Annotated in this window: 55 protein-coding genes, 1 pseudogene and 1 riboswitch (1 of these 57 only partly in view); of the genes and pseudogenes, 37 read left to right on the plus strand and 19 right to left on the minus strand. The window is 38.6% G+C overall.

Annotated elements, in window-relative coordinates; genetic code table 11:
- Nucleotides 1–708, plus strand: partial view of a DUF1835 domain-containing protein gene (locus MKY46_RS08210; RefSeq protein ID WP_340835646.1) — the 3' portion only. It extends 108 nt beyond the left edge of the window; 708 of the gene's 816 nt are visible here — the last part of the coding sequence; its start codon lies beyond the left edge, outside the window; it ends in the stop codon at nucleotides 706–708.
- A gap of 28 nt (nucleotides 709–736) precedes the next feature.
- Here MKY46_RS08210 and MKY46_RS08215 read toward each other — a convergent pair whose 3' ends face one another.
- On the minus strand, nucleotides 737–1234 hold the full coding sequence (locus MKY46_RS08215; RefSeq protein ID WP_230593752.1) for a hypothetical protein: 498 nt from the start codon (nucleotides 1232–1234) through the stop codon (nucleotides 737–739).
- Between the two features lie 342 nt (nucleotides 1235–1576).
- Entirely contained in the window at nucleotides 1577–2203 is a 627-nt protein-coding gene (locus MKY46_RS08220; protein WP_036118238.1) for a nitroreductase family protein, read from the minus strand.
- Nucleotides 2204–2419: 216 nt separating this feature from the next.
- Here MKY46_RS08220 and MKY46_RS08225 point away from each other — a divergent pair, with 216 nt between their 5' ends.
- On the plus strand, nucleotides 2420–4450 hold the full coding sequence (locus MKY46_RS08225; RefSeq protein ID WP_340833934.1) for a methyl-accepting chemotaxis protein: 2031 nt from the start codon (nucleotides 2420–2422) through the stop codon (nucleotides 4448–4450).
- Between the two features lie 37 nt (nucleotides 4451–4487).
- On the opposite strand, the gene MKY46_RS08230 is transcribed toward MKY46_RS08225, so the two are convergent.
- Entirely contained in the window at nucleotides 4488–5588 is a 1101-nt protein-coding gene (locus MKY46_RS08230) for a ferredoxin reductase family protein (RefSeq protein ID WP_230593751.1), read from the minus strand.
- A gap of 294 nt (nucleotides 5589–5882) precedes the next feature.
- On the opposite strand from MKY46_RS08230, the gene MKY46_RS08235 reads away from it, so the two are divergent.
- Nucleotides 5883–6371, plus strand: a complete 489-nt coding sequence (locus MKY46_RS08235) for a metal-dependent hydrolase (protein WP_036118229.1) — start codon at nucleotides 5883–5885, stop codon at nucleotides 6369–6371.
- A 42-nt stretch (nucleotides 6372–6413) separates the two neighbouring features.
- Here the strand turns inward: MKY46_RS08235 and MKY46_RS08240 are convergent, their stop codons facing one another.
- Entirely contained in the window at nucleotides 6414–7235 is an 822-nt protein-coding gene (locus tag MKY46_RS08240; protein WP_080717026.1) for a squalene/phytoene synthase family protein, read from the minus strand.
- A 229-nt stretch (nucleotides 7236–7464) separates the two neighbouring features.
- Here MKY46_RS08240 and MKY46_RS08245 point away from each other — a divergent pair, with 229 nt between their 5' ends.
- Together MKY46_RS08245 and coaW are read left to right on the plus strand one after the other, a co-directional pair.
- Complete coding sequence (locus tag MKY46_RS08245) at nucleotides 7465–8199, plus strand: SDR family NAD(P)-dependent oxidoreductase (RefSeq protein ID WP_036118224.1); 735 nt, start codon at nucleotides 7465–7467, stop codon at nucleotides 8197–8199.
- 415 nt (nucleotides 8200–8614) lie between these two features.
- Nucleotides 8615–9451, plus strand: a complete 837-nt coding sequence (gene coaW / locus MKY46_RS08250) for a type II pantothenate kinase (RefSeq protein ID WP_036118221.1) — start codon at nucleotides 8615–8617, stop codon at nucleotides 9449–9451.
- Between the two features lie 68 nt (nucleotides 9452–9519).
- On the opposite strand, the gene MKY46_RS08255 is transcribed toward coaW, so the two are convergent.
- Both MKY46_RS08255 and MKY46_RS08260 read right to left on the minus strand, forming a co-directional pair.
- Entirely contained in the window at nucleotides 9520–10161 is a 642-nt protein-coding gene (locus tag MKY46_RS08255) for a DUF3885 domain-containing protein (RefSeq protein WP_036118218.1), read from the minus strand.
- A gap of 95 nt (nucleotides 10162–10256) precedes the next feature.
- On the minus strand, nucleotides 10257–10466 hold the full coding sequence (locus tag MKY46_RS08260; RefSeq protein ID WP_036118215.1) for a hypothetical protein: 210 nt from the start codon (nucleotides 10464–10466) through the stop codon (nucleotides 10257–10259).
- 315 nt (nucleotides 10467–10781) lie between these two features.
- Between MKY46_RS08260 and MKY46_RS08265 the strand changes: the two genes are divergently transcribed.
- The 3 genes from MKY46_RS08265 to MKY46_RS08275 all read left to right on the plus strand — a co-directional run bounded on the left by MKY46_RS08265 (nucleotide 10782) and on the right by MKY46_RS08275 (nucleotide 11562).
- Nucleotides 10782–11006 carry a hypothetical protein gene (locus tag MKY46_RS08265; protein WP_004269369.1) on the plus strand — a complete coding sequence of 75 codons (225 nt, stop codon included), beginning with the start codon at nucleotides 10782–10784 and terminating at the stop codon, nucleotides 11004–11006.
- Nucleotides 11007–11020: 14 nt separating this feature from the next.
- Nucleotides 11021–11152 carry a hypothetical protein gene (locus tag MKY46_RS08270; protein ID WP_255358822.1) on the plus strand — a complete coding sequence of 44 codons (132 nt, stop codon included), beginning with the start codon at nucleotides 11021–11023 and terminating at the stop codon, nucleotides 11150–11152.
- 83 nt (nucleotides 11153–11235) lie between these two features.
- Complete coding sequence (locus tag MKY46_RS08275) at nucleotides 11236–11562, plus strand: DUF3889 domain-containing protein (RefSeq protein ID WP_036118210.1); 327 nt, start codon at nucleotides 11236–11238, stop codon at nucleotides 11560–11562.
- Nucleotides 11563–11596: 34 nt separating this feature from the next.
- Here MKY46_RS08275 and MKY46_RS08280 read toward each other — a convergent pair whose 3' ends face one another.
- Nucleotides 11597–12151, minus strand: coding sequence for a DJ-1/PfpI family protein (locus MKY46_RS08280; protein WP_036118205.1), 555 nt, complete (start codon nucleotides 12149–12151; stop codon nucleotides 11597–11599).
- 168 nt (nucleotides 12152–12319) lie between these two features.
- Here MKY46_RS08280 and MKY46_RS08285 point away from each other — a divergent pair, with 168 nt between their 5' ends.
- The 6 genes and pseudogenes from MKY46_RS08285 to MKY46_RS08310 all read left to right on the plus strand — a co-directional run bounded on the left by MKY46_RS08285 (nucleotide 12320) and on the right by MKY46_RS08310 (nucleotide 18537).
- The gene (locus tag MKY46_RS08285; protein ID WP_036118202.1) at nucleotides 12320–12718 is read left to right on the plus strand and encodes a MarR family winged helix-turn-helix transcriptional regulator; all 399 of its coding nucleotides are present in this window, start codon (nucleotides 12320–12322) and stop codon (nucleotides 12716–12718) included.
- A gap of 5 nt (nucleotides 12719–12723) precedes the next feature.
- Nucleotides 12724–13914, plus strand: coding sequence for an MFS transporter (locus tag MKY46_RS08290; protein ID WP_419185179.1), 1191 nt, complete (start codon nucleotides 12724–12726; stop codon nucleotides 13912–13914).
- A 530-nt stretch (nucleotides 13915–14444) separates the two neighbouring features.
- Nucleotides 14445–15140, plus strand: coding sequence for a response regulator transcription factor (locus MKY46_RS08295; protein ID WP_036118196.1), 696 nt, complete (start codon nucleotides 14445–14447; stop codon nucleotides 15138–15140).
- A gap of 79 nt (nucleotides 15141–15219) precedes the next feature.
- The gene (locus MKY46_RS08300; protein WP_340833937.1) at nucleotides 15220–17178 is read left to right on the plus strand and encodes a sensor histidine kinase; all 1959 of its coding nucleotides are present in this window, start codon (nucleotides 15220–15222) and stop codon (nucleotides 17176–17178) included.
- A 189-nt stretch (nucleotides 17179–17367) separates the two neighbouring features.
- Nucleotides 17368–17673: pseudogene (locus MKY46_RS08305) on the plus strand (IS5/IS1182 family transposase); the annotation flags it as partial.
- 99 nt (nucleotides 17674–17772) lie between these two features.
- Complete coding sequence (locus MKY46_RS08310) at nucleotides 17773–18537, plus strand: SDR family NAD(P)-dependent oxidoreductase (protein ID WP_058844679.1); 765 nt, start codon at nucleotides 17773–17775, stop codon at nucleotides 18535–18537.
- A 199-nt stretch (nucleotides 18538–18736) separates the two neighbouring features.
- Here MKY46_RS08310 and MKY46_RS08315 read toward each other — a convergent pair whose 3' ends face one another.
- Complete coding sequence (locus tag MKY46_RS08315) at nucleotides 18737–20197, minus strand: IS1182 family transposase (protein ID WP_340833939.1); 1461 nt, start codon at nucleotides 20195–20197, stop codon at nucleotides 18737–18739.
- A gap of 807 nt (nucleotides 20198–21004) precedes the next feature.
- Here MKY46_RS08315 and MKY46_RS08320 point away from each other — a divergent pair.
- Nucleotides 21005–22258, plus strand: coding sequence for an S-layer homology domain-containing protein (locus MKY46_RS08320; protein ID WP_340833941.1), 1254 nt, complete (start codon nucleotides 21005–21007; stop codon nucleotides 22256–22258).
- Nucleotides 22259–22442: 184 nt separating this feature from the next.
- Here the strand turns inward: MKY46_RS08320 and MKY46_RS08325 are convergent, their stop codons facing one another.
- The 4 genes from MKY46_RS08325 to MKY46_RS08340 form a co-directional block, all read right to left on the minus strand.
- Nucleotides 22443–23186, minus strand: a complete 744-nt coding sequence (locus MKY46_RS08325; protein ID WP_036127795.1) for an amino acid ABC transporter ATP-binding protein — start codon at nucleotides 23184–23186, stop codon at nucleotides 22443–22445.
- A gap of 11 nt (nucleotides 23187–23197) precedes the next feature.
- Nucleotides 23198–23854, minus strand: coding sequence for an amino acid ABC transporter permease (locus tag MKY46_RS08330; protein WP_036127793.1), 657 nt, complete (start codon nucleotides 23852–23854; stop codon nucleotides 23198–23200).
- Between the two features lie 67 nt (nucleotides 23855–23921).
- Nucleotides 23922–24719 carry an amino acid ABC transporter substrate-binding protein gene (locus tag MKY46_RS08335; protein ID WP_249646003.1) on the minus strand — a complete coding sequence of 266 codons (798 nt, stop codon included), beginning with the start codon at nucleotides 24717–24719 and terminating at the stop codon, nucleotides 23922–23924.
- A 242-nt stretch (nucleotides 24720–24961) separates the two neighbouring features.
- Nucleotides 24962–25354, minus strand: coding sequence for a ribonuclease HI family protein (locus tag MKY46_RS08340; RefSeq protein ID WP_058844683.1), 393 nt, complete (start codon nucleotides 25352–25354; stop codon nucleotides 24962–24964).
- Between the two features lie 160 nt (nucleotides 25355–25514).
- Between MKY46_RS08340 and MKY46_RS08345 the strand changes: the two genes are divergently transcribed.
- A complete protein-coding gene (locus MKY46_RS08345; protein ID WP_036127782.1) occupies nucleotides 25515–25706 on the plus strand; it encodes a zinc-finger domain-containing protein in 192 nt (63 codons plus the stop codon).
- An 80-nt stretch (nucleotides 25707–25786) separates the two neighbouring features.
- On the opposite strand, the gene MKY46_RS08350 is transcribed toward MKY46_RS08345, so the two are convergent.
- Together MKY46_RS08350 and pepF are read right to left on the minus strand one after the other, a co-directional pair.
- Complete coding sequence (locus MKY46_RS08350) at nucleotides 25787–26770, minus strand: SEC-C domain-containing protein (protein WP_058844684.1); 984 nt, start codon at nucleotides 26768–26770, stop codon at nucleotides 25787–25789.
- Between the two features lie 227 nt (nucleotides 26771–26997).
- On the minus strand, nucleotides 26998–28812 hold the full coding sequence (gene pepF / locus MKY46_RS08355) for an oligoendopeptidase F (RefSeq protein ID WP_036122986.1): 1815 nt from the start codon (nucleotides 28810–28812) through the stop codon (nucleotides 26998–27000).
- A gap of 216 nt (nucleotides 28813–29028) precedes the next feature.
- On the opposite strand from pepF, the gene MKY46_RS08360 reads away from it, so the two are divergent.
- A complete protein-coding gene (locus tag MKY46_RS08360; RefSeq protein ID WP_036122990.1) occupies nucleotides 29029–29469 on the plus strand; it encodes a Dps family protein in 441 nt (146 codons plus the stop codon).
- Nucleotides 29470–29660: 191 nt separating this feature from the next.
- Nucleotides 29661–30098, plus strand: coding sequence for a general stress protein (locus MKY46_RS08365; protein WP_101966836.1), 438 nt, complete (start codon nucleotides 29661–29663; stop codon nucleotides 30096–30098).
- A gap of 100 nt (nucleotides 30099–30198) precedes the next feature.
- Here the strand turns inward: MKY46_RS08365 and MKY46_RS08370 are convergent, their stop codons facing one another.
- Nucleotides 30199–30567, minus strand: coding sequence for a hypothetical protein (locus MKY46_RS08370; protein WP_340833942.1), 369 nt, complete (start codon nucleotides 30565–30567; stop codon nucleotides 30199–30201).
- A 162-nt stretch (nucleotides 30568–30729) separates the two neighbouring features.
- Nucleotides 30730–31629, minus strand: a complete 900-nt coding sequence (locus tag MKY46_RS08375; RefSeq protein WP_036122999.1) for a DMT family transporter — start codon at nucleotides 31627–31629, stop codon at nucleotides 30730–30732.
- A gap of 134 nt (nucleotides 31630–31763) precedes the next feature.
- Here MKY46_RS08375 and MKY46_RS08380 point away from each other — a divergent pair, with 134 nt between their 5' ends.
- The 3 genes from MKY46_RS08380 to MKY46_RS08390 all read left to right on the plus strand — a co-directional run bounded on the left by MKY46_RS08380 (nucleotide 31764) and on the right by MKY46_RS08390 (nucleotide 33923).
- Nucleotides 31764–32642, plus strand: coding sequence for a LysR family transcriptional regulator (locus tag MKY46_RS08380; RefSeq protein ID WP_036123002.1), 879 nt, complete (start codon nucleotides 31764–31766; stop codon nucleotides 32640–32642).
- A 74-nt stretch (nucleotides 32643–32716) separates the two neighbouring features.
- Entirely contained in the window at nucleotides 32717–33391 is a 675-nt protein-coding gene (locus MKY46_RS08385; protein ID WP_036123004.1) for a phosphopantothenoylcysteine decarboxylase domain-containing protein, read from the plus strand.
- 210 nt (nucleotides 33392–33601) lie between these two features.
- A riboswitch (SAM riboswitch) is annotated at nucleotides 33602–33698 on the plus strand.
- 69 nt (nucleotides 33699–33767) lie between these two features.
- Nucleotides 33768–33923, plus strand: a complete 156-nt coding sequence (locus tag MKY46_RS08390) for a YezD family protein (protein WP_080717081.1) — start codon at nucleotides 33768–33770, stop codon at nucleotides 33921–33923.
- A gap of 82 nt (nucleotides 33924–34005) precedes the next feature.
- Here the strand turns inward: MKY46_RS08390 and MKY46_RS08395 are convergent, their stop codons facing one another.
- The gene (locus MKY46_RS08395; protein ID WP_036123007.1) at nucleotides 34006–34491 is read right to left on the minus strand and encodes a flavin reductase family protein; all 486 of its coding nucleotides are present in this window, start codon (nucleotides 34489–34491) and stop codon (nucleotides 34006–34008) included.
- 158 nt (nucleotides 34492–34649) lie between these two features.
- Here MKY46_RS08395 and MKY46_RS08400 point away from each other — a divergent pair, with 158 nt between their 5' ends.
- Entirely contained in the window at nucleotides 34650–35435 is a 786-nt protein-coding gene (locus MKY46_RS08400) for a VOC family protein (RefSeq protein ID WP_101966835.1), read from the plus strand.
- 104 nt (nucleotides 35436–35539) lie between these two features.
- Here MKY46_RS08400 and MKY46_RS08405 read toward each other — a convergent pair whose 3' ends face one another.
- Entirely contained in the window at nucleotides 35540–35740 is a 201-nt protein-coding gene (locus tag MKY46_RS08405; protein ID WP_004269397.1) for a cold-shock protein, read from the minus strand.
- A 212-nt stretch (nucleotides 35741–35952) separates the two neighbouring features.
- Here MKY46_RS08405 and MKY46_RS08410 point away from each other — a divergent pair, with 212 nt between their 5' ends.
- The 7 genes from MKY46_RS08410 to MKY46_RS08440 all read left to right on the plus strand — a co-directional run bounded on the left by MKY46_RS08410 (nucleotide 35953) and on the right by MKY46_RS08440 (nucleotide 46577).
- Nucleotides 35953–37632, plus strand: coding sequence for a formate--tetrahydrofolate ligase (locus MKY46_RS08410; protein ID WP_101966834.1), 1680 nt, complete (start codon nucleotides 35953–35955; stop codon nucleotides 37630–37632).
- A gap of 489 nt (nucleotides 37633–38121) precedes the next feature.
- Nucleotides 38122–40158, plus strand: coding sequence for a hydantoinase/oxoprolinase family protein (locus MKY46_RS08415; RefSeq protein ID WP_089932528.1), 2037 nt, complete (start codon nucleotides 38122–38124; stop codon nucleotides 40156–40158).
- Nucleotides 40159–40161: 3 nt separating this feature from the next.
- Complete coding sequence (locus MKY46_RS08420) at nucleotides 40162–41838, plus strand: hydantoinase B/oxoprolinase family protein (RefSeq protein ID WP_058844691.1); 1677 nt, start codon at nucleotides 40162–40164, stop codon at nucleotides 41836–41838.
- Between the two features lie 11 nt (nucleotides 41839–41849).
- Nucleotides 41850–42602: an IclR family transcriptional regulator gene (locus tag MKY46_RS08425; protein WP_036123024.1), complete on the plus strand. Its 753-nt coding sequence runs from the start codon at nucleotides 41850–41852 to the stop codon at nucleotides 42600–42602.
- Between the two features lie 22 nt (nucleotides 42603–42624).
- Nucleotides 42625–44199, plus strand: coding sequence for an OPT/YSL family transporter (locus MKY46_RS08430; protein ID WP_036123027.1), 1575 nt, complete (start codon nucleotides 42625–42627; stop codon nucleotides 44197–44199).
- 14 nt (nucleotides 44200–44213) lie between these two features.
- Entirely contained in the window at nucleotides 44214–45257 is a 1044-nt protein-coding gene (locus MKY46_RS08435) for an S-methyl thiohydantoin desulfurase domain-containing protein (protein ID WP_340833944.1), read from the plus strand.
- Nucleotides 45258–45962: 705 nt separating this feature from the next.
- Nucleotides 45963–46577 carry an HD domain-containing protein gene (locus tag MKY46_RS08440; protein WP_058844723.1) on the plus strand — a complete coding sequence of 205 codons (615 nt, stop codon included), beginning with the start codon at nucleotides 45963–45965 and terminating at the stop codon, nucleotides 46575–46577.
- 19 nt (nucleotides 46578–46596) lie between these two features.
- On the opposite strand, the gene MKY46_RS08445 is transcribed toward MKY46_RS08440, so the two are convergent.
- Nucleotides 46597–46926, minus strand: a complete 330-nt coding sequence (locus tag MKY46_RS08445; RefSeq protein WP_058844693.1) for a hypothetical protein — start codon at nucleotides 46924–46926, stop codon at nucleotides 46597–46599.
- A 784-nt stretch (nucleotides 46927–47710) separates the two neighbouring features.
- Between MKY46_RS08445 and MKY46_RS08450 the strand changes: the two genes are divergently transcribed.
- The 8 genes from MKY46_RS08450 (at nucleotide 47711) to MKY46_RS08485 (ending at nucleotide 57650) form a co-directional block, all read left to right on the plus strand.
- Nucleotides 47711–49597 (plus strand): ABC-F family ATP-binding cassette domain-containing protein, encoded by a 1887-nt coding sequence (locus MKY46_RS08450; RefSeq protein ID WP_036121545.1) that lies wholly within the window; start codon nucleotides 47711–47713, stop codon nucleotides 49595–49597.
- 12 nt (nucleotides 49598–49609) lie between these two features.
- On the plus strand, nucleotides 49610–50737 hold the full coding sequence (locus tag MKY46_RS08455) for a conserved virulence factor C family protein (protein WP_340833945.1): 1128 nt from the start codon (nucleotides 49610–49612) through the stop codon (nucleotides 50735–50737).
- A gap of 386 nt (nucleotides 50738–51123) precedes the next feature.
- Nucleotides 51124–52356 (plus strand): M20 family metallopeptidase, encoded by a 1233-nt coding sequence (locus tag MKY46_RS08460; protein ID WP_340833947.1) that lies wholly within the window; start codon nucleotides 51124–51126, stop codon nucleotides 52354–52356.
- Nucleotides 52353–53441: a tartrate dehydrogenase gene (locus MKY46_RS08465; RefSeq protein ID WP_101966828.1), complete on the plus strand. Its 1089-nt coding sequence runs from the start codon at nucleotides 52353–52355 to the stop codon at nucleotides 53439–53441. Before MKY46_RS08460 ends, MKY46_RS08465 begins: the two co-directional genes overlap by 4 nt.
- A gap of 1 nt (nucleotide 53442) precedes the next feature.
- Nucleotides 53443–54189, plus strand: a complete 747-nt coding sequence (locus MKY46_RS08470) for an SDR family NAD(P)-dependent oxidoreductase (RefSeq protein ID WP_036127354.1) — start codon at nucleotides 53443–53445, stop codon at nucleotides 54187–54189.
- 10 nt (nucleotides 54190–54199) lie between these two features.
- Nucleotides 54200–55654: an aldehyde dehydrogenase family protein gene (locus MKY46_RS08475; RefSeq protein ID WP_340833949.1), complete on the plus strand. Its 1455-nt coding sequence runs from the start codon at nucleotides 54200–54202 to the stop codon at nucleotides 55652–55654.
- Nucleotides 55655–55669: 15 nt separating this feature from the next.
- Nucleotides 55670–56704: an ABC transporter ATP-binding protein gene (locus MKY46_RS08480; RefSeq protein ID WP_036123040.1), complete on the plus strand. Its 1035-nt coding sequence runs from the start codon at nucleotides 55670–55672 to the stop codon at nucleotides 56702–56704.
- A complete protein-coding gene (locus MKY46_RS08485) occupies nucleotides 56673–57650 on the plus strand; it encodes an ABC transporter ATP-binding protein (RefSeq protein ID WP_036123042.1) in 978 nt (325 codons plus the stop codon). The genes MKY46_RS08480 and MKY46_RS08485 overlap by 32 nt, the downstream gene beginning before the upstream one ends.
- Nucleotides 57651–57671 lie beyond the last annotated feature (21 nt).

Genomic DNA, 57671 nt, shown 5'->3' on the forward strand with positions numbered 1-57671 from the left:
CCGAAATATGTTATCGGGTTTCCAGAGGATTTGTCGATCGGCCCTCTCTGGAAACTCGATGAAGAAAGAGGACAGGCATTTCGTCATGAATGGTTAAGGGAAAATATAAATGATGGGTTGGACGATTTTGTCAATGACAATCATTTTAAGAATACGATAAGAGAAATACAGGATATTCCAAGTCATCTACCCATCTATATTTGGTATGGACATAATGCAGAAGAACAATGTGGCCTTCGTTTTTTCCTTTGTTTATTGCGCGATAAAAGCAATGACATCATGCTCATTAACACGGGTGAACAGAATGTGATTAATCGTCAATGGGACATAGCGCTATATGACAACAAGCCATTGACTACTAAAGAACACCTGATGTTTCAACAGCAATGGCAAGATTTGGCCCAAACAAAGGATGTATGCCGTTTATGGCGGCATCAGCGAATACAAGGAGTGTCAGAGAATCACTATGATTCCGTCATTATTTCGATGCTAGGACAACTTCATCATGAACAAGGAAGTATCGATTTTATACAAACAGGCGTATTCCTTTCAGAGCTACTTGTAAGAATGGAAGAACCACCAAATATCTTCTTTTTAGAGTATAGAATTCGAACTTTAGTCTATAGTGGGGAGTTTGAATTAAAGGGGATTCCTAAATCCATGCGACATTATCAGGTGAGATTACGTCAAAAAACCTCTTTAGCCTGAAGGCAATAAAGAGGTTTAACAAGTTGTATTAAGCGGCAACGAATGGTTTGTTCATACGCATTAAACCGTAAATGGCAAAGAATAATCCGCCCGTAATAACCGTTAAAATTGTGTATAGTACAGCCTTACCTGTTTCGCCACACCAGCGATAGAATAGACGATACATGAAATAAATTGAAAAGCCTACCATACCTAGAGAAGCGAGTATGCCGAGAAATGGAATAAACGAAACGATGAACATGCCCGCATAAATAAGCGTATTTTTTAACGCTGTGGCACGTACCGTTTCCCGATTATCCCCACCAGCAGTCAGTAGGAAAAGACTGTATACATTAATAATAGGAATCCAAGCGATATAGGCTACATCTCCAAAACCATTTGTTTTAGACGTCATAAAATAAATGAGTGCACTAATAATGTAGGCGATTAAACCAAGAACAAGAGCTGCTAAAATAAGTATTATAAACAGACCACCCATAGCTGCATCCCAATCATTAGAGTAATAAGAACTATCGTAATTATACATCAGTGAAACCTCCCTTCATTTGAAAATACCAACTAATCATAACAAGCCTAGCCTGTTTAAGCTACAACGAATTTAATGTAATATTTAGTAGAAATCGCACGAATGTACTAGAATATAATTTATTTTTAAGTCTTTGATGATGATTTTTTGAGTAATAAATACAAAAAAAGCAAAAAATATCCTTGTGAAAATTATTGTGCTAGTTTTGGAGAACCATTTTTAGTGTTTTTCATTTGCTTTATACAAAACATTACTATCCTATGATGATAGAAGGTCAGAACATGCCATTGAATTCTAAAAAAAGCCATCCTACTAAAATATAGGGTGGCATTTTTGCTTGGATTAAATGAATTTAGCGATATGCTCTAGCTCAATACGAGAAGAATTATATGCAGGAGCGGCTGCTTTACCAATCGCAATTAAAATGACGGGTACGATATGGTCTTCTAATGCAAAGTGTTGAGCGAAGGCTTCTTTATTAAATCCGCCCATTGGGACTGTATCATAGCCCATGTCTTTTGCTAAAAGCATAATTTGCATAGAAATTAGACCAGCATCAAATGTAACGATATTCTTTAACACTTCTTGTGGAAGCTGAGAATACAAGTTTATCGAGTTATTGATCATTAAATCTTTGGTTGCTTCATCAATATAACCAAGATCAAAGTTTTTCGTATAAACAGCCTCGGCATTTTCGTACATTTTTGTATCGCCTAAAACGGCAATAATCGCTGAGGATGTTTCGATTTGTTCTTGATTGTTTGCGATGGCACGTAATTCTTTTTTGATTGCCTCGTCTTGAATTACTAAAAAGCGCCAAGGTTGTAGGTTGCTAGATGATGGAGCAGAAGTCGCTTCTACAAGTAATTGTTCTAATTGCTCTTGTGGGATTTTATAGTTTTCGTCGTATTTACGAACAGATTTACGTTCATGCATAATTTTATTTAAAGAACTTTTTGTCACTGTCATAATTTTTTGTCTCCTTCATTATATGATGCGTTTTTTACTATACGATAAACGCATTCATTTTCCAAGTAAATTGCTCGAATTAAAGAGTCTTGAAAACAGGATTTATTATCTGCCTATCATTTAAAAAGTTACAAAAAAAATATATTTTTATAGAGGTAATCCATTTATACTAGAAGGTAAATAGAGCAAAAATAACAGGTATGGAGTGACAGACAGATGAAAAAACTATTGGGAAATTTAAAGCTTATGGCAAAAATAGGGATACTTATTCCTATTATTATTGTTTTTCTAGGTGGTATGTCCTTCCTTAATTATTTGAGTGCATCACATGAACTTGAAAGCTCTATTGAAAATGAAATGTCTTTACTGGCAGATGATGTAACGGGCTCTGTTGAGAGCAAATTACATGCGCATATTCAGTTGATTTATAGTGCAAAGACAACGATAGAATCAGCTGACAGTATGATGACGAGAGAGCAATTTATTCGCTATGTACAGCAGCTATTGCCATACAATAAGGAAACTTATGGTATGGGGTTATGGCTAGAGGAGGATGTGGCAAAGGGGGAAATTTTTGGCCCGTATGCCTATAAAGAAGGAGAAAAAATTGTCTCTACGGATACGTATGAAGATCCAGCCTATCATTTTCATGAGCAGGAATGGTACCGCAACAGCATCCACTCGAATAGCATTGTCCATACAACACCTTATTTTGATGAGGCCTTAGGAGAAATGTTTATTTCATTTGGCACACAAATTGTGAAAGATTCTAAGCCAGTGGGGGTTATTACAGGGGATTATGTGTTAGATTCTATCCAATCCATTGTCTCTGATGTGCAAATTCGACAGAGTGGCTATGCCTTTTTAATAGATGATAGTGGGAATTTTTTAACGCATCCTGATGTAGATAAAGTAAATAAAGAGACGATTCAGCAATTTTTAAATATTCCTGTTGAGCAGCTAGCTGAGCAGAAAAAGCTAATACAGACAACGATTGATGGGAATGACTTTACGCTACAATATCAGCAAATTCAGAACATGCCGTGGAAATTGGTTTTACTTGTTCCTACAGATGAGCTTTACAGTGAGGTACAGGCGATGCTTCAGCAGCAAATCGTGATTAGTGTATTGCTTATTGTCCTGATCACCATCATTATTTATTTCCTTGCTCGCTATATACGTACGGAAGTGAAAACGATGAATACATATTTAGGCTACCTTGCTACGGGTGATTTAACGAAAAAAATGGCCATTCATACAAAGGATGAATTTGGTGAAATGGCACAGTACTATAATGAGTCTGTGGAAGGGTTAGGGTCTATGATACAGCGCATTGTTGCTGAAACGGAGACAGTTGCCTCCACTGCCGAAGAATTAACAGCCAGTGTACAAGAGGTCAGTAAAACCGTCACGGAAGTAGCTGTTTCTATGCAAAATGTGGCTGAAAATACGAGTTCACAGCAGCAGGTGAGTGGTCAATTAGCAGGTGTCACAACACAATTAGGTGATGACATGAAGACTGCCATGGACGATTTACAAGAGGCAGTGCAAAAGTCGGTAACAACCTCTCATCTAGCTACAGGGGGCTCGCAAAAAATACGGGCTTTTGTGGATGACATTGTCCAGCTTCATGCACAGGTAGACAGCAGTGCTAATCTGGTGAGTAGCCTGAAAGTGCAATCCGCTCAAATTGAGCAAATGAGTCAGCTTATTTCTGCTATTACTGACCAAACCAATTTATTATCTCTCAATGCGGCTATAGAGGCGGCACGAGCAGGCGAGGCAGGAAAAGGTTTTGCCGTTGTAGCTGGTGAGGTTAAAGCACTTGCTGAACAGACAAGTAGAGCCTCTTTAGACATTGCGAAGGTCGTGCTGACGATTCAGGACCAAATGAATGAGGCGGTGGACATGATGGAGCAAAGTCGAAAAATTGCTCACCAAGGTATTGGTTCTGTCCAGCAAGCAGGTACTACCTTTGATACGATTGCTAGTGCCATTGAAGGGCTCCAGATGACGATACGAGAAACGAGTAATACAACAGTAGATGCTTTTAAAAACTTGCAGGAAGTGACAGCACAAGTGCAGATGATTAACCAACAGGCGATGGCAACAAATGATCATACATTAAATGTTTCGGCCATCACTGAGGAACAAGCCTCCACCATGAATGAAATGGCTGTAGCCTCTGAGCAGTTAGCACAGCTTGCTCAAAATTTGCAGGAAGAAACAGCTGAATTTACTGTCTAATAGTAGGGCGTACATCGATAGGAAGATGTACGCCTTTTTAGGATCTAAATGAAAAAGCTTCCCACTCCACGCTTTTTGTAGGCAGAGCCGATTTGAATTGTTTAATCATTTTTGGGGGTCCACAAATAAAAACACTTGTTTCAGCAGATAGTGACAGCTGATGGAAGGATAGCTTTTCTTCATGAGCTGTATTAATAAAGGTGACAGTGAAATGATCGTTCATTCGAGCATAGCTCTGTAGAAAATCTTTGTAGATGGCATTGTCTTGACCATGGAAGGAATAATACAAGTCAATTTTCTTATCAGGCTTTGTTTGTAAATAGGCAAGAAAAGGTGTAATGCCCATGCCACCAGCAATCCAAATTTGCTGATTGGCCACTCGATCAAAGTCAAAATGACCATATGGCCCAGCTATGGCAACTGGTGTATTGAATTGAAGATCGTTGTAGAGCTGTTTCGTATAATCTCCAATGGCTTTGATTGTTACCGTGATTTGTTCGCCATTACCACCAGTAATAGAGAAGGGGTGTGGCGCTTTTTCGATACCCTCTTGAAAAATTTTTAAAAAGAGAAATTGTCCAGGTCGATAGTCGAGTTTTTTTGTGAGTGTCAGCTCAACTTCAATCACATGGGCGTTCAGCCTTTGAATGGCTGAAACATGACCTGTATATGGAAAGAACATATCTTGATACATTGTCAACATATACAGAGCAGACATAAAACCAATCGTTGTTGTCAGTGCTGTGAAAATGCCTAAAGGAGAAGGTTGTAATAAATCATATTGGCTAGAAAAATAAGCATGATAAATACCGAAAGTATAAGGTACAAGTAGTAAACGATGTAGCCAGCGCCAATGCTCATACTTTAAAAATTTTGCAATGAACGCTAGGACAATCAGGGCAATAAAGCCATATTGGGCAAGCTCACCAAGGTTTTTAGCGAAGTCTTTTAGTGAGGTTTCTTGTATGACTGCCTCATCAGGAATCATTTTCTGCAACTGACCATGCAAGAGGATGAATCCAAGTGAAAGGATTGCGAGTAATTTATGATAAAAATAAACATGCTCAAGACTAGAAAACCAACGCTCTAACAGTTTCATTCTGGTAGCTAATAAGAACACAAGAAATAAACTAGTCATGGCTAAGCCTCCAATGAGATGGCTTAGTATGTTCAATGGATGGATGGGCTCCATAGGTGTAGCGACATACCAAAGAAAAGCACTAGTGCCCATTATGCAAAAGATAAAAAGTAGTCCTTTATAAGCTCTCATATATAACCTCCATCCCTATTTTTATCCATATTCTATATCGCTATACAAATAATGAGTTGAAAAATATTTTCGAGCGTATGTTCGGAATGTACGTTCCCTTTCGGGCGGAATTATGGTACAGTAAGAAGGAAAAAATAGAGAGAGAAGGAGTGGAAGTAATTTATGCAAGGGAACACCCATATTGTTGGGGGCATCACAGCAAGTCTCGCCTTTGCACAGTTTTCAAATGATAACCCACTTGTCTTAGTAGGGGCAGGTGTTATCGGTGCATTACTTCCAGATATATGTCATAGAGGTAGTAAAATCGGTCGAACATTTCCCATCCTAGCGAAGCTGGTTAATACAGTGTTTGGACATCGTTCCTTTACACATAGTTTGCTTTTCCTATTGTTCGTTATGGTGGCGTTACATACTTTAGTTCCTTACAAAGCAATTTCCATTGGGATTATTATAGGGATGGCTAGTCATATCCTGCTTGATATGTGTACAAAAAAGGGCGTTAAACTATTTTTCCCAGCGACTGTATCCATTCGTTTTCCACTTACAACGAAAACGGGTAGCAAGGTGGAAGGGATCGTACTTATGTTGCTTTCGATGCTGTCCATCTATTTGAGCTATGAATTGATTGTCGAATTTATAGATTCGATATAAATTAAGAAGAGCCCCAGTATTGATTTACTGGGGCTTTTGATGTTAGTCAGCTTGTACCTCTTCCACAGTTTGCTCTACTTCGGCGCGCGTCATTTTTTCTCGACCTTCTTGCATCGCCTTCAACGTTTTGTGGGCTAAGGCAAGTGGAAGGCGGCAAAACAGCAGAATGGTACGTTTATTAATATCTTTCATATAGAGGTCTGCTTTGGCTAAATTTTCTTCAGCATAGACAAACAAATCTTCGCGTGTCCATCCATCAGGCACGAAGTTGACACCACGTTCATCTAAATCCTCATGCTGATTACGTAAGATGTTGACAGCCTGGAGTCCACGACCATAGCCTATTGCTAGCTCACGATCAGTTTGAACGTTGGCACCCCACTCCCAAAGCTCAGACAGCATCGTCCCTACAAGCCCTGCCACGTAGTATGTATAATCATCTAAATCCTCGCGTGTATGCACCTGCCAATTGGCCTTTGCCCATTTGGCCATACCAAAAGCCATTTCGCTTGTGGAAGCCTGAACAATTTTTCGCGATTCCTCAGGGCAAAATGTTAGCCAATCTGCTAATCGAAGGGATACTTCTGGCAGTTGATCGGCATAAGGTGCTAATAATGCTTGATAAGCTTCTTTATTAAATGTGTCCTTTAATAATTCACTTGTTGCGGACAATAAATTAAATTTCACATCATTCGAAAGCTGTTCATGATCTTCAATTTCATCAATGGCACGCATGGCTAAATAGGCAGCAGCCACCGATATCTTTAAATCATTTTTTAAAAAAGTAATAGGTATATAAAACGTGCGGCTTGTATCTTTTAAAACCTGCATCGCTTCTTTGTAAAGTCTTTTTTGTTCGTTCACTTGTATTCCTCCGTTCAAATGGTTCCATATCTATAGTATATCGTATCGTAAAAAAAGGGAAAGATAAAACAGATTGTTCATATTTAGAGAGATATTCTTTGAAAACGATTACTACAAATGATATAGTTTAATAATAAACTATTTAAATCTATACTTTTATGGTGGTCAATAAGAGTGGATTTATACTAGTATAGCTACATCAATTTCAAATGAGAGGAAGTTTAATGAAATGGGACGTTTAAATAATAAAATTGCTATGATTACAGGCGGCGCTTCTGGTATGGGTGCAGCGATGGCTAAACTGTTTGCACAAGAAGGTGCTACAGTAATTGCAGCTGATATTAATGAAGAAAACTTAGCAAAAATTTCTGAGCTAGAAAATGTAGAGGGAATGAAATTAGATGTTTCCTCTGACGAAAACTGGGCAGATGTAACAAAAGCAATTGTTGAAAAATATGGTCGCATTGATATTTTAATTAACAATGCGGGTATTTCATCAGAAAAAGGACCCGATCAAATTACACAGGCAGACTGGTCAATTATGCATAATATCAATGCATTTGGACCATTTCTTGGCATTAAACATGCTGCGCACTATATGAAAGAAGCAGGCAAAGGCTCCATTGTTAATACATCGTCTTACACAGCGATTATTGGGGCAGGCTTTAATGCCTATACAGCCTCTAAAGGTTCTTTACGTGCGATTGCTCGTGCAGCAGCTTCAGAGCTTGGTGCTTTCAATGTCCGTGTGAACACGGTATTCCCTGGTGTCATCGAAACACCAATGACAGCCAAATTATCAGAAGCAAAAGAGGCAATGGATATGTTAGTAAGAGCTACACCAATGGGGCGTCTTGGTCAACCAGAGGAAGTAGCAAATGCTATTTTATTTTTAGCATCAGACGAGGCTTCTTACATTACGGGTGCCGAGCTTGTCATTGATGGTGGCTATTCAGCACGCTAGTTAAATATAGTAATTGAAAAGTGGAAATGCCTGTTCAAGCAGTGCATTTTCACTTTTTTTGTTTTTTTAGTAGAATGATGATAAAGCTTTAGAAATTCGTCAAAAAACAGCTATTGATTAGATAAATTTTGATATTTTTCGTGATTTTTTCAAGAAAGTGTACGAAGTTATTGCACAATCATTTCAACAGCGTTAAAGTTTAGAAAGGGCAAAATGTCATTACACGATTTGGGGGACTGTACTGAGCGTTTAGCTTTTGTACGAACAAAATCAGGAGTCAGGATTTTGGCATACATAACTCCTTGCAAAATCCTGGATACCAAAGAGGGCATGAATTTGATGAATTGCCTGAATCATAGCGTAAACCGTCATCATAGTATGAGAAAATTACGTAATAAAAACAAAGGAGAATTGTATGCCAAAGGCTATAGGTATTGATGCAGGCGGCACATTGACAAAGGTTGCTTATTTAGATCAAGACAATGAACTTGTGTTAACAACCTTTCCGTCGAATGATTTGCAATCTGTCACAAAATGGATTATTGATCATCCAGATATTGAGGATATTGGTGTTACGGGGGGACGTACAGAGCAATTACTTGATGTCATTAAAACAATGAAATCGATTCATTATATAGTGGAATTTGAAGCTACATTAAAGGGTGTCCGATTTTTGCTTAATAAAGAAGGCTACTTTTTTGAGCGCAGTATGATTACCAATATTGGGACAGGTACGTCCATTCATTATATGGAAGGTAATACACATATTCGCGTTGGTGGGACAGGCGTTGGTGGTGGGACACTAATTGGTTTGTCAGCGCTTACAACGGGCATTACAGATTACAATGAAATCCGTGAAATGGCTGCCAATGGCAATCGTGAAGGAATCGATCTATTGGTCAAGGATATTTATCAAGGTATGGATACACCGATTGACGGTCATTTAACGGCTAGTAATTTTGGGAAAGTAGGCATTACAAAGTCGATAAAGCATCCTGCTGAGGATATTATTGCGACCGTTCAAGGACTAGTAGGCGAAGTCATTACAACACTCAGCATTCAATATGCGGAGGAAAAAAATGCACAGCATATCGTTTATATTGGCTCCACATTAAGCAATAATGATCATCTTACCCGAGTGATTGCAAATTATACACGCACGAAAAAGCATACACCTGTCTTTATTAATGACCATGGCTTTTCTGGTGCTGTCGGAGCATTACTTAATATTACAGAATATACAATTGTCTAACGATTTAAGGACATAACATATTGTATGACAACTAGTTATGTCCTTTGTTATTCAACTACAATAAGAAGTTATTTAAACACTTTATCTATTTTGTCTTTATCATAATCTAATATCCAGTCATTGTATGTATAATAAATGTCTCGTATAGATTCAGGTGAGGTAGCAAGTAAATCACAGCCTCTATCATCGTAAACGTGAAAAATGGTTTTCTTTTTGATATTTAAAAAATATATCCTATGAAAAATACTTGGTTGGATTCCTAAATCTTGATTACATACTGCTTTTAACAATGGAATGTACTTCAAATCAGATGTTTTACATGCAAGTGTAAACCTATGTGTTTTATATTTTCCGTCCTCATCATCTTCGGGGAAAATAGAAGACATTTCTGTATGCTTCAATTTATATAAGACTGATTTATCATAGATATATGGAGAAAAAATTCTCGCTTTGTGCTGATAGGTTTTTCTACCTCCAAAATCATTGACATCTACTACCATAAAAATTTCCTCGTCTTGTAAATGTAGTGCTTCAAACAGCGTGACAGCCCTTTTATAAACCTCCTGTATATAAAGACGATCTTCATAATCGCAATCTCTAGCTCGCTCTACCCCTAGTTCGAACCGTATGCCAATTTCCCAGTTATAAAACAAAGGTGGTCTAAGAAGTAAGGAAGGAAAATTTTCATTCATATAGTCATTTAAAAGCATATTTGCACCTCAACTTTATTTTTAAAATTTTACCTTTAACAAACCGCCAGAATAATAGTCAAAGAAGAAAATGACTCTACCCATTAATTTAGAAATTATATTTCGCTTTCGTTACTGCATTGGGGTAGATGATCAATTTGCCAGTTAGCATCTACAAATTCAATATTACTAATATAAGCATTTATCAATTTTGTTTTACCTGAACCTATTCTACCATTTAAAAATTGAGCTAGGAAAGTATTGATAACTCCTCCGAAGCTACTATTAACAGCTTCCATGCTACTAACGATTTTTACATAATCCATTCATAACACCATCATTTAATCCCAACGCTTGTAAATACATAACCATGAGAAATCTCACCATTGGGATTTTTAAGATAATCAATTGGTGTCGAAGAATTAATTGGTATTATATACCATTCGTCATAACTCATTCCTGTTGTAGTTTTAAACCTCACTTCTCCTTTTGTTCTCCTGTATTATACATAATATTCCAATTATTCGATATATATTTAACATCAAATTGATCATGTTCATTTTTTTTACAAATAGCGAAGAAACTTACCTACATGAAAACATCTCGAACTGAACAAATTAGGTAGTAGGAGGTGAAGCTACGTGGGAAAGCGTAATAATCGAAACAACAGTAAAACCATGAATATGAGAACACATAATCCTTTTGGCACTTACAAAAGCAAAGACCTCGATCGAAGTAATAGCAATAATAACAACCCAAATGATAACTTGAATGAAGAGTTCGCGGCAGAATTTGATGCAAAGGCTAAAAATAAAAACAATAAAACGAATCATGATAAAAACCAACAGTCGAATAAAACAAAATAGTGGAGGTACAAATCATGGCAAAAAAGAATAAGACAAGCTTTAAAAAGAAAAAGAAGGAAGATACACATAAAAAGAATGATCGTGAGGAATATTCAGCAGAATTTAATCAGGTCATTCATAATAATCCCCAACAGCCAAAGCAATAAACACAAGCTGCTCCAAAGTCTTTTGGAGCTCTTATTTTTTACTGTTTGTGCTGCTTTATACAGTCAAAAAGGGAGTGATTCAAGTGAGAAAATTTTATTTACTTGGGCTTCTTTTTGTTTCTCTAGCTATGTTTATACAAATACCAGTGGTTGCCAATGCACAACAAGAAACACCAGCTTATGCAAAATGGGGACAGCTGGCCATCAAAGAGGTAAAGGCGAAATATCCTACGGCTAAAATTGTGGATTATTTGCATGAGGGCAAGGAAGTACAGGGGGCATCAACCATTGAGAAATTTAAGCTTTGGCTCAAGCAGCCTGACAAGGAATTTGGTGTTCATGTCAGAATCAGCTACCAAACGACAACGCAGGAAGTAGAAAAAATTGAATTTCAAGAAAGTACTTCATAAAATAAGGATGCCCTATTTTAGGCATCCTTGTTCTTTAACCCTCTAGCTTTTGAATAAATGCACGCATTAAGCCTGGTAAATCAGGCCATGCATGCCCACTTATTAAATTACCATCTGTGTGAAGGTTGGCATCAATGTAAGTTGCTCCTGCCACCTGCACCTCAGGCTTGCAGGCAATATAGGCTGTTAGCTCACGCCCTTTTAGCACTTCAGGAATGGTCGCGAAAATTTGCGCTGCATGACAAACGGCTGCAATTGGTTTATTCGTTTCAAAGAAGTGGCTTACTAGTGCTGGGACATGCTCATTCAAACGAATGTATTCAGGTGCACGTCCACCAGGAATAATGAGCCCATCGAATTGTGTTGGATCAATAGCAGCAAAAGCAGCGTGGGCCTCTAATCCATAAGCAGGACGCTCGATATATGTATCGACACCCTCTACAAAGTCGTGTAATACGGTTTGTAATTTCTTAGCGGATGGTGCTGCAATTGTGACATCATACCCTGCTTCAAGACAACGATAATAAGGATAAAAAATCTCTAAAGCCTCTACTGCATCTCCTGCGAGTATTAAAACCTTTTTCCCCATGCTTCCATCTCCTTTACATTGTAAATCTACTAAGTTTTATTCGACACTTGCAAAAAATTTCCTGCTTACAGTAGGGCTACCTTTCCAAATTCCTTGCTTTACAAAGGAAAAAATGAAGCGTATAGTATTTATTTAACTAGGTAAATAAATTCGCAGGAGGTAAACAATATGAATCCAATATTTCATGCTTTATTCCAAAAAAGTCGGTATTTAACGAACTGCTTAAATGAAGTATTAAAGCAACATCATTTATATAGCTCCCAATGGGCCATTTTATATTGCTTACATAAAAACGGGCCAATGACCTTAACACAAATTTGGAAATATTTAAATGTGGAAGCGCCCAGTATTACAAGAGCTATTACACGACTAGAAACATTGGGCTGGGTCCAACGATTAGATGGAGAGGATAAGCGAGAAAAAATTGTGACTCTTTCCGCTCTAGGGGAAGAGCGCTTACCAGCGATCACCGTAACCATATTAGCATTTGAGGAAGAAATGGTGGGCTCTTTAACTGTTGAGGAGCAGCAGCAATTTCTGAAGTTATTGGAAAAAATGAAAGGTTGATGGACATGCAGCAAGAAGAAAATACACAAATATGGACGAAGCGTTTCATTAGCCTCTTTTTAACGAATATCTCTGTATTTTTTGTTTTTTATGGACTTGTAACGACTTTGCCACTCTATGCGATTGGTGAACTACATCAGACAGATAAGGAAGCGGGCCTATTATTGTCAGGCTTTTTATTGTCAGCTATTATTGTACGCCCGTTTTCAGGTAAGTTATTAGATGTTTTTGGCAAGAAAAAACTGTTAGTCCTATCTATAGTGGGCTATTTTATCTGTACCGTTTTATATTTATTTATTCATCCGTTTGGACTTTTACTTGGTCTTCGCTTTATTCAAGGGATTTTCTTTAGTATTATCACAACAGCTGCAGGATCTTTAGCGGCTGATATCATTCCTGCTAAACGAAAAGGAGCAGGGCTAGGCTACTTTACGATGTCTACGAATCTAGCTGTCGTCATTGGACCATTTATCGGCTTATTATTAATTCAATATAGTACCTTTAATGTCTTATTCATAGTCATGAGTATATGTATTCTAGCAGGAGGAATTTTAGCATTAACGGTCAATACAGATGATTTACCAAAGCCAGTGCATGAAGGAAAACTAACTTTTAAATTGAATGATTTATTTGAGCGTAAGGCGCTTCCTGTTGCAGCAATTGCCAGCCTCGTCGCTTTTTCGTATGCCAGTGTGCTATCCTTTTTATCGGTCTATGCACAGCAAAAGGATTTAATGGCTGTAGCTAGTCTCTTTTATGCAGTATTTGCAGCGGCAATGCTCATTACACGTCCATATACAGGAAAACTTTACGATACGAAGGGACCGCAATTTGTCATTATTCCTGGCATTATTTCCTTTGCCATCGGTCTAGTCATGCTAGCATTTGTTGAAGGACCAATGTTATTTTTAAGTGCTGCTATTTTTATAGGCTTTGGCTATGGAGCTGTAACGACTAGCTTACAAGCATTAGCAGTTCAATCCACTGCCATTCAACGAAGCGGCTATGCAACAGCAACCTATTTTACGATGTTTGACCTGGGTATCGCACTAGGTTCGTATATTTTAGGAATGGTAGCTGTACAGGCAGGCTATGCTTCTGTCTATTTATCGGGGGCAGGCTTACTGGGGGTTGTCTTTATTATTTATCTATTACGCCTTGCAAAGATGAAACCGAAAAAAGTAGTGCATATATAGTCAAACAGTTGGGGTTGTGCCCAACTGTTTTTATAATTGTCCCAGCCTCATCAAAATAAATTTTGTTCATTTATAAGAAAGATACGATTTATAAAAAGTTTTAATGAGCTCTTTTTCAAAATGAGTATTACTTTTGTCCTTTTTAAATCTAACGAAAACTACTTTTTGTTTACTTATCTTTAATAATGTTGACAATTGTCGGAAATTCTAATCGATTTCTTAAAACGCAGTACTGGTATTGGATTCATGATAAAAATTATATAATAGACGATTAAAGGAGAGCCACCCAAGCATGCTCTCCATTTTTATATTCTTATTTCTTTATCCTAGTCCAACATTAAAGCCTGCAGCTTAACTAAATTTTTCATTTCAAGCTTTTGTATTTAGCATAAAGAATGCATAGAGAAAAGCACTAAGAAAATCTTAAGAATTGATGTCGGAGTTTGTTAAGATTTAATTAGTATTATATCCTTATACGAATCCTATAGGGGTGATGACATGAACCTAAAGTGGTGGAGGAGTGAATGTAGTTGAACATTTTGATTTGTGATGATGATAAAGAAATTGTTAGGGCGATTAGCATTTATTTAGAAAATGAGGGCTATCATGTATTCAAAGCTTACAATGGTATAGAGGCAATCGATCTTATTCGGGATCACGTTATTCATCTTATTATTATGGATATTATGATGCCAAAAATGGATGGGATTACGGCGACGATGAAGATTAGGCAAGATAATATGATTCCGTTAATAATGCTTTCTGCTAAATCGGAGGATTATGACAAAATACTCGGATTAAATATTGGAGCAGATGATTATATGGCTAAGCCGTTTAATCCATTAGAACTTGTGGCTAGAGTGAAATCACAGCTAAGAAGGTATACGACATTTGGGAGCCTCGAGATGAGCAGTTCTGTATTTCAAACGGGCGGACTTGTGATTGATGATGAACAAAAAGTCATTACTGTTGATAAACAAGAGGTTCATTTAACACCAGTGCAATATAAAATCTTAAAGCTTCTGACAGCCAATGCTGGTAGGGTGTTCACGATTGAAGAGATTTATGAAAAGGTATGGAATGTCAGGGCTATTAATCCTGAAAATACGGTTTCGGTTCATATTCGAAAGATTCGAGAAAAAATTGAAATTAATCCAAAAGAGCCAAAGTATTTAAAAGTTGTATGGGGAGTTGGGTATAAGGTTGAGAAAGTTGAGAAGTATTAGTCATGCACTTATAACGAAAATAGTTGTGTTTCTAATTGCCATCGCTTGTTTAATTGGTATAGCGAGGGTAATAATCAACATGGAATTTAATGGAATTCACCTTAGTAGTTTAAATCAAGATAATTATTTTGAAAGCCGAGCATTCGCTGATGAAAGTTACAGCATTATGGCTCCTTTAGCGCAATTAATCGGGAAATATAAAAGTGAAGAATATATTTTAAGTGGTAAAACACTAACAGAAGAGGATAATAGAAGAATCGAAGAGGAATTATATTATGATTTTCGTAATTCTTACAGATATAATTCGAATTTGAGTGAAGAGGAAAATAAGCATATCTATCAAGAAAAATATGCAAATGACATTGCTAGAACAAAAGATGAAAGCATAAATGAACAGGTAAGAAATTTTTATCAGTTACGTAGTACGTTAGAAGCTTATGAAGGAATTGTGTTTTATGCGAGTGACGGTGAACATGAATTTTCCAATAGTGATCTCAAGAAGAAAGAGCAATTTAAATCCTTTGATGCATATATGCTATTTGAGGATTACCAACAAAAGCTTTATCCAAATGAAATAAAAGAAAGTCAATACTTGGGTTACATTACACACGAAGTTGACACGTTGAACCCACAGACAGATGTTATGTATGTGGCGTTTAAAGATTCTTTCTTACAACAAAAAATGGCGGAATGGGAAAAAGATAAAGAGAATGCCCAAAGTTTTCTGAATGAATTCATGGTATTTTTAGCAGGGTTTATTTTATCTTTTGTTTATTTAATCATAGTTATTGGAAGAAGGTCATTTAAAGATAAAGAAATTCATTTCCATGTCATAGATAAACTCTATAATGATTTCAATATTGTGCTAGTTGGTTGCTTAACAGCGATGTGGATCACCATGATTGTTGAAGTGTTCCATGATATGTACATGTTCTTCACCGTGCCTATTTTTATCATTGCCTTACTATTGATTTTATCGCTCGTAAAGCATATTAAAAATAGATCGTTATTTCAGCATACACTGCTCTATCAAGTTTTCAAAAAGCTATTTATTTGGGTGAAACATGTTTTTGACAGTGGTAGTACAGGCGTGAAAATTGTGCTACTAGTCATTGGCTATCCATTAGTTGTAGCGGCAACATTTTTTATATTTCCCATTACGATAGGTGTAGCTGCCTGGTTGGCGATGCGAAAGGTGAAGTCATTTAATCGCATTAAAGAGGGCGTAGAGCAAATTAAGAATGGGGATCTTCATCATCGAATTGAAGTCGATGGAAAAGGGGAGTTTAGTCAACTTGCAGAAAATATTAATCGTATTACAGATGGGTTAAAAAAGGCAGTGGATAGTGAAATCAAGAGTGAGCGTTTAAAAACAGAGCTTATTACGAATGTTTCGCATGATATCAGAACGCCTTTAACATCAATTATTACGTATGTCGATTTATTAAAATTAGAAAACGATCCTGAAATGATTGCTGAATATGTAGACGTGTTAGATCAAAAGTCGAAAAGACTCCAGCACTTAACGGATGATTTATTTGAAGCGGCTAAAGCATCAAGTGGTAGTATACCTGTCCAGTTAGAGCGGATTGATATCGTATCATTACTAACACAAGGAATCGGAGAAATGGATGAAAAAATTGAAGCCTCGTCATTAGATTTTAAGTTAGCCCATCCAACAGAAAAGGTGTATGTGAAGGCTGATGGTAAACTTCTATGGCGTTCCATCGAAAACTTATTCTCGAATATTTTTAAATACGCACAGCCTACATCAAGGGTATATATTAGTGTTGAAGATTTAGGGAATGAAATACTTGTGACATTTAAAAATATTTCAGCATACGAATTAAATATCTCAGTCGATGAGCTAATGGAACGTTTTAAACGAGGAGATGAATCGAGATCAAGTCAAGGTAGCGGATTAGGGTTATCGATTGCTGAAAGCCTTATTCACATCCAGAACGGCAAGTTCTTAGTTCAAGTAGATGGCGATTTATTTAAGGTCATGATTTATCTACCGAAATTTCCAAATGAATAATGTCCTATTCCTTTATGACTGTAGACAAACTCAATGAATTTTGAGTTTGTCTACAGTCTTTTTTCTTTTACAATGAAATAAAGTAAAGCCGTTGATTTCCACTACGGGCGGATGCTTTCCGCGAGCGGGGTCGAGCTGCTTCCCTCGCTTCGTTACTGTCGCTTCGCTTTCGTACAGAAAACATCCGCTCAGTCCATTTTCTATCGTATATTAAAAGAGATTATGCATCAGGGACTCCTCCATGTAGACCATCTATTTATGGATTCTACGCATGTGAAAGCGAGTGCGAATAAACGGAAGTATGATAAAAAGGTCGTGCGAAAAGAAACACGTGCTTATGAAGAGAAGCTTCAATTAGAGTTAAATATGGATCGTGAAGAACACGGAAAAAAGCCCTTTCCCCCAGAGAAGTTTGAAAAGGAAGAATGGAAAGAAATAAAGGAAAGCACGACAGATCCTGAAAGTGGCTATTACGTGAAGGATGAACGAACGAAACACCTCCTTGAAACCGAATAAGAGAGCAACATTTCAAATGATGTTCCTTGATATAATTCTCTATGTAATATAACTATGTTTGAACAAGGAGATGGAAGCATGAGTAAGTTAACAGGCAAAATCGCTTTAGTTACAGGGTCAAGTCGAGGAATTGGCCGCAGTATTGCACTGCGTCTGGCACAAGAGGGAGCCTTTGTCGTCGTTCATTACGGGAAAAGACGTAGTGAGGCAGAAGCGGTTGTTCACCAGATCGAACAAAGCGGGGGAAATGCTTGCGCGATTGGTGCTGACCTTAGTACTCAAGATGGTATTCAAGATTTATTTACTACTTTGGATGATACTATTCGGGAATACATGGGCAGTTATGGATTCGATATTCTTGTCAACAATGCTGGGATTGGTCAAATTATTAGTTTAGAAGAGACGACGGAAGAATCATTTGATGAGGTAATGAAGATTAATGTTAAAGCACCACTTTTTGTTACTCAGCAAGCTTTGCCACGTTTAAAAGATGGAGGACGTATTATTAATATTTCATCTTTTGTGACACGTGTAGCCTCGCCAAGTGTCTTTACGTACAGTATATCCAAAGGTGCTATCGACACATTTACGCGACTTCTAGCCAAACAGCTAGGGAGCCGTAATATTACGGTAAACGCCATCCAGCCTGGAATTATTAATACAGAAATGAATGCTGATACTTTGGAAAACCTGGAAGGACAAAAATATGCTGCTGGTCTTTCCATTTTCAACAGATGGGGTGAACCCGAGGATGTGGCAGATATTGCCGCCTTTCTTGCTTCCTCAGACAGCCGTTGGGTAACAGGTCAGTTGCTTGATGCAAGTGGAGGATCTCATCTATAACAAATTTATAAGGAACTTCAAATGAAGTGACTCCAAAAAGTTAGACACATATTTTAAGCAGTTACTGAGGAATGAACTCTGTATTGGGCGAGGCCACTGAAAAACTTGCGTTTTTTATAAATAAATTCGTTTTAGAAAAAGATAGGGCGCTTCTTGTTCAATTTTGAACAGGAAACGCCCTATCTTTTTCACCTATTTATTACCCTTTTCCATTCAGAAGCTTTAAGATTCTTTTTAGATTGACAGCGAATATCGTCGTTGCTCCCTGAATTTGCATGCCAAATGAACCCGCAGCCGATGCTTGATCGTACCCGTGTTTATTTTTTAACTCACTATTTTTTGCTTCGATTTTATAACGTTCTCGAGCTAAGCGTTTAAATTCTTCTGTTTCTTGAAAAGCTTGTTGGTCTAAATGTTCTTCTGATTTAATGGCAACAGAATAGGTCTTAGTTTTTGCACCTTCTTTAAAACACCCTTCTCGGAGTGGACAGACCTTACATTTTTCAATGTCAAAAAAATAAACCATTCTTGCACTTGCTCCTGGGTGTGAATCTGGTTTTTTACTTTTTCTATTTGCTAAATGTCCTGCTGGACATACAAATAAACCTGCATCTTTATTAAAGTCAAATCCTTTTCCGTTTCCTCGCCCATTTTGAGTAATCATTGGATTTAACTTAGAAATCAGTTGAATGCTTTGTTCTTTTGTATAAAGTAAATTGTTTTTCCCTGAATAAGCTGTGTCAGCGATGACTGTTTCAACTTCCATTCCTGTTACTTTACTTTTTTCAATCAGTTCTTGTAGATAATGTCCATCTGATTTTTCACCTGTTGTAACGACTGCTGCTGTAATTATACGTTCATCACTAATTGCTAAATGTGTTTTATAACCAAAGAAAGAACTGTCTGCTGTTTTATGTCCTACTCGTGCATCGGTGTCTGTTGAATAATTTAGATGTTCTTGCGTATCTTCTACAGCTTCTTTTAACACGTTCAATTTTTCCTTTACAGCTGGTAGATGAGCGATTTGTGGTTTATTTTCAATAATGGCAATCAATCTTTCACAGTAAGTTAATTCATCTTTTACTTCGTTAGAAGTATTCTTCTTTGGAAATTTTTCTTTCATGGATTTATCAAATTGATACACTGCTTTGCGGGTATATTTTGATTTTTCTTGTAAAAATTCTTTCGGTGATTTTTGGTTATAACGTGCTTTGGTATGTGTTGCGTCCACAATGATTGTTTTACTTTTGATAATGTTCTTTTCGAGTGCGATTTCAACTGTTTTTCCAATGAGCATATCTAATAAACTTACATTTTGAAGACGCAGTCTTCGGAATTTTGTGAGTGAACTTGAATCAATCACGTCATCTTCTGGCGCCATACCTAAAAAATACTTGAAAGACATGTCATATTTTGAACGTTCGACAAGGTCTACATCAGATACATTAAAAATGGCTTTTAACAATAAGTACTTAAACATTCGAATCGGAGGAATCGCATTTCTTCCATTGTCTAAACAATATTTTGTTTTCAATTCTTCTAAAATGAATGAGAAATCCACTAGTTCGTTAATTTGACGAAGCATATTATCTTTTGGCACGACAATATCGTAAATGGCCATATATGGACTTAAGTTGAAAGTCTCTTGGTTTGAAATCATTGGGAACACCACCTGCATTTAGTCACTCAATTATAAATTAAAAAGGCGAGGTATTCGACGATTCAATCGTCGAATACCTCGCTAAGTGGAACCAGATGAAGTTTTTCAGTGGCCTCGTATTGGGCAGGTCTCATTCCTTTTTGCGATAAATTTCTCAACACGTATTGTTTCTGTGCTTGCATTGTTATTTACTTTTGCACAAGAAAGTAAATAACAATGCCTCGCCAGCATGTAAGATGGTTTACTTTCATCACTTGGCAAATCGCCTTTGAAGCAATTCGTATTTACTTATATACATGGATAAACGTTTTTTTAAATATTGTAAATTTAATAACTCTGGATAGAAACAACGAGTAAAAGAGTTCAGCTATTGAAGAAGTATATTCAAAAATGCTTATTAGTTAAATGAAAGAGGAGCCCTCATTGAAATCTAAGAACATTGTCAATATAACAATTCTTTTTCAATAGCTTAATTTCAAAGCTTTCAATATCCTCTCTGATTACGTTACTTATCTTTAATACCACCGAACTTATTATATTTTTTCTAATCAAGATTGTTTAATTTTAAAAATTATGAAAGCATAGTAGTAATTTAAATAATGGGAAGAACCCACTTCAAAAATCACTATTTGTCGTAACTATTTTGTTATGGCTACTTGATGGTGTTTTGAAGCGGGTTCTTTCATTTTATTAAAATCTTTTTCAGGAATGAAGGGACTAACTAATGACCTTCGGGAGTTTGATAGATCCTCTAAAAATAGTAAAATTAGAGTATACAAGAATCTAATTCATTTGGAGGGAATAAATATGAAACGTGGTACTTTTAGAAAGAACTCAAACAAATTATTACTTGCGACTTTAGCTCTAGCTGTGGCGACTCCGGTGTACGCTATATCTGCTACTTATACTGTTGCAGAAGCGGCAACGAAAACGACATTTAAAGATGTCCCTAAATCGCATTGGGCATATGAGTCAATTAAACAAGTAGCAGAAAAAGGGCTTGTGGCAGGCTACAGTGACGGTACATACAAACCATCTGCACAGGTAACACGAGCAGAGTTTGCAACATTCCTATCACGCGTATACGACGGAAACGACCGTACACCATCTAAATTTTCAGATGTTGGAGCTTCACATTGGGCAAATGACGCTATTCAAGAAGGACTAGCAGTTGGATTCATTAAAGCTAGTGATTTCTCAAATAACAAATTTGAACTAAACAAAGCAATGACTCGCGGTGAAATGTCTCGTTGGTTAGCAAATGGTTTAGCACATGCGAACGCTGATTATGGTAAAGCGATTGAAGAAATGGCAAATTCAAGCCTTACAATTATTCCGATTCCAGAATTTTATGGTGGAGGGGTTAATAAGAAGGATCTTCCGTATATCGGGGTAGCACTTGGTACTGGATTACTTTCAGGCTATGAGGATTTCACATTCAAGCCAAATGGCAATACAACACGTGCCGAGGTAGCAACCATCCTTATCCGCTTCATGGATGCAATGAAGAAAGCACCTTCCGACTTCACAGGGTTAAAAGAACTTCGTGAGGTTTCTGAAACAGGAACAAACATTTTAACTATTTCTAACTTCAAGAAATCAAAATATGGTGGATATGAAGATATTCTTGGTAAACCTCATACGTATTTAAATAACACAGGTGTCGCTACAATTGAACATGCCATTTTTGTAGATACAACAGGCACTAAACCAAAAGGTATTTTTAAAGATATGTTTTTTAATGAAAAAGGTGAAGATAAAATTCTACTGAATAAAGGGATTTATGCAATCTACTATGAATACACATTCAAGCCAAGTAGGGACGTAAGTGTTCAAAGTGTTAGCAATGGATCTAATCTGCACTTTGCTTCGAACCTATTGGTAGATAAAAGTAAAATTGCGCTGTTTAATTTATCATCCCCAAAAAGTACATCTAAAAATGAATTTTTAAAGGGTGAAACATATCGCTATTGGGCATCTAACGGAGTATTGCCTAAACCTGGTGAAATGTTTGGTAGCAGAACAGATGATGATAGCATGTTCTATTATGAACTGAAATAGGAGTTGATAATTCGATTGAAACTAATAAAAAAAGGTACGATTGTGATCGTATCTTTCTATAGGTCTTTGCATGTCAGTAGGGAAATATAGGGATTTTAAAAAACTTAACGAGTTTATAAACAATTTATTTCGAAGCATACACAAGGAAGAAAAATAAAAAGTAGAGCGACATAAACACGCTCTACTAAAGATTCTTCTGTAAAAATGCCTTGGTGCGGTCGTTTTGTGGGTTTGTAAAAAAGTTGTCTGGATGATTAGATTCAATGATCTGACCATCATCCATAAAGACGACTTTGTTCGCTACCTCACGCGCAAAGCCCATTTCATGTGTGACGACAATCATCGTCATGTGGTCTTCAGCTAAGCTTTTCATGACCTTTAAGACTTCTCCTGTCAGTTCAGGGTCTAGGGCAGAGGTTGGTTCGTCAAATAATAAAATTTGAGGATTCATCATCAAGGCACGGGCAATGGCTACACGCTGCTTTTGACCCCCAGATAGATTGGCAGGATAGGCCTTTGCTTTGTCGGCAAGTCCAATTTTCTGCAGTAAATCCTGACAGCGGCTCGTAATAGCCTCCGCTGATTCTGTTTTTAATAAGCTCGGCGCCATTTCGAGGTTTTGCTGGACTGTTAAGTGGGGAAACAGATTGAAGTGTTGAAAGACCATCCCCATTTTAGCTGTTATCGCTTTGATGTGCTGTGGCTTAGCATATTGACCGTTTTGAACAAGAAAATCGCCATCAATCACTATACTGCCACCTTCAATTTCTTCTAAATGTATTAAGCTGCGAAGCATGGTACTTTTCCCAGAGCCAGACGGGCCGATGACAGCAATGACATCGTTTTTCTCCACTGTAAATGTAATTTGTTTCAGCACTTCCACCTGATCAAAAGATTTCTTTAAGTTTGTTACTTGCATCAATGCCATATGTGTCACCTCTATTCAAATGTAAAACGTTTTTCAAGCCATTTAAAGAACATCGTCAAGACAAGCGTCATAACTAAATAAATAGCACCCGCGATAAAGAACGGCGTAATCGTGAAGTCACGATTTACGGCTGTTTGCGCAAAATGGAGTAATTCAGGCACAGCTACTGCATAGAGTAGGGCTGTATCCTTAATAAGTGTAACGGATTCATTTGATAATGCGGGTAATGCGACGCGGAACATTTGTGGCAAAATTACACGCGTCGTCGTTTGCCACTTGGATAAGCCAAGTACCTGAGCTGCCTCATATTGTCCTTTATCAATGGCAAGAAGACCGCCACGGAATATTTCTGCAAAGTAGGCAGCATAATTTAAAATAAAGCCAAGGCAAGCGGCCACAAAACGATCAAGTACTAAGTATTCACCGATTACTGGCAGCATAGGTAAACCAAAGCAAATTAATAATAATTGTAGTAATAGTGGTGTACCACGCATGATATAAATATACGTATGTGCAAGCCAAGAGATTGGTTGAATGCGACTTTTTACTGCGAGTGTTAGTAAAAAGCCTAATGGAATCGAAACCAGAATAGCGATGAAAAACAGTAACACTGTCGTTTTCGCACCTTCTAGCATCGGCCATATCATAGTTTGCCAGTAATCCGCCATAAAGATGTCCCTCCAAAAAGAGTAAGAGTTTCACAAAGGAAACTCTTACAAATGATGTGTCCTGTCATTACTTTAATACTTTATCTTCACCGAACCATTTGGTAGAAATTTCAGCAGCTGTACCATCTTCGTTCATTTTGTCTAATGCGGCTTGTAATTTGTCCAATAGGGCTTCATTGCCTGGTTTCACGCCAATTCCATACTGTTCTGGTGCAAGTGATTCCTCTAATAATTTAAATGTATCAGGCTCCTGTGTCATATAATATTCTGCAACAACCGCATCGATAACAACGGCATCAACACGACCTGTTTTTAAGTCGGATAAAGCTAAAACATTATCCGCAAACTCTGTAATTTTTTTCACTTCTTTGTGAATTGGATGCCCGTTTAGTGCATCTGCCGCAGAAGAAAGAGATTGAATACCTACTTCTTGTCCAGCTAAATCACTTAGTTTTGAAATCTTTGAATCTGCTTTTGTCATGACAACTTGAGCGTTTTCAAGATAAGGCTTTGTAAATAGTACTTTTTCTTTACGCTCATCTGTAATGGTATAACCGTTCCAAATTAAATCAATTCGCCCACTTAGTAATTCTGCCTCTTTTGTTTTCCAATCGATTGGTTGAAATTCTGCTTCGACGCCCATATGCTCAGCTGCCGCACGGGCTAAATCGATATCGAACCCAACGATGTTGTTCTTGTCATCACGGAAGCCCATTGGCGCAAATTTATCGTCAATGCCAATAATCATTTTTTCTACATCAGCAGCTTTGTCATCTTTCTTTGCTGCATTTTCTTTCGATGTACCACACGCTGCTAAAACGATCACAGCTGTCAGCATCATGAATAAAGTCAATACTCGTTTCATTTTGTTTCCCCCTATAATCTATCGCTTTCGTTTGCTAAACTACTAATGTGTTAAAGGATATCATCGTGATCTAACAATGTCAATATCGTTTTGGATTAATCAGAAAATTAGCTGCATTTCCTAGCATTTTTTGAATGAAGCTTATTTTCATAAAAAGTTTGAATAGGGGGAATAGTAAACAACGGAAGAAAAGGGGAAAAGAAAACGAGACTGTACATGACGGACAGTCCCGTGAAATAGGATTAAGTATTTTTACTTTGAATTGCTTTTCGAGCCAAAGCATCGGCAGCTTTATTTTGTGAGTCGGGCACCCATTTAATAAAGAATAAATCAAAGCTAGTGGCTAGTGCTAAAGCTTTTTCAAGATAAGGTTTAAATTCCTCGTTTTTAACATATTCTTTTTCCATAGAAGCGACAACGATTTTAGAATCCGAGCGTACGGATACTAGTGTTGAGCCTAGCTTTTGTGCTTCTTCAAGACCGCGAACTAATGCAGTGAATTCAGCGATATGATTATTTGTTTCGCCAATATACTCACTAATTTGGATATGATGGCCTTCACCTTTAATAAATAGCCCGATCCCACTTGGACCAGGATTTCCTGCACTGGCAGCGTCTATATAAACTTCTAACATACCATCCCTACTTTGCAATGTGACTTCTCTATAATTGTACAACAAGGATCAGAATCATAGTCTGTAAAAAATGGAACAAACAAAATAGTTGCTTGTTCAAATTGAACGCTTCATAATAATAAGAAGTGAATTTTGGACGTGAAAGGAGCGGGGGCTCAACATGGATAAAGTGACGGTTATGAGGGATATTGACGAACTGCATGATACGTATTGTGCGGATTGCTTGGTGATTAAGCAATTACGTAAAGAACGTGGTAAACCAGGAGCTCACCGTTTCTGTATTGAGGCGTGTTCAGTTGGAGAAAAGTTACAGTTTTTGGGAGAAGAGCTTTTGAAAGTGTATAGTAAATAAAATACGAACCTCATGAGAAAAAGCTACATTGATTAGCAATCCGCTGGTCAATGTAGCTTCTTTCATTATTACTATTACTTTTATTTTGTTTCAGCATAACTGCTTAGGTCTTGATAATATTTTGTCAGAGACGAAGCAGAAATATCAAAAGTTGCAGCAATTTCCTTTACGGTCATGGATAGGGACTCGAATAGCTCTTTTTCCTGACCATAACGAATCGCACCAGCTGCAATAGCCGCTTCTTTGCGAGCAGTCGGTTGTCCTTCGATTAAATAGTCCTCTAAAAGTTCAAGCATCGGAGCTGATTCACGCTCATTTTGCTCTAAGAAATCTTTTACTTGTGTCAGGACATTGCTTTCGAAGTTTGAAAACTCCTCACCTTTATAGCCATTCGATACTAATAGTTCCCAGAATGTTAGATGCTCTTCTTTTAAGAATGAGCTTACCTTCTTCTCGGATGCCTCATAGTTTTTCTTAAATTCTTCAAATACTTTTGCATGATCCTCAGGGAAGAAAATTAGGGTAGACACAGCTAAATAATGTGTCGATTTCTTCGTTCCATCTGGTAAGATAAAGGCAAATACATGCATACCTTCAGGAATCGGTTTATTATTTTCACGACGAATAGAAAGCTCTTCATTCGTAAGTAAATGATTAGCCTTGAAATATTTTTCCTCAACAACAGACACCGTACCAATAAATAAAGCCGGCTGAGACCAGTCTTCAAGTACCTTGACAGTAGATGGTCTTACTGCCTTTTTCTTCGTTTTCTTTAAGTAACTTTTCCAAATAGATGGCTCTTGATGGAAGAAAAAGTCGTCTAAAGCGATTGCTTCAATGAGCTCACGCTGTAGCACACTCTCTAATTTAGGCTGCCATGTGCCGACATGCTCAATATATGCACGAACATCTTTACGTTCGGGATATTCTAAGTAAAAAGTTTGTAGCACACGCTCTAATTCTTCGATTTGTACTGTTTCCACTGTTACTTGCTGTTTGCCTTCACAACATTTTTTATATTTTTTGCCGCTACCGCATGGGCATGGATCATTACGTTTTACCATAATTAGAACACTTCCTTTAATAATTGTTAATCGTATATTGCTAAATAATTTGCGCACTCTTAATAATAACGGTACTTTTGTATGAAGAAAAATGATTGTCTATTTTGAAATATCTAAAAAATGTAGAGGGACGCCCTGATTCTATTATATGTACGTATTTTTCCACTTAGAACTAAAAAAAGAAAACGATCTGCACCTTTAACAGGCAGGACCGTTTTCTTGCTAGATTATTGCTGAACCGCTTCAATTTCCAAAGTTAGGCGTTCAAGCTCATCAATCAAATGACCGATATAGGCAATCGTATCACGAAGCGGTTGGTCTGTTGTAATATCGACACCAGCCATTTGTGCTAACTCTACTGGTGATTTTGTGCCACCAGCCTGTAAGACAGCTAACCATTCTTCAACAGCTGTGTCGCCCTCTTTTAAAATACGTTGAGACACTTGTGTAGAGATGGTTAACCCAGCACTATATGTGTATGGGTAAAGACCCATATAATAGTGAGGTTGACGCATCCATGTAAGTTCTGCACCTTCAGAAATGTCGACTGTATCACCCCAGAAATCTTCTAGCACAGAGCGTTTTAATTGATTTAAAATTGTTGCATTAACAGCTTCACCAGCATCAATTAATTCATACACTTTACGTTGATAGGCTGCTTCTAGTAAATGAGTGACAAAGTTATGATAATACGTTTTCGACACAATATTTGAAATCACCCAACGTTTAAACCGTAAATCATCGTTATGTGTTAGTAAATAATTCGCTAACAGCATTTCATTCATTGTTGATGGTGCTTCAATAAAGTATAGAGAAGGTCGGCTATTAAGATAAGATTGATGTTCATGCGTATTCGCAAAATGCCCTGCATGACCAAGCTCATGAATAAGAGTAAAGACTTCATTCATGCGTTCGTTCCATGACATTAAAATATAAGGATGGCTACCATACGGACTTGAGCAAAATGCCCCTGTAGATTTTCCTTTGTTTGGTGCATAGTCAATCCAACGTTCATTGAAGGCTCTATCCATTAAATGATTATAGTCTTCCCCCATAACAGCTAATGCTTTTTCAACATATTCTTTCGCCTCAGCCATCGATAATTTTGGATCATAATCAGAATCAAGCGCTATTTTTAAATCTGCAAATGTCATTTTATCGATACCATTGGCTTTTTGAATTAAAGCTGCATAACGACGCATATGTGGGGCAAGCTCTGTCGTAATTAAATCAATTTGACGATTATAGAGCGAACGATCGACGTCCTGATCAAAGAGTAAATAATCAATGACCGAGTTAAAGCCTCGTAGGTCTGCCATTGTTTTTTCCTGCTGAATATGCGTGTTATACACTTGTGCTGTTGTATGCTGGTAATCGCGTAGCTTGCTTGAAAAGGCTTTAAAGGCAGCGCGGCGTATTTCTGTATTCGCTTCAAACTCCCAGTCATTTTCGTAAAGGACGAAGCTAAGTGGATGCTTTTCACCATTGGCTTCAAATTGACCAAAGTTCATGTCTACTAATTTCGTCGTATTGTATATTTCATATGGTGCATCGAATGTAGCACTAAATGCGGCCAATGCTTTTTCGACTTCAGGATGTAGCTGGTGAGGCTTTTGCTTTAACAGTTCCTCTAGATAACGTTTGTAAAGAGGGCTTGATGCTGCCGCTTCTTGTAAAATAGCTTCATCCAACGCTAGTAACTCACTGCGCACGAAGGAGAGAGCGCTGCTTACCTTTCCAATAGCTGTAGCAAATTTTGCAGCCCGCATTTGCGCTCCATCATTTGTACGATCTGTTTCAAGGTTTAAGCTGGCATACGTGCCAATCGGAACAAACCTTTTTTGTAGCTCTTCAAAGGCAGATAGCACGTCAATAACTTTTTGTGCATCTGTAATCGTTCCTTGGTATTGCTGCTCGAAGCTAAGTGCGTCTTCCACCAATTGTGCTAAAGTAGGTTCAAAATCAGCATCATGGCTCAATAAATCTGTTAAATCCCAAGTTTCTTCTACTGCTACATCTTTTCGTAATGGTAAAACTTCCATTCATAGACACCCCTTTACATGTAAGTGATTTCATTATAACGAAACTATTTCGGAAAGTGAAATAATTTCATAGAATAGTTGCAATATTCTTAATGTAGATCGTTTGTCGAAGACATGTTTGAAATATTGTCGGGCGGGAACAATAGATGTATAGCCGACATCATTTGTTACACATATTAAAGGCTAGAACAAGACATATTGGAGGAGAAAGTGATTATGACACAAAACTTAAACAAACAATTAAATAAGCTAGTGGCTACATGGTCTGTACTTTATACAAAGCTGCACAATTATCATTGGTATGTGACAGGACACTCATTCTTTACACTGCATGCAAAATTTGAAGAGTTGTATAATGAAACAACCTTGAATTTAGATGAAATTGCGGAGCGTATTCTTTCAAAGGATGGCAAGCCAGTCGCAACATTAAAAGAACATCTAGAGCTTTCCTATGTAGAGGAGGCGGCAGGAAATGAGACGACAGAGGAAATGGTCGCTACGATAATTTCGGATTTCCAAAAGCTCATGAAAGCATTAAATGCCACAATGGAGCTAGCAGCAGAAGAAGGGGACGATCGTACAGAGGATTTACTTAACGCCATGTACCAATCTCTTGAAAAGCATACATGGATGTTAAAAGCCTTTCTTGACAAGTAAAAACGACAGTTACAGCATGTTGGAGATATTAAGTACTCTGGCATGCTTTTTTTCTGCAATTAATGCTTGATGTCAAAGCCATAACATGTATTAAGGGTTCATAACAATTATGACAGTTTGGTAAAAAGCGTTTGCTTGTGTACAGCAAGGGTAATTATCTAGTAAGCCATATAAATTAGGAGGAATTGAACATGATGAATGAACAAAACCCACAAATTGAGGTGGCCCATACGAGGGATGAAATGCTTCACATTTTAGAAAGTATGCGGTTAGAAGGTTATCAACAAGATGATATTCATATTATTGCGAAAGATTCCGAACAGTTTGAGGATGTAAAATGGGATGCTGATGTCCAAACACATGAGGCTGGTAATTGGGTGGACCAATTTAAGTCTTGGTTTACAGGTGACTCGGCTGTGACAGAGGGCTTAAAACGATTTAATCTATCAGAGGGACAAATCGCTTATTATGCACATCTTGTGGAGCAAGGTAGTATCGTCTTATATGCGGAACGTGAGGATGATGTAGATCCGCTACAAGCACATTCTGAGACAGTTGCCGAGCAAGAGGCACGTTTAAAACAGCAAGAGCGTATGATAGAGGCAGAGCAATATAGAAGGTTTTTATAATGATCAAACCAGTGAGATATGGCTCTGGCTTGCTGGTTAAAATATAGACAAAGTCGTTTTATTCGACTTTGTCTATTATTTTATTTAATATTGTTGTCCTTTAAATCCCATATCTATATTTAGCAATGTTATCCTTCGCATTTAAAATCGAAAGTATCGGGTCACTTGTAGGCTTTTCAAATGGCTGCTTAAACAGGTTATGAGGCATAGTATGTAAATAGCTAGCTTCTTTATTGTCATGGCTTTGTTTAGTTTCCATCAGGAGTACTCTTTGTCCATTTGGTTTAACAAGATATTGACGCACATAGCCATTTTCGTGTCTGATTTCAATTTTCGATTTGTTCTTTTTGGCGTCTTCCTCTTCACTGCCATCCACATATTTGAGTAAATCCAATAGGTTTTCTGTTTTAATAGGTTGATTGACCTTAGCTGGTAAATAGTATGATGCATTTCGGGGTTGAATTTGCATAGATGACTCTCCTCCAATTAGTTTCTGTAAAAAATAGACTGTATAGTAAACTATTTTACATGTAGTGATGCTATAAATTCAATACATAGTAGAAAAGGAAGCTTGAGATATAACTCTCAGCTTCCTTTTTCATTCGTAAATGAAGTGACATGACACACTATTTTATTGTATGACTTTTTCCTGTGCTTCTTTTTTAATAAAACGTAACGCATGAAAGTGCTCTAATTGAGCCACTAAATTACCAATAAGGATAAAGCTACCGCCAATCACTAATTTCACTGTTAAACTTTCACCAATAAACATCATGGCAAACATGGCTGCAAAAATTGGTTCTAATGAAAAAATAAGTCCTGTATGTGTAGCAGAAGTATACTGTTGTGCAACAGTTTGCCCAACAAAGCAAAATGCACTACAAATGATACCGAGCCCTAAAATAGCCAGCCAGGATGACATTGAATTTGGCAATGTCGGTGTTTCAAATATAAATGTTAAGACAAGGGCATAGATACCAGCAAAGCCGAGCTGATAAATTCCGTATGAAATGGATTCAACATTTCGTGTAAATGAGCTATTCAGTAGTAAATAAATGGAATAGCATAGTGCTGCAATGGCTACTAATAAATCCCCTTTATGGAAGGTGAATGAGCCATGTGCTGTTAAGACTGTAATACCAATCATCGTGCAAATGACCGCAAAGCTAACGGCTCTCGATGGTAATTTTTTTTCAATGAAACTGCTGAAAATCGGCACTAATACTACGGTTAGGCTTAAAATAAAGCCTGCATTTGAGGCAGAAGTAGACTGTAAACCAAATAAACTTAACGCGAACACAATGAATAATAAAAATCCTTGAATAGCCGCATATTTTAATGTTTTACCATTTACTTTGATCATCCGTTTATAAAAAATAAGTCCTGCTACGAAAAATGCAATGATACAACGCAATGCCACCACATTATAAACTGCCAATGTTTCAAGCCCCATGACCATAAAGGTATAAGATAGTCCCCAAAACATTGTGACAATAACCATCAATACATTTGCTTTTCCTTGGATACTCATTATGTTCACCTACCATCTGTGTACTAAAACAGTTTTTATACTAAAATTTACTATATATCTTGTATTGTGATTAGTAAAACGAATGTTTATAATGAATAGGATTAAAAAAATTCATGTATATAGAGGGATGACGAATGAGCTTAGTTAAATATGAGATTTTAACAAAGGTGGCAGAGGTAGCAAGCTTTACAAAAGCAGCGGATGCACTAGGACTAACACAGTCTGCTGTGAGCCATGCCGTGTCTAGTTTAGAAAAAGAATTTGGCTTTGCTCTCATTCATCGAAGTCGTGCAGGTGTAACACTGACGAGTGAGGGGCAGACCATGCTAAGGGCGATGCGTCAGGTTCTGGATGCCCAGGAATTATTGCAGCAGGAAGCGGCCCATATACTGGGTGTAACACGCGGAAAAGTTCGAATTGGCGTTATTTCAAGTATTTCCTCGAATTGGATGCCAGAAATTGTTCGTATTATGGATCATCAATTTCCAGGGATACAAGTAGAGTTACGAGAGGGAGATTATTACGAAATTGAACAATGGCTGCTAAGTGGGGAAGTCGAAGTAGGATTCTTGAATGGTCAAAAATCAGAGCAATATCAATTTATGGAATTACAACAAGACCCTTTATTATGTATTGTTTCGGATAAAAGCCCTTTATTTCATAAGACAGAAATTGATATTGTTGACCTAGAAGATATGCCTTTTATCATGACTTCCTATAAAGGGACAAATGATGTAAAGGTACTGTTGGAGCAATATCATGTAAAGCCCCATATTCGCTTTGAGCTTTCTGAGGAGGTAGGGATTCTTTCAATGATTTCCCATCATTTAGGCATTAGTATTTTGCCTCAATTGGTCATTCAACATTTACCATCAACGTTAAAAGCAATCCCGCTAAAGCAAGGAGGCTACCGTACCATTGGAATTGCGATGAAGCACCATGCTTCCCCTGTTACCAAGAAATTTGCGGAAATATTAAGTGCTTGGTTAAAAGAGCAAAATAGTACGCTATGATTGTGGCTATTGAAGCACATCCTTACATTACGTTAAAATAGTATTTGTATATATTGTAGAAAATAGGTGAGTGTATGGGGACATTACAAGGCAAAACCGTACTCATTACAAGTGGGGGAACACTTGAAAAATGGGATCGTGTACGAGGGCACACGAATTTATCAAAAGGGACAATGGGCTGTTATTTAGCAGAGGCCGCATTGGCTAAGGGTGCGAATGTAATATATATGCATGGCTACTTTGCACAGCTTCCAGCAAATCACGACAAAATGACATTGGTAAAATTTGAAGGTATTGAGGATTTAGGAGAAAAGGTACGTCATGCGGTTCAGCTACAACAAGTCGATATTGTTATTATGGCTGCTGCTGGCTCCGATTGGGTTATTGACAAGGTTTATGATCAATCCGGTAATTTAATGGAGGAAGCGGGGAAAATGCCTTCTGACGAACCACCTATTATCCATTTTAAAAAGGCACCAAAAGTATTAGGGCAAATCAAGGGCTGGCAACCGAATGTAACGCTAGTGGGCTTTAAGCTAGAAGCTACAAATGATGAGGATTTTTTACTCGCTCGTGCAAGACTGCGTATGGAAGCCGCGCATGCTCAATTTATGGTTGCAAATAGCTCGCAGTCTTTATATGGCGGGGATGAGCCTCATTGGATCGTGCCTGCTGAGGGACAACCAATTAAGGTGATGGGCAAGCAACAGACAGCACAAACTTTAATGGAATGTTTGCATAGGGAATAACGTGATGAACTGTGGAGAAGGTCATACTTCTACACAGTTTTTTTCTTTGCCATTGTGGTTAGATAGACTGACATAGCATACAATACGATAGGATTATGAGTGAATTGTAACAGAGAGGATGCTATTACAAAGTATTCAGCTAGGTTTTCTAATATTTTATATTGACATTCGGATAACAGAATTATAGAATTATTTTCAAGAAATGCAGTACTCTTATCAAGAGAGGTGGAGGGACTTGGCCCCATGAAGCCTCGGCAACCGAGAAGATAGGTGCCAAATCCAACAGATGGTGTCTGAGAGATAGGAGGGGCTATCAATCGGTTTGATGCGTTGGCCTCTTTTGTACAACTAGGAGAATAAAGAGGGGGTGTATCGTATGGCTCAATCGGCAAAGGTAGATGATAAAAAATTAGAGGCAATTGCTAAGGCAATTCAAAATCTTGAATTTGGTGAAGTGAATATTACGATTCAAGATGGTGTGATTGTGCAAATTAATAGGCTTGAAAAGCAGAGATTTCCACAGAAGAAATAATGCTCATTTCAGTTGAACGATGTGAAAAGGCCACTAATAAGCATGGTTTCCATTGCTTACAAGTGGCTCTTTTTTATGGAAATTAGCTATAAAAGCTTTTTGGAATTGGACCGATATGACGACGATGATAGAGAAGGGGTTCTTTTTGAGAATTTGTAATGTCTAGCACTTGCCCAATAAAAATAGTATGATCGCCTGCATCTATTTGCTGAAATGATTTACATTGTAAAATAGCTGCTGTATCATGTAAAATCGGTAGCCCAAAAGTAGAAGTAGACCATTTAGCTTGAGCAAAGCGATCCGGGACTTTACTTGCAAATAATGTACATAAATGTTCTTGATTACTCGCTAAAATATTGACAGCGAATTTTTCCGCACCCATAAAGTAAGAATGGAGCTGAGATTTTTTATCAAGTGACCATAAAATAAGTAGTGGGTCAATGGAAACAGATGCAAAAGAATTGACTGTTAAGCCAATTGGATTCGTTTCATGACATGCTGTCACAACCGTTACACCTGTAGGATAGTTACCTAATGCCAATTTAAAAGCAGCTACTTGATCTGTCATTCAAATCACCTCTTTATAGTTAGTCATAAATTAGTTAACGGAGTTAGTAGGTAAATTGCACTTTTTTTCATACCATATAGTAACTCCTTTTCTTAAGTAAATTTTAAATCAATTAAACATCCAGGTAAAGCTAATGGGGGAAAGAAAGGGGAATTGCCATGACTTTATATTTTGATCATCTGGTACATCAAGTAGAATCACCAGAAAATATAAAGGTTTTCTTCAATAAACGAAATGTCCGTACAGTGAACGGTGGTCAACACACGATGTGGGGGACTTATAATACGCTAAGCTATTTTGGCTTAAGCTATATTGAACAAATCGCTATTTATGATCGTGATTTATTTGAGCAAGCGGCTCTGTACCCTTATTCCCTACATTATACGTTTAAACGTGATCGTGAGCGCCAAGGATTTTCACGAATTGCCTTGCGCACCAAAAATATTGAAGACGAGGGTCAACGATTGCGTGCATTGGGCTTTGAAGTATATGGTCCCGATGCTTGTAGCCGAACAAGACCAGATGGCACGACACTAGAATGGAAGCTATTGCATTTTGGCATGCCCAACCTTTCATTGGATTTTCCATTCTTAATTGAATGGGCAGATGAAGATGAGGAACGTTTGGCACAATTAAAAGCTAGTGGTGCAATCGATGAAAACCAAGCCATCACAATGGAATCTATTCAGTTTTTTGTCAAGGATGTGGAGGAGACGGTTCAGCTTTGGCAAAAGGTATTACAGCTACCCGATTCCGAGCAGCATGAGCAATTTGTGTCACTACAGCTACCAAATATGCGCTTGGATTTTTATGAGGAGACGGCAGCATCTGCCATGACGTTAGGGCATTTAAAAGAAGGACCCATCGGTGTAACATTGAAAGATCCACACCGAACAAAGGAAACATTAGTTTGTCCAGGTGCTTTTTATTGGATTAATAGATAAATTAAAAATCCACTTCAATTGTTGAAGTGGATTTTTATGTGCAAACATGTCAAAAAGCGGATTGAGCACTATTCATCTACCTCATCCACTTTCAATTTTGGAGCTTATAATTTTACAACATTTGATGCCTGGGGTCCTCGATTGCCTTCCACAACATCAAATGACACCTTCTGACCTTCTTCAAGTGTACGGAAGCCTTCCTCCTGGATGCCCGTAAAATGTACAAATACATCTTCTCCATCATCACATTCAATAAAGCCATAACCCTTTTCATTATTGAACCACTTTACGATCCCCTGTTGCATAAGCATTCGCCTCCAATGCGCTTGAATGTAAAATAAAGTTAACTAAGTTGTGCTATCATTGAGAAAATGTGAAAAATTGCATTTTCTCTTAGAACATACATGAATTGAACAAAGATGTCAATTGATTGTCGAAATGCTTGTGTATCTGGCTTTCTTTTTTTTCACAATTAAGACTATAATGGAAATGAACAACATAGAAAGTAGGATGCCAAATGACAACGAAAAATCAACCATTATCAGATTTAGAAATCGCTAGTCAAGCAGTAATCAAACCGATTACGGAAATTGCCAATGCTGCGGGTATTCCAGAGGATGCTCTTGAGCAGTATGGACGCTACAAAGCAAAAATTGATCCTTTAAAAATTACAGCTCAGGGTGAGGACGCAAAGGTTGTGCTAGTTTCAGCTATTAGTCCAACACCAGCAGGTGAAGGGAAGTCGACGGTTACTGTAGGACTAGCAGATGCTCTTCATCAATTAAATAAGAAAGTAATGGTCGCTTTACGTGAACCGTCATTGGGTCCAGTTATGGGCGTAAAAGGCGGGGCAACTGGCGGCGGCTACGCACAGGTTGTACCAATGGAGGATATTAATTTACATTTCACTGGCGACCTTCATGCGATTACAACAGCCAACAATGCTTTATCCGCATTCATTGATAATCATATCCATCAAGGAAATGCATTAAACATTGATCCACGACGCATTATTTGGAAGCGTGTGATGGACTTAAATGATCGTGCCCTTCGTAAAGTGGTTGTGGGATTAGGTGGCCCTGTTCAGGGCATGCCGCGCGAGGACGGCTTTGATATTACAGTGGCCTCCGAAATTATGGCGGTGTTCTGTTTAGCGACAAGTATTGAGGATTTACGTGAACGCATAGCTAGCATTGTGGTTGGCTATACATTTGAGCGTGAGCCTGTCTTTGTACGTGATTTACAAGTAGAAGGTGCCTTAACATTATTATTGAAAGATGCCTTCAAGCCAAACTTAGTTCAAACATTAGAAGGAACACCAGCTATTATACATGGTGGTCCATTTGCTAATATTGCCCACGGCTGTAATTCCATTATGGCGACACAAACTGCTCGCAAGCTAGCGGACATTGTCGTAACAGAAGCGGGCTTTGGCTCCGATTTAGGTGCTGAAAAATTTATGAATATTAAAGCACGTAAAGCGGGCTTTAAACCAAGTGCAGTCGTTATCGTAGCAACGATTCGTGCCTTAAAAATGCATGGTGGTGTACCGAAAACGGCACTTGTTGACGAAAATGTGAATGCCCTGCTACAAGGAATTGAAAACTTAGCTAAGCATGTTGATACGGTACGTACATTTGGTGTTGAACCGATTATTGCGTTAAATCGTTTTATTACAGACTCAGAGGCGGAGCTAGAGGCTGTTCTGAACTGGTGTCAGGAAAATCAAGTTCGTATTTCCCGTACAAATGTCTGGGAAGAGGGCGGGAAAGGCGGATTAGCGCTAGCTGAACAAGTATTAGCTGTGCTTGAAGAAGAAAACAACTTCTCTCCTTTATATGATGTAACGGAGTCCATTGAAGAAAAAGTGCGTACGATTGTGCAAAAGGTATATGGCGGAAAAGATGTACAATTCACTGATCAAGCCAAAAAACAAATTGCTCAAATCGAAAAATTTGGCTGGGACTCTCTGCCAGTTTGTATGGCGAAAACACAGTATTCTTTATCCGACCAACCAAGTTTACTCGGTCGACCAGAAGGCTTTACGATCACAATTCGTGAAGTTATTCCAAAGCTTGGTGCAGGCTTTCTCGTTTGTCTGACAGGCGATATTATGACCATGCCAGGACTACCTAAAACTCCAGCTGCCCTTCGCATGAATGTCGATAATGAAGGCCATGCGGTAGGATTATTCTAATATCTTCTTTAAAGCTGCCCAACTTAAATGGGCAGCTTTTTTTAATGGATAAAGGGGAAAACTTGGTTCCTAGATGATCTCTGCATAATTTGGAAGAGAACTACTATTTATTTTCCGCACGACTCATCGTCTATCTATAATTCAGGCATGGCATAAATGTGAAATTTTAGTTGATTTCTTCATCCGCTGCATGATTGAAAATTCATAAAAGTTAATTTTTTAAAAAAATTTTAAGATTCTAGTGAAAACTAGGATCTTTTTTATGTTCCAAAAAATCATGAGAACTTTCCTTATATAAATGTGTTTGGTATTTTTTATCAATAGTTCTCTGATTTTGGAAAGATAGAGCGGATTTTTACAACGCAGATTAATTGTCAAATGAATTTTTATTTAAAAAATACATTGAATTTTCTTTTTCTTTTAAATATAATTTACTTAATTCTAATTCGGAACACTGTTCCGATAATAGGAACATGGAGGGATGCAGTCTTGAAAATCGCAACAGATATTGGCGGTACTTTTACCGACTTAGTTTTCACAGATGAAAAAGGAAATCTTCATTTTGATAAGGGACATACAACACCTGGTCACTTTGAGGATGGCATATTAAATGTATTAGGACGACATGTTACAGAAGAATCTCTGATTGAATCATTTATTCATGGTTCAACGGTTATTATCAATACATTAACGGAAAGAAAAGGGGGCGTAGTTGGGTTAATTACAACTAAAGGCTTCCGTGACGTCATAGAAATTGCACGTGGGAATCGACCGGACTTATATAACTTTAAATATAAAAAGCCACAACCATTTGTAGAACGTTACTTACGACAGGAAATGGATGAACGCATCGATTTTAAAGGAAATATTATGAAAGCGCTTAACACCGAAGAAGTCGATGAAATCGTTCGTAAATTTAAAAAATTGGGTGTTGAGGCGATTGCCATTTCATTCATTCACGGCTATAAAAACCCTATTCATGAACAACAGCTAAAAGAGGAAATTTTAAAAATTTGGCCTGAGGTGTATATCACACTTTCAAGTGAAACCATTAAAGAATATCGTGAGTATGAAAGAACGAATACAACGGTGTTGAATTCTTATGTAAAGCCGATTGCCCATGCCTATTTAAAAAGCTTAAAAGAAAAATTAAGTACGATCGGTATTACAGACCATTTAAAAATTATGCAATCAAATGGTGGGACGACAAGCTTTGATAAAGCAATGGAGCTACCGATCAATTTAGTGGAATCTGGTCCTGTTGCGGGGATGTTTGGGGCAGCCAAATTAGGGCAGCTACTCAATGAATCGAATATTATTGCGTTCGATGTTGGTGGGACGACGGCAAAATGCTCCCTTATTACAGATGGCAAAGTAAATGTGACAACAGATTACTATATCGAAAGAAATGAAAAATTTGCGGGTTATCCAATTAAAACGCCTGTAGTGGATATTGTTGAAATCGGTAATGGCGGTGGCTCCATCGCACGTGTAGATCCATTTGGCTCGTTAAAGGTTGGTCCAGATTCTGCTGGTGCAAACCCAGGGCCAGTGGCATATGGCTTAGGCAATACACAGCCGACGATTACCGATGCAAATGTGTATTTAGGAAGATTATCATTAGAAAACTTTGATAATCCAGTATCCATTGACAAAGTAGAGGAGGCTCTTGTGGAAGCCATTGCGAAACCGTTTAATGTAACGGCAGAAGAAGCGGCTCAAGGTATTTTAGATATTGCGAACTCTAATATGTTAAATGCACTGAAGTTGATTTCGATTCGTAAAGGCTATGATCCAGAAGACTTCACAATGGTAGCATTCGGTGGTGGTGGCCCACTACATGCGATTAACCTAGCAGAAGAATTAGGTATGAAAAAAGTGATTATTCCATATGGTTCTTCCGTCTTTTCAGCATTAGGTATGATGATGACAGAATACCGACAAGATTATATTCAAACAAGTTTAATGGGCTTTGATGCCAACCATCTTGCGGCAATTCAAGAAAATATTGATCAGGCGATTGCCAATGCCTATGCGGATGCCCCTTTATCAAAGGATCATTATTATTTTGAGATTAATTATGATTTACGATACAAAGGACAAGAGCATGCAGTGAAATTGAACGCATCGACTAGCACGATTACAGAAGAGGGGCTACGCGAATTAGCGGAGGCTTTCCATGTTAAACATAAACAAGAGTTTTCATTTGATTTACCAGCTACGCCCATTGAGTTAGTCAATTTACATCTTACAATCTACGGAAAAGATGAGGCAGTTCAGTTTAAGGAACTAGACTTCTCACAGGTCGACGCTTCCACATGTATCAAAGCACAGCGTAATTTATATGTGAAGGGAACAGGTTGGGTAGAGGTCAATGTCTACGATCAACAAAAGCTCGTACCAGGTTATGTCATTGCAGGTCCTGCTATTGTGGAAAATCCAACATCTACGGTCGTAATCAATGACAAGCAATCCATTGAAATTGATAAATATGGCAATTTGATTGTAGAGATGGAGGGGAAATAAAACATGAAAAAAGACGTTTTTGCAGTAGAAATTATTCAAGATTCATTGCTAGCCATAGGGGACGAAATGTTTGTGGCTCTAGCACGTTCATCCATGAGCCCAGTTATTTATGAAGTATTAGACTACGCTTGTGGTTTAACGGATGCCAAAGGTAATTTAATTAGCCAAGGGAATGGTGTCACAAGCTTTATTGGGATGCTAAGTCCAATGGTGCAACGTGTTATTGAAAAATTCGATAATGGAAAGTTGCATGAAGGCGATGTCATTATTATTAACGACCCATATGTTGGGGGTGGATCGCATTTATCGGATGTGGGCTTAGTATTACCGATTTTTTATAAAGGTGAAATTATTGCTTACTCTGCCAATAAAGCACACTGGACAGAGGTAGGAGGGATGGACCCAGGTTCGTTTACAAGTAATTCTAATGAAATCTATCAGGAAGGTTTACAGCTACCGGGTGTCAAACTTTATCATAAAGGGGAGTTGAACGAGGCGGTCTATGAAATTATAGCAACGAACGTTCGTTTACCAGAGCTTTCAATTGGCGATATGTTTGCACAAGTGGCAGCCTTAAAAACAGGTGAAAAACGCATTGCAGAGCTTTGTCAGAAGTTTGGTGCTGAATCGGTGAAATTGTCCATTCAAAGATTATTGGACAAGGGGGAGAAAATTGTAGAGCTTGAGCTTCAACATTTACCAAAAGGTGAATTTTATGCGGAAGACTTTATTGAAGGGGATCCATTAAAGGGCGGACCCTATCCAATTAAAGTGAAAGTAACGATTAGTGATGAAGAATTTATTTGTGATTTTAGAGGCTCGCATCCTGCGGTCAATGTGCCAGTGAACTGTTCACAATTTGGTTTAATGGCAAGTGTGCGCGTTATGTTCTTAGCTTTACTTGGCGATATTGATGTAATTAACGAGGGTGTCTTTAAACGCTTAACGATTATCACAGATGAAAATTCGATTGTTTCCGCTAAACGTCCACATCCTGTATCCATGAACTTTGAGGCGCGTATTGGGGCTGCGGATTTAATTTGGAAAGCTCTTGCACCGCATTTGCCAGAAAGATTATCGGCAGGGCATTTACAGTCCGTTTGTACATTTATCTTAACAGGTAAAAACCCTGAAAATGATGAGTCGTTCCTAATTGTTGAACCATCTGTTGGTGGTTGGGGAGCAGCAAATGATGAGGATGGTCAAAGTGGGCAATACTGCATGGGAGATGGTGAAACCTATAACCTTCCTGTGGAAATTGCAGAAACAAAATACGGTATTCAAATTGACGAATATAGTTTAAACTGCGATGGTGCTGGTGTCGGTCAATTTAGGGGTGGCTTAGGTGTACGTCGTGTCTATACAGTCAATCATGATGGTCAAAAGGTTTCTGTGAACCTAGGCAGACATCAATTTGCGCCATTCGGTTTAAATGGTGGTGGGGAAGGCTCTCACAACTATTTAATCGTTCATAAAAAGGATGGAACGAAGGTTGGACCAGTAGGTGTACTTGCCAATTATGAATTGCAAAAAGGAGACCGTATTGAGCTTGTTACAGCAACTGGCGGTGGTTACGGCAATCCATTAGAAAGAAGCACGGAAGCCATTGAACGTGATTTATTAAATGAATATATTTCTGAAGAAGTGGCGAGAAAGCAATACGCTTATCTAAACGCTTAAGGGAGAAATAAATGACTGTCAAGACATTAAAAAACTCATTGGATATACTAGAATGCTTTGCTACGACAGAAAACGCATTAGGTGTTCGTGAAATTTCACGCATGATGAAGTTGCCGACAAGTGTTGTGCAAAGAACCATTAATACATTTACAGAAGCGGGTTATTTAATACAGGATGAATACACTAAAAAATATAAATTAGGTTACAAAATGTACCTTTTTTATGATGTGCTATCGAATTCAAAAGACCCACACTCGACCATTTATGAATTAATGCAAAATCTTGCTAGTGAAATGAATGAATCAGTATTTCTTACTTATATGGACAATGAATATGGTGTCACAACAAAAATAGCCGAAAGCAATAAAAATGTAAAGTATGCGGTGTCTTTAGGAACGAAGACACCCCTTTACATCGGTGCCTCCTGTAAGGTGATGTTTGCCTATTTAGAGGAGAACAGACAGCTCGAATTAATAGCCTTCTTTCAAGAGGAACAATCGAAAGAAGAACATAAGTCCTACCTTGAATCATTAAAGGGAGAGCTGCAGCAAATCCGTCGCAACAACTGGTGTGGAACGGTTGGGGAGTATAATGAACATGCATTTGGCATCAGTGTACCATTATTTAACTATAAAAAAGAAATCATCGCATCTCTTACAATTTCTGGTTTGGTATATGATTTAAATGATCAAAGGGAGAAATATATGCTTGAACAGTTAGTGAAAGTAGCTCAGCAAATACAATCACACATTTCAAAACTATAACAACAATAGGGGAGCTGTCACTATGAATAATAAAGTATTACATCCTAGGGCTTTAGAGCCTGTAACGTTACTAATGATCGTCTTAACATCTGTCGTTGGGGCTATTATTGGGATTCAACTGATTACAACTTTAGGGATTTCTGCTAATACATCGATCGTTGGGGCAATATTTGCGATGATTCTCGGAAGAATACCAATAGGAAAGCTCATTGCATTCAAATCCGTGCACAGACAAAATATTATTCAAACGGCGATTTCATCGGCTACATTTAGTGCAGCAAGTAGCTTAATGCTGCCAATCGGTATTCCATACGTTTTAGGTTATGAAAATTTAGTTTTACCATTATTTATCGGTGTTATTTTAGCGATGTTTGTTGATGCTTTATTATTATATAAATTTTTTGATACAAAGATTTTCCCGGCAGCAGGTACTTGGCCACCAGGGATTGCAACTGCTGAAGCTATTAAAGCTGGCGATAAAGGCGGTAAAAATGCAAAGGTATTAGTTGGTGGTGTATTAATCGGTATCGTGGGAGCTGTTCTTAAAATTCCAATGTCAGCTTTTGGGGTGGCGTTCATCGGCAATATTTGGGCGCTGACGATGTTTGGAATTGGTCTTTTACTAAGAGGCTATTCTGTTCAATTATTTAATGTTGATTTAAATGCCTATTATATTCCACATGGTATTATGATTGGTGCCGGAATTGTGGCTCTTTTCCAAGTAGCATTTACATTAATGAATAAACGCTCTGCTAAAAAGTCAGAAGAGTTAAGCTATTCAAAAGATGCTAAAGAAATTCGCCAAGGTTTTGGTGTAGGGTTTATTGCTTATTTAGTCATTGCATTATTAATCGCCCTTTTAGGCGGAATAATTACACATATGTCATTCGGTATGTTAATAGGCTTTATCATTTTCGCAACAATCGCAGCATTTGTCCATGAGCTAATCGTTGGTATTGCAGCGATGCATGCAGGTTGGTTCCCAGCATTTGCAGTGGCATTTATTACACTAATTGTTGGTATTTTAATAGGTTTCCCAGCACCAGCACTTGCTTTATTAGCAGGCTATAGTGCCGCTACGGGGGTAGCATTTGCCGATATGGGCTATGATTTGAAAACAGGTTTCATTTTACGTGGAAATGGTAGTGACCCAGCTTTAGAAAAAGAAGGACGCAAGCAGCAAATGATTGCGGGTATGTTAGCCTTCTCGATTTCAGCAGTAGTTGTTCTACTTTCCTATAAATCTTATTTTGCACAAGGTTTAGTAGCACCTGTGAATCATGTCTATGCAGCGACAATTCAATCAGGTGTTACAGGCGATGTAGCGAAACAATTAATGATTTGGGCGATTCCTGGTGCATTGATTCAATTAATAGGTGGTTCAAAACGACAAATGGGTATCCTGTTTGCTACTGGTTTATTACTGATTAACCCGATTGCTGGTTGGGCTGTATTAGTGGGTATCTTGCTTCGTGTTATTTTCACGTATATGACGAAAGGCAAGAGAGAATCTGAAATGACGGTCTTTGCAGCGGGTGTCATTGCTGGAGATGCGTTGTATAGCTTCTTCTCTTCTATTCTAAAAATAGGGAAATAGAAAGGAGTAAGGAAATGGCAAAAGTATTATCATATGAGGATGGGATTGCTGCAGTTTATGGAGGAGCAATCCTTGGTGGTGGCGGAGGTGGTCTCCTAGAGGAAGGGCTCAAGCTAGTGGAGGAAATCTTTGCTGCTGGGACACCTCAATTAATGGATATCTCTGAATTAAATCATGAGGACTTAGTGGCATGTGTAGCAATGGTCGGCGCACCATCAGCAGCCGATCAATACATTTCTAGCGAGCAGCTTTGTTGGAGCTACCATAGTATGAATCACTATTGCGATCAACGTCTGAAGGGCATCATTACGAATGAAAATGGTGCCAATACGACGATTAATGGCTGGTTACAGTCGGTCCTATTAAATGTCCCAGTCGTTGACGCTCCTTGTAATGGTCGAGCACATCCGACAGGTATTATGGGTTCTTTAAATCTACATGAACAACCAAATTATCAATCCGTACAATTTTACGCAGGAGGAAAAGCTCATTTTGCAGTTCTAGGCTTTGTGGAAGGAACTTTACACAATACGGCAAAAACAGCACGTCAAGCCTCTATTTTAGCGGGTGGGCTTGTAGGCGTAACAAGAAATCCAGTGACGATTGACTATCTACAGAAGCATGGTGCACCAAATGCCATCACAATGGCCATTGAGCTTGGCTATGGCTTTTTAAAGGGACAAACTTTTGAAGAAAAATTAGCTCATGTTTTACAGCAATTGAATGGGGTACACATCGTTTCAGGTGCAGTAAAGAAATATTCATTAACGAAGGAAAATGGCTTTGATGTTGGGAAATTAGCAGTTGGTGATTATCACCTAACTTTCTGGAATGAATATATGACGTTATCGAAGGAAGGACAGGTGCAATCGAAATTTCCAGATCTCATTATGACATTCGATATCGAAAAAATGATTCCTGTGCCAAGCGCAAGTATTCAAGAGGGGATGCATGTAGCAGTTATCCACGTAGACCAAGCTAATTTGAAATTAAGTTCAACGATGCAAAATGAAGCCCTTTTACAGGAAATTGATGTAATCATTCAAGACGTACTGTAAAGAAAAAAGACAAAACAGTAAAAGCTGCCATCATCTACTTGATTGTAAGATGGGCAGCTTTTATTTGTCCTTCAGCGGGAGGGTCATACTTTTTATCAAAATTGTTCCTACTTCCTTTATCGCTTCATACATTTATGGCTTACATGTTTTTCATTCTAATGAGCACAACTCATTGAACATGGTGTTCACAAGCTGTAAACAAGGATCGTGCACGATTTTCATTAATGGGAGGAGCTACGTTCATACATACTCAAATAATTGACTAGAAGAAGGTAACAACCATTAATAAAAAACAATTCACTTTTGCTACATCTAGTGAAATCCTTTTGGTCATGCATCAAACTAACTTGTTGTTCATATTTTTTGGCATGTACATATGGCTATGCGGGTTAAACAAAGAATTTCTAAGGGAAAGTGTTCACTTTTATTTGTTTAGATGATTGGTTTTCAATACGCACGTCATCTTTAAAACAGGTTATTCAATTGTAAGCCCGCTGAAGTTGATGTTCCATTTGTCAAACACATAGCTGTTGTACACGACTAAAAAAATATGAGATACAGAACAAATAGATTGTTCTGTACGTTTATCATATAATATTCAGAAAAATTTGTCAATTGAAATGATGTTGTTTTTTTATTTTTCTACATTACCTTTTACTCGAAAAAGTACAGTATAATCTTATAGGAAAGGAATGAGAGTACATGATGGATCATTTAATGAATAAAGTACGTGAAGTATATGCACAATTTGATGCTAGTCATGATTTTCAACATATTGAACGCGTTTATCAAAACGCATTAGCTATCTTACATACCGAGCCTACAGCAGATGTTGAGGTGGTCAAAATAGCGGTGCTTTTGCATGATGTTAGTGACAAAAAGTATACTGATAGCAAGGAACAGGAAGAACAGCTTATTGCAGAGTTACCTGTTAGCGAGGAAAAAAAGCGGCATATTCGAGACTGTATCGCACAAGTGTCGTTTAATGGTGGAAATGAGCTAGAAGCAACCTCATTGGAAGCAAAAATTGTTCGAGATGCTGATCGTTTAGATGCGATTGGGGCTATTGGCATCGCTAGAACATTTGCTTACGGTGGAGCAAAAGGTCGCAAGCTATATGATAAGGACGAAGATGCACGTACAAATATGTCTGAGTCAGAATATCATCAAAAAAATACTGCATCTGTTACGCATTTTTATGAGAAATTATTACTACTAAAAGATTTAATGGTGACAGAAAAGGGCAAGCAAATGGCCTTAGAGCGTCATCAATTTATGGAAAGCTTTTTAAAGCAATTACAGCACGAAATCGGTCAATAGCACAAAGAACCGCCTTTCATTAGAAGGGCGGTTCTTGTTCATTCGGGTATTTCTTTCGTAACACCAAAATTGTGAAGAATGCGTTCAGTATGACAAAATAAAAGACTTCTATCGCAAATAGCATTTTCGTTTTCACATCGATGGCCGTATCATTTTCTGTGACAGCATCGAATTGGCTAATAGCAAAAGCAAATTGCAGCAAGAATATACCACAAGCTAATGATAGGAAATTGAGTAAGGTAAATATAATTTTCCCCTTCAGTACACTGCTGTTTTTTACATTTTTTTCTAAAATAAACACAGTGTTGGCAATATATAAAACTAAATTTATGACGACTGCAAGCTCCATAAAAAATTCCCCTTAAAAAATAGGATAGTTGTTGTTGACATAACCCTTTTATTGTAATGAATTATTTGAAATTTTCTTAATAAAATCGGCCGTACTTGATAGACAATGTATTTTTGATCCGATGGGAAACCAGAAATAAAACCTTTATTTTTTATGATTATATCCATGGCATATTTGTCTTTTATAAAGATTCTCACTTGTCGATCATCATTTTCACTAAAAATATATAAAAAAAGCACCTACCATCAAAGTAGGTAGAACGACAATGAGTCGGGAAATTTTTATCATGTTACTCTTCTAAAAATGGATTGGAATATTATGTTACACTAATGTTTTTGTTATCTCAAACGGTAATTTTCACCATTGTGGTACATCAGCATAAAAATGCAATAAGTGGCTATAAAGGGCCTTATACATTTTAGCGTGATAGATTAGAGGAATCTATGGAAAATAGATGATCTTACTAGCGTAAATGCTTCTCAAATAATAATCAGGTCTTCTGGGGAAGTGCGCCAATTGCTGAAAGCCGAAAGTATGTAGGAAAGCTCTAATATGAAAATCAGTTATTCCTATTCTAAACCACAGGACATAGAACAAGGAATCATCAAGCTTTGTCAGCTTATGCACACGAATTTACAGGACATTCACCCATCGTAAGTACGGGTTGTTGTTCTTTGTTTACCTGTCAAATGATGTTATGATGAATAATGGATATCAATAATCGTCTACATAAAAATCGTGTGGGCATGAACAATACCTAACATGAAAGAGATGGAATAGTGGAATGAGTCATTTAATCGTACAAAATCTAACCAAAACGGTGGGCGATAAAACGCTTTTTCAAAATATTGAATTTACCATTTATGAAGGAGAGCGAGCAGGCTTAATCGGTATTAATGGAACGGGCAAATCAACCCTGTTATCCATTTTAGCTGGAGATATAGAAGCAGACATGATAACAGTCGATCGTCCGAATAAATACCGTGTTGCCTATTTGCCACAGGAGCCGACATTTAATGCTGGAGAAACGGTTTTACAGGCTGTCTTTGCAGGCGATTCACCGATTTTACAACTCAATCGCCAATATGAAGATACAGTAGCTGCACTAGCTGTCAACCCAACATCCGAAAGTTTACAAAAGACATTGTTTAGTCTGCAACAGCGCATGGATGAAGAGCAGGCATGGGATGTTAATGCCCTTGCAAAAACGGCATTAACGAAGCTAGGCATCGAAACATTCGATAAAGAGGTGTTAACGCTATCAGGTGGTCAGCAAAAACGAGTTGCCTTAGCCAAAGTGTTAATTGAGCCTGCAGATCTTTATTTATTGGATGAGCCTACCAACCATTTAGATGTGGAGTCAACGGAGTGGCTTCAAGAAATGGTGCTACGTCTAAAGGGTGCAGTCATTTTCATCACCCATGATCGTTATTTCCTCGATGAATTATCGACACATATTTATGAGCTTGCAGATCAAACGTTGTATCGTCATACAGGAAATTATGGTGATTATTTAGAGTCACGTGCTATTCGTGAGGAAATGAAGGCTGCCTCTGCGCAAAAGGATCGCAACCGTTATCGTTCAGAGTTGAAATGGATTCGTCGTGGTGCGAAGGCACGTTCAACTAAGCAAAAAGCGCGTATTCAACGCTTTGAAAAGCTGGAGGATAACCTAGAACGCAAATCAGAGGATGTTTCATTGGAATTGGGCCTTGCAACTACACGCCTTGGTCGAAAAGTGCTAGAGGCTGAAAATATTTCGAAAGCCTTCGGACAGCAAAAAATTCTTGAACACTTTTCATTTTTACTACAGCAGGGGGACCGAATCGGCATTATTGGTGCGAATGGTGTAGGAAAATCAACTTTATTGAACATGCTGGCAGGGGAGCTAACACCCGATCAAGGTGAAATTCTTGTAGGGTCAACAGTGAAGCTTGCACATTTCAAGCAAACATTGCCGAAAATGAATGAAAATGAGCGTATGATTGAATATATACGTGAGGCTTCTAATGATATTACCGATGCAGAGGGCGTTCGCTATTCAGCGGCTCAAATGTTAGAGCGCTTTTTATTCCCGCTGCACGCACATGGTACACCAATTGGAAAATTATCTGGTGGTGAGCGCAAACGTCTTCATTTATTACGTTTATTAATGGAGCAACCAAATGTTTTATTACTTGATGAGCCAACCAATGACCTGGATATTGAAACATTGGGTGTGTTAGAGGATTTCATTGAGCATTTCCCTGGCGTTGTCATCACGATTTCCCATGACCGTTTCTTCCTAGACCGAATTGCGAAAAAGTTATGGATATTGGATGGACAAGGACAGGTAGAGGAAACGCTGGATCTATACAGTGAGTATTTAGAGAAGCGCGAGCAGGCAGCTACTGTCAAAGCGGAGGCGCCAAAAGTCGAAAAGGCGAAGACCGAAAAGCCAAAATCAGACAAGAAAAAGCTATCGTTTAAAGAGCAAAAGGAATGGGAAACGATTGCAGATGACATTGAAAAGACGGAAACAGCCATTATGGAGACCGAAGACGGAATCGCGAATGCGGGCTCAGATTTCACGAAATTACAGGAATTAACAGCTAAGTTGGATGAGCTAAATGCTCACTATGAGCATCTGATTGAAAGATGGTCTTATTTAGATGAAATTGTCAACGGATAAGGAGCGATAGACATGAAGATTATTACAATTGAACCGACGCCAAGTCCCAATTCGATGAAGATTGTCGTTGATACAGAGCTACCGTTCGGGAAAAGCTATAATTTTACAAAAGATAGTAAAGACGAGGCAACTGGCGAGGCTGCAGCCATTTTAGCTATTGAAGGGGTAAAGGGCGTTTACCACGTAGCCGATTTCTTTGCTGTTGAGCGTAATGCCAAATATGCATGGGAAGGTATTCTCGCAAGCATTCGTCAAGTGTTAGGGGAAGATGTACAAACACAGGATGAAACCGTTGTAGCCAATGAATTTTATGGTGAGGTTTATGTGCATGTACAGTTTTACAAGCAAGTGCCACTACAAGTAAAAGTTTTTGATAATCAGCGCGAACATCGTGTTAGCTGTGGTGACCGCTTTGTTGATGCCTTTAATCAAATTATTGAGTCGGCAGTAGATGAAAACTATATTTTCCAACGCAAATGGATTGATTATGGTGTACGCTATGGCGAGCTTGAGGATATAGCAGAAACAGTCAAGCAGGAGATCGATGTCACGTATTCTGCGGAGCGTTTAGCAGAAATTGTCACAGCTATTAATAATGATGATGAAAAAGCAGCTATTAAAACAGCTAAAATAAAAGTGACAGTGAAGCAGTTCAATCAACCAGAATGGGAGAAACGCTTCCAGTTGCTCGATCAAATGGCTGATCCAGAGCTAGATGATTTACCATTACTTGATTTAGCCTTACAGGATGAACAGATGTCCATTCGTCGACTAGCGACTGTCTACTTAGGCATGATTGAAGATGTGGCTGTTGTGCCTTATTTAGAAAGAGCCTTACAGGATAAAAGTGCAGCGGTACGTCGAACAGCAGGCGACTGTATGAGTGATCTTGGCCTTGTAGAATTTGAAGAAGCCATGCAGCAAGCCTTGCAAGATAAAAACAAATTGGTTCGCTGGCGTGCAGCGATGTATTTATATGAGGTCGGCACGGAGCAATCTTTACCAGCACTAAAAGCGGCTGAGGATGATAAAGAATTCGAAGTGAAATTACAAGTGAAAATGGCTATTGCTCGTATCGAACAAGGTGAGGAAGCAAAAGGCTCGGTCTGGAAGCAAATGACCGAATCCCGTCAACAATAAACAGGAAAAAACCAGCAGCTGCTGGTTTTTTTCGTTTTAGGAGGGGATAGGGTGGTTGTTCGCTCTCAAATAAAAGAAAAGGTCGCTCATAAGTAGCGTGAGGCTCAGCTCTAAAAGGAGAACAAGTCTTTCAAAAGTAGGATGCACCGACTTACTCACTATAAAATCAAGCACCCCAAAATCGAACCATAAACTCTTCTTCATTCAAAAAATCTATCAAAAATTCACGTAAAACAGAATAATTTGTCATTTTCTAGCGTTTTATTGCTAAACAAAAAGTTAAGGTCATTCTAGGAATCATTAACATATTGTCTAGTTTCATAGAGAAAGGACAATGATAAAATAACATAAATTCAGAATATTCTCTAAAAATAGGGGGCCTTTGCATGACAGTAACTAGTTTGAAAGCAACGAAATCGTATGTGCGTGATCGGGAGGCGGTCATTGCATTAACACAGAAGCTTGTGCGAATTGAAAGCGTTTACCGTGAGAACGATCCGAAGGGTAATGAGCAAGAGGTGGCAACTTTTGTAGCCTCTTATTTACGAGATATTGGCATCGAAACGCATGTAGAGGAAGTTGTGCCAGGGCGACCGAATGTCATTGGCATTATTGATTCGGGCAAGCCTGGGAAAACATTACTTTTCGAAGGACATACAGATGTCGTGACAGAGGGCAATCGAGAGGCTTGGGCTTATGATCCATTTGGAGCAGAGATTGTGGATGGGCGTATGTATGGCAGGGGAACGAATGATACAAAGGGGAATTTGGCTTGTATGATTACGGCTTGCCAGTCATTGCTACTAGATCGAGAGGAGTTTACTGGCAAGATTATTTTATGTATTCCTTGTGATGAAGAGGGGCTAATGCTTGGCATTAAGCATTTTATTAAAAATGGCTGGGCTGATGGAGTGGATGGTGCAATTATCTGTGAGCCACAGGAAAATAATGTATGTATTGCACAGCGTGGGGCCATACGTTTACAAGTAGATATTTTCGGTAAAATGGCGCATGGTGCTATTTCGTGGAGCGGTATAAATCCAAACTGGCGCATGGCGCGTTTTATCGTAGAACTTGAAAAATTGGAAAAAGAGGAGCAAGCACGATTAGGGCGTGATCCGATGCTGAATTGGCCATCTATCACACCAACGATTTTACGTGCGCCGGTTAAAGGTGATGCACAAATCAATGTCATTCCAGATCATTGTATGACGACGCTCGACATCCGCACAGTGCCTGCTCAGGATCATGATGAGCTAGTAGGCAAAATCGAGGCCATTATTAAACGATTACAAGCAGATGACCCTGATTTTAAAGTCGAACTAACGGTGCTTGATAATCGGCCGGCTACTGCAACGGCTAAGGAAGATCCTGTGGTACAGGCTATTTATGAGGCGGTGGCAGAGGTGACGGAGAAGGAACCGAAATATAATGGTGTTCCGGGTGCGACAGATGGTACGTTTCTTCATGTTCATGGCATCCCGATTGTGACGGTCGGTGCTGGAGATCGCGAAATTCCTCATCAAATCAATGAATATGTAGAGCTTGAAGAATTAGCAGAAACAACGGCTATTTACCGTTTAGCAGCATTAAAATTTTTGGTGGGTGATGAACAATGACGTCAATAAAAATGGCCGTCATACCAGGGGATGGCATAGGAAAAGAGGTAATGCAGGAAGCATTAAAGGTGCTGACATGTTTGCAGGAACAGGACAGTTCCTTACACATTGAAACGACCATTTTTCCTTGGAGCTCTGATTATTATGTGCAGCACGGCTGTATGATGCCCGAGGATGCATTGGAAACACTTCAAACATATGATGCGATTTTATTTGGTGCAATTGGCGATGCTCGTGTGCCAGATGATGTCACGGTTTGGCAATTAATTATGCCTATTCGGAAACATTTCCAGCAGTATGTGAATTTCCGTCCTATTAAATCGTTGCCAGGGATAGCATCTCCTTTAACGAATGGTAAAGACATTGACTTTGTCATCTTCCGTGAAAATGCGGAGGGCGAATATTCGGATAGTGGTGGTCGACTGTATCAGCAGCAGCCACAGGAAATGACCATTCAAAATACCATTATGACGCGGATTGGCATTGAAAAAATTGTCCGAGCTGCCTGTAATTATGCCAAGCAACATGGTAAAACCAATATCACCAGTGCGACAAAATCGAATGCCATTATTCATTCGATGAAATTTTGGGATGAACAGACAAAAAAAACGGTGGCACAAAGCTCATCAGACCTACAGTTGAAATCCATTTATATTGATGCTTTGGTAGCCTATTTTGTCGAACGTCCACAGGATTTCGAGGTGGTTGTGGCGTCCAATTTATTCGGCGATATTTTATCCGATTTAGGCTCAGCTATTGTCGGGGGACTTGGTCTGTCTCCATCGGCAAACCTGAATCCAGAAAAGGATTTTCCATCGATGTTTGAGCCTGTTCATGGGTCTGCACCAGATATTGCAGGTAAGGGCATTGCTAACCCCATTGCACAAATTTGGTCGCTTGCCTTACTTCTTGGACATCAAGGTAGAAGCGATTTAGAACAGCTCATTGTTAAGGCGATTACAACAGTGCTACAGGAAGGTATCGTAAAGACAGCAGATATTGGTGGACAAGCGACAACGGCACAAATGGGCGATGCAATTTGTCAGGAAATCATTAATAGGACTTTAACAGCAGGAGGTGTTTAGGATGGCAATCGAGCAAAAGGTGGTCGTAGTTACAGGTGCAGGAGGCGGTATGGGAAAAGCGATTATTCAAGAGCAGCTAAAGCAGGGTAATCAGGTTGTAGGGCTTGATTTATCAATAGATGCACTATCAGATATCGCCCATGATTCATTACAATGTGTTGAAGTCAATGTATTGCAGGAGGAACGTGTTCAAAGCATTTGCCAACAGGTTTTTGACAAGTATGGCAGAATAGATGGCCTTGTCAATGCACTAGGAATTGCCCAGTCAGCGACACCGATTGAGCAGGTCACGATGGATGAGTGGAACCGTTTAATGGATGTCAATGTAAAAAGCTTGTTTATCACGACAAAAGCAGTTGTTCCTTTTATGAAAAAACAGCAAGGGGGCTCCATTATTACAATAGCCTCTATTTCTGCCGTGCGTCCTAGACCAGGCTTACAGGCTTATATTGCCTCAAAGGGGGCGGCAGAAAGCTTTACAAGAGGGCTTGCAATTGAACTTGCATCAAGCCAAATTCGCGTTAATACGATTCATCCAGGCCCAGCTGACACACAAATGCTTGGTCAATTTGCTGCACAGGATGCTGATATAGAGCAAACGAAGCAAAATGTGTTTGTGCAGTCTGTCCCACTTGGGCGCTTAGTACAGCCAGCGGATATAGCAGGGGCAGTCAGCTATTTATTGTCTGATGCGGCAAGTATGGTCACTGGAACGACATTGCATGTAGATGGTGGTCGTGGATTATAGGAGGGGTACGATGAGAAAAATTCCTATGTTAATTAATGGGGAGTGGGTTCATGGTGAAGAAGAGACACACCTAGAAGTTAAAAATCCCTCGACAGGGGAAGTGATTGCACAAATTAGCAATGCAAGTAAAGCGTATGTGGAACAAGCAGTACATTCAGCCCGTCTAGCGTTTGAAGGACAAGACTGGCGTCAATGGAAGGCCTATGAACGGGGGCAGTTATTAATTGAATTTGCCCATTATATTCGACAGCATGCAGAGGAATGGAGTTTACTAGAATGTCGAGACGTAGGAAAGCCCTTATCACAGGCAAGAGCAGATATTGAAGCAGCGGCTCGCTATTTTGAATTTTATGGTGGTGCAGCGGATAAGGTGATGGGGGATACCATTCCGATTGAGGATGGACTATTAAATGCGGTAGTGCTAGAGCCAGTTGGCATTACGGTACATATTGTGCCATGGAATTATCCGATTCAAATTACGGCAAGAAGTGTCGCAGCGGCTATAGCAACTGGTAATGCTGTGATTGTGAAAAGTGCAGAGGATACACCCCTGACAACACATGCCATCGCTGAATGGTTTGCCAATAAAGTGCCGAAAGGGATTTTCCAGCATATTACAGGATTGGGGCGAGAGGTTGGGCTCTATTTAACGTCACATCCCGATATTAATCATATTACGTTTACGGGTTCTGTGCCGACAGGGATAGCGGTGATGAAGGCAGCAGCAGAAAATGTTGTGCCTGTGACATTAGAGCTTGGAGGAAAATCGCCTAATATTGTGTTTGCAGATGCCGATATGGAGCAAGCATTAGAGGGGGTTGTACGTGCCATTATTCAAAATGCCGGTCAAACTTGCTCTGCAGGGGCACGTTTACTCATTGAAGAAAGTATTAAAGATACATTCATTGCACAACTAGCGCAAAAATTCCAAGCGATACAAGTTGGACCTGGGGAAGCGGATATGGATATGGGACCGCTATTAAATGAACGCCAATATACGAAAATCACGGCATTATTACAACAAGCAAAGACAGATGGCTATGTGATTACGGGTGGCGAACCAGTGACGATAAAAGGCTATGAAAAGGGCTTTTATGTACAGCCAACTATACTGGATGGCGTTGATCCAAATGATCCATTAGCGCAGGAAGAAATTTTCGGCCCTGTCTTAACCGTCCTGCCATTTTCCAGCGCAGACGAGGCCATTGCATTAGCCAATAGCACTGACTATGGCTTAGTCGCTGGTGTTTGGTCACAGCATATTGATACAGCTCATTATGTGGCAAGTCGCGTGCAGGCTGGACAAGTATTTATTAATAATTATGGGGCTGCAGGTGGCATTCAAATGCCATTTGGCGGCTATAAAAAAAGCGGAATTGGTCGAGAGAAGGGCTTTGTTGCACTGCGAAACTATACGCAAATGAAAAACATCGCTATACGCTATGCACCACCTAATCAACAGTGAGATGGAGGGACGCATATGGAACAGCCAAAAGAAAAAGAAGTGCTTTTAGAGGTCAATCAATTATCCATCCAATTCCAGTTGAAAAATGGCAAAGAGGCGAAGGTTGTTGAAGATGTAAACTTTACTATTCATAAAGGAGAAACCGTTGCACTGGTAGGTGAATCAGGAAGCGGCAAAAGTATCACCTCCTTAGCGATTATGCGTTTACTGCCCATACCACCAGGTGAAATTACAGCAGGTTCCATTGCCTTAAACGGTAAAAATCTACTCGCCTATAAACAGAAAGAGATGAGCCGTATTCGTGGTAATGAAATTAGTATGATTTTTCAAGAGCCTATGACCTCTTTAGATCCCGTCTTTACGATTGGCAATCAAATGATTGAGGGCATTCGCAGACATCAAAAGGTATCGAGAAAAGAGGCATGGAAGAAAGCATTACTACTTTTACAGGAGGTAGGGATTGCCAATGCAGAAAAGGTGATTGCTGAATATCCTCATCAACTATCAGGGGGAATGCGGCAACGTGTCATGATTGCTATTGCGATGTCTAATAATCCGCAGCTATTGATTGCAGATGAACCAACCACAGCACTGGATGTGACGGTACAGGCACAAATTTTAAAGCTGATGCTGAAAATGAAGAAAGAGCATCAGTCGGCCATTTTATTTATTACACATGATATGAGTGTTGTTGCAGAAACAGCCGATCGTGTCATGGTGATGTATGCAGGGCAAATTGTCGAGGAAGCTCCAGTGAGAGAGCTCTTTTTAAATCCGCAGCATCCTTATACAACTGCTCTCTTAAAAACGATGCCTAGCCTTGATTCAGATGTCAAAAGGCTGCCGTCGATCCCTGGCACCGTACCACCAGCGTATGCATTGCCTGATGGCTGTCGCTTTGCCCCACGCTGTCCACATGCGATGGCACATTGTCATGTGGAGCAACCGGCTATCCATTACATTCAAGAGGCACATAAAGTACGCTGTCATTTATTCACAGAGAAAGGGGAGCTGGCTCATGATGGAGAAAGAAGTTTTGCTGGAAATTAATCATTTAAAAGCCTACTTTCCTGTGAAACGCAAATCGATGAAGGAAGAAAAAAAGGTCATCAAGGCGGTTGACGATATTTCAATAGAGATTTTTAGAGGAGAAACATTGGGCATTGTAGGAGAATCAGGCTCAGGCAAATCAACCTTTGGGCGAACGATTTTAAAGCTCGTTGAACCAACAGCAGGGGAAGTATTGTATAAAGGGCAGCCAATCCAGCATTTAAAGGGCAGTAAGCTACAAAGTTATCGCAATCAAATGCAAATGATTTTTCAAGATCCCTTTTCCTCCCTTAATCCTCGGATGCGGGTCGGCTCTATTATCGAGGAACCGATGAAACTGCAATTAACATTGACGAAGGAACAACGAAAAGAGCGTGTGAAGGAGCTCTTACAAAAGGTAGGGCTACCTGAGGATGCCATGCATAAGTTTCCGCATGAATTTTCTGGTGGGCAGCGACAACGAATTGGTATTGCCCGAGCATTAGCGATACATCCAGAATTCATTATTGCTGATGAGCCGGTATCTGCTCTGGATGTGTCGGTGCAATCGCAAGTTCTTAATCTCATGATGGATTTACAAGATGAATTTCAATTAACCTATTTATTTATTTCACATGACTTAAGTGTTGTGAAGCATATTAGTGACCGTGTGGCAGTGCTGTATTTAGGAAGAGTTGTGGAGATTGGGACAAAGAAGGAGCTCTACGCCAATCCATTACATCCCTACACACAAGCATTGCTATCTGCTATACCAGTCGTTAATTTTGATGAGCCGAAACAAGAAATACTTTTACAAGGTGAATTACCAAGTCCAATGAATCCACCTGTTGGCTGTGTCTTTCATACCCGTTGTCCATTTGTGATGGAAAGATGTCATCAGGAAAGACCGATGCTTCAACATGAAAATAATCATCAACGAGTGGCTTGCTTTTTATATGATAAATAATCAGAAAATTGAATTTATTTT

The organism is Lysinibacillus sp. FSL M8-0355, from assembly GCF_038008985.1.
Taxonomy (GTDB): Bacteria; Bacillota; Bacilli; order Bacillales_A; family Planococcaceae; genus Lysinibacillus; species Lysinibacillus fusiformis_D.

Coding starts and splice junctions, on each gene's coding strand:
- MKY46_RS08245 (WP_036118224.1), top strand. CDS start 7,465: ATGGGACGTTTAAATAATAAAATTGCTATGATTACAGGCGGCGCTTCT.
- MKY46_RS08460 (WP_340833947.1), top strand. CDS start 51,124: ATGACAGTAACTAGTTTGAAAGCAACGAAATCGTATGTGCGTGATCGG.
- MKY46_RS08390 (WP_080717081.1), top strand. CDS start 33,768: ATGGCTCAATCGGCAAAGGTAGATGATAAAAAATTAGAGGCAATTGCT.
- MKY46_RS08225 (WP_340833934.1), top strand. CDS start 2,420: ATGAAAAAACTATTGGGAAATTTAAAGCTTATGGCAAAAATAGGGATA.
- MKY46_RS08285 (WP_036118202.1), top strand. CDS start 12,320: ATGAATCCAATATTTCATGCTTTATTCCAAAAAAGTCGGTATTTAACG.
- MKY46_RS08450 (WP_036121545.1), top strand. CDS start 47,711: ATGAGTCATTTAATCGTACAAAATCTAACCAAAACGGTGGGCGATAAA.
- MKY46_RS08410 (WP_101966834.1), top strand. CDS start 35,953: ATGACAACGAAAAATCAACCATTATCAGATTTAGAAATCGCTAGTCAA.
- MKY46_RS08440 (WP_058844723.1), top strand. CDS start 45,963: ATGGATCATTTAATGAATAAAGTACGTGAAGTATATGCACAATTTGAT.
- MKY46_RS08235 (WP_036118229.1), top strand. CDS start 5,883: ATGCAAGGGAACACCCATATTGTTGGGGGCATCACAGCAAGTCTCGCC.
- pepF (WP_036122986.1), bottom strand. CDS start 28,812: ATGGAAGTTTTACCATTACGAAAAGATGTAGCAGTAGAAGAAACTTGG.
- MKY46_RS08300 (WP_340833937.1), top strand. CDS start 15,220: ATGGAATTTAATGGAATTCACCTTAGTAGTTTAAATCAAGATAATTAT.
- coaW (WP_036118221.1), top strand. CDS start 8,615: ATGCCAAAGGCTATAGGTATTGATGCAGGCGGCACATTGACAAAGGTT.
- MKY46_RS08270 (WP_255358822.1), top strand. CDS start 11,021: ATGGCAAAAAAGAATAAGACAAGCTTTAAAAAGAAAAAGAAGGAAGAT.
- MKY46_RS08375 (WP_036122999.1), bottom strand. CDS start 31,629: ATGAGTATCCAAGGAAAAGCAAATGTATTGATGGTTATTGTCACAATG.
- MKY46_RS08470 (WP_036127354.1), top strand. CDS start 53,443: ATGGCAATCGAGCAAAAGGTGGTCGTAGTTACAGGTGCAGGAGGCGGT.
- MKY46_RS08475 (WP_340833949.1), top strand. CDS start 54,200: ATGAGAAAAATTCCTATGTTAATTAATGGGGAGTGGGTTCATGGTGAA.
- MKY46_RS08435 (WP_340833944.1), top strand. CDS start 44,214: ATGGCAAAAGTATTATCATATGAGGATGGGATTGCTGCAGTTTATGGA.
- MKY46_RS08370 (WP_340833942.1), bottom strand. CDS start 30,567: ATGCAAATTCAACCCCGAAATGCATCATACTATTTACCAGCTAAGGTC.
- MKY46_RS08400 (WP_101966835.1), top strand. CDS start 34,650: ATGACTTTATATTTTGATCATCTGGTACATCAAGTAGAATCACCAGAA.
- MKY46_RS08290 (WP_419185179.1), top strand. CDS start 12,724: ATGCAGCAAGAAGAAAATACACAAATATGGACGAAGCGTTTCATTAGC.
- MKY46_RS08395 (WP_036123007.1), bottom strand. CDS start 34,491: ATGACAGATCAAGTAGCTGCTTTTAAATTGGCATTAGGTAACTATCCT.
- MKY46_RS08325 (WP_036127795.1), bottom strand. CDS start 23,186: ATGGCATTGATGCAAGTAACAAACTTAAAGAAATCTTTTGATCAGGTG.
- MKY46_RS08425 (WP_036123024.1), top strand. CDS start 41,850: ATGACTGTCAAGACATTAAAAAACTCATTGGATATACTAGAATGCTTT.
- MKY46_RS08320 (WP_340833941.1), top strand. CDS start 21,005: ATGAAACGTGGTACTTTTAGAAAGAACTCAAACAAATTATTACTTGCG.
- MKY46_RS08465 (WP_101966828.1), top strand. CDS start 52,353: ATGACGTCAATAAAAATGGCCGTCATACCAGGGGATGGCATAGGAAAA.
- MKY46_RS08445 (WP_058844693.1), bottom strand. CDS start 46,926: ATGGAGCTTGCAGTCGTCATAAATTTAGTTTTATATATTGCCAACACT.
- MKY46_RS08215 (WP_230593752.1), bottom strand. CDS start 1,234: ATGTATAATTACGATAGTTCTTATTACTCTAATGATTGGGATGCAGCT.
- MKY46_RS08380 (WP_036123002.1), top strand. CDS start 31,764: ATGAGCTTAGTTAAATATGAGATTTTAACAAAGGTGGCAGAGGTAGCA.
- MKY46_RS08315 (WP_340833939.1), bottom strand. CDS start 20,197: ATGATTTCAAACCAAGAGACTTTCAACTTAAGTCCATATATGGCCATT.
- MKY46_RS08330 (WP_036127793.1), bottom strand. CDS start 23,854: ATGGCGGATTACTGGCAAACTATGATATGGCCGATGCTAGAAGGTGCG.
- MKY46_RS08230 (WP_230593751.1), bottom strand. CDS start 5,588: ATGACTAGTTTATTTCTTGTGTTCTTATTAGCTACCAGAATGAAACTG.
- MKY46_RS08280 (WP_036118205.1), bottom strand. CDS start 12,151: ATGGGGAAAAAGGTTTTAATACTCGCAGGAGATGCAGTAGAGGCTTTA.
- MKY46_RS08350 (WP_058844684.1), bottom strand. CDS start 26,770: ATGGTAAAACGTAATGATCCATGCCCATGCGGTAGCGGCAAAAAATAT.
- MKY46_RS08430 (WP_036123027.1), top strand. CDS start 42,625: ATGAATAATAAAGTATTACATCCTAGGGCTTTAGAGCCTGTAACGTTA.
- MKY46_RS08385 (WP_036123004.1), top strand. CDS start 32,717: ATGGGGACATTACAAGGCAAAACCGTACTCATTACAAGTGGGGGAACA.
- MKY46_RS08335 (WP_249646003.1), bottom strand. CDS start 24,719: ATGAAACGAGTATTGACTTTATTCATGATGCTGACAGCTGTGATCGTT.
- MKY46_RS08485 (WP_036123042.1), top strand. CDS start 56,673: ATGATGGAGAAAGAAGTTTTGCTGGAAATTAATCATTTAAAAGCCTAC.
- MKY46_RS08455 (WP_340833945.1), top strand. CDS start 49,610: ATGAAGATTATTACAATTGAACCGACGCCAAGTCCCAATTCGATGAAG.
- MKY46_RS08260 (WP_036118215.1), bottom strand. CDS start 10,466: ATGGATTATGTAAAAATCGTTAGTAGCATGGAAGCTGTTAATAGTAGC.
- MKY46_RS08220 (WP_036118238.1), bottom strand. CDS start 2,203: ATGACAGTGACAAAAAGTTCTTTAAATAAAATTATGCATGAACGTAAA.
- MKY46_RS08405 (WP_004269397.1), bottom strand. CDS start 35,740: ATGCAACAGGGGATCGTAAAGTGGTTCAATAATGAAAAGGGTTATGGC.
- MKY46_RS08345 (WP_036127782.1), top strand. CDS start 25,515: ATGGATAAAGTGACGGTTATGAGGGATATTGACGAACTGCATGATACG.
- MKY46_RS08420 (WP_058844691.1), top strand. CDS start 40,162: ATGAAAAAAGACGTTTTTGCAGTAGAAATTATTCAAGATTCATTGCTA.
- MKY46_RS08365 (WP_101966836.1), top strand. CDS start 29,661: ATGATGAATGAACAAAACCCACAAATTGAGGTGGCCCATACGAGGGAT.
- MKY46_RS08360 (WP_036122990.1), top strand. CDS start 29,029: ATGACACAAAACTTAAACAAACAATTAAATAAGCTAGTGGCTACATGG.
- MKY46_RS08255 (WP_036118218.1), bottom strand. CDS start 10,161: ATGCTTTTAAATGACTATATGAATGAAAATTTTCCTTCCTTACTTCTT.
- MKY46_RS08480 (WP_036123040.1), top strand. CDS start 55,670: ATGGAACAGCCAAAAGAAAAAGAAGTGCTTTTAGAGGTCAATCAATTA.
- MKY46_RS08340 (WP_058844683.1), bottom strand. CDS start 25,354: ATGTTAGAAGTTTATATAGACGCTGCCAGTGCAGGAAATCCTGGTCCA.
- MKY46_RS08310 (WP_058844679.1), top strand. CDS start 17,773: ATGAGTAAGTTAACAGGCAAAATCGCTTTAGTTACAGGGTCAAGTCGA.